This is a genomic window from Blastococcus sp. TF02A-35, from assembly GCF_004571075.1.
In the GTDB taxonomy this organism is placed as follows: Bacteria; Actinomycetota; Actinomycetes; order Mycobacteriales; family Geodermatophilaceae; genus Blastococcus.
Genome location: NZ_SPQP01000028.1, coordinates 1 through 51,973 on the forward strand (window position 1 = coordinate 1; position 51,973 = coordinate 51,973).

53 protein-coding genes and 1 pseudogene are annotated in these 51,973 nt (G+C 74.4%); 30 read left to right on the plus strand and 24 right to left on the minus strand.

Annotated features, from left to right (window positions below; translation table 11 throughout):
• The coding region (locus E4P43_RS13640) for a hypothetical protein (RefSeq protein WP_135146008.1) at positions 1–233 on the minus strand (233 nt) is incomplete at its 3' end.
• 129 nt (positions 234–362) lie between these two features.
• Here E4P43_RS13640 and E4P43_RS13645 point away from each other — a divergent pair.
• Entirely contained in the window at positions 363–1,823 is a 1,461-nt protein-coding gene (locus E4P43_RS13645; RefSeq protein ID WP_245159126.1) for an MDR family MFS transporter, read from the plus strand.
• 7 nt (positions 1,824–1,830) lie between these two features.
• Here E4P43_RS13645 and E4P43_RS13650 read toward each other — a convergent pair whose 3' ends face one another.
• Positions 1,831–2,040, minus strand: coding sequence for a hypothetical protein (locus E4P43_RS13650; protein ID WP_135146009.1), 210 nt, complete (start codon positions 2,038–2,040; stop codon positions 1,831–1,833).
• Positions 2,041–2,237: 197 nt separating this feature from the next.
• Here E4P43_RS13650 and E4P43_RS13655 point away from each other — a divergent pair, with 197 nt between their 5' ends.
• Complete coding sequence (locus E4P43_RS13655) at positions 2,238–3,179, plus strand: hypothetical protein (RefSeq protein ID WP_135146010.1); 942 nt, start codon at positions 2,238–2,240, stop codon at positions 3,177–3,179.
• 14 nt (positions 3,180–3,193) lie between these two features.
• Here the strand turns inward: E4P43_RS13655 and purU are convergent, their stop codons facing one another.
• A complete protein-coding gene (purU, locus tag E4P43_RS13660) occupies positions 3,194–4,066 on the minus strand; it encodes a formyltetrahydrofolate deformylase (protein ID WP_135146011.1) in 873 nt (290 codons plus the stop codon).
• 317 nt (positions 4,067–4,383) lie between these two features.
• Between purU and E4P43_RS13665 the strand changes: the two genes are divergently transcribed.
• Entirely contained in the window at positions 4,384–5,013 is a 630-nt protein-coding gene (locus tag E4P43_RS13665; protein WP_245159127.1) for a hypothetical protein, read from the plus strand.
• A 19-nt stretch (positions 5,014–5,032) separates the two neighbouring features.
• Here E4P43_RS13665 and E4P43_RS13670 read toward each other — a convergent pair whose 3' ends face one another.
• The 12 genes from E4P43_RS13670 to E4P43_RS13725 all read right to left on the minus strand — a co-directional run bounded on the left by E4P43_RS13670 (position 5,033) and on the right by E4P43_RS13725 (position 16,579).
• Positions 5,033–6,052, minus strand: a complete 1,020-nt coding sequence (locus E4P43_RS13670; RefSeq protein WP_135146012.1) for an amidohydrolase family protein — start codon at positions 6,050–6,052, stop codon at positions 5,033–5,035.
• Positions 6,049–6,828 carry an NAD(P)-dependent oxidoreductase gene (locus tag E4P43_RS13675; protein WP_135146013.1) on the minus strand — a complete coding sequence of 260 codons (780 nt, stop codon included), beginning with the start codon at positions 6,826–6,828 and terminating at the stop codon, positions 6,049–6,051. Before E4P43_RS13675 ends, E4P43_RS13670 begins: the two co-directional genes overlap by 4 nt.
• Positions 6,825–7,787 carry a VOC family protein gene (locus E4P43_RS13680; RefSeq protein ID WP_135146014.1) on the minus strand — a complete coding sequence of 321 codons (963 nt, stop codon included), beginning with the start codon at positions 7,785–7,787 and terminating at the stop codon, positions 6,825–6,827. Before E4P43_RS13680 ends, E4P43_RS13675 begins: the two co-directional genes overlap by 4 nt.
• Before the next feature lie 28 nt (positions 7,788–7,815).
• Positions 7,816–8,895: a 4-oxalomesaconate tautomerase gene (locus E4P43_RS13685; protein ID WP_135146015.1), complete on the minus strand. Its 1,080-nt coding sequence runs from the start codon at positions 8,893–8,895 to the stop codon at positions 7,816–7,818.
• On the minus strand, positions 8,895–9,596 hold the full coding sequence (locus E4P43_RS13690) for a 4-carboxy-4-hydroxy-2-oxoadipate aldolase/oxaloacetate decarboxylase (protein ID WP_135146016.1): 702 nt from the start codon (positions 9,594–9,596) through the stop codon (positions 8,895–8,897). Before E4P43_RS13690 ends, E4P43_RS13685 begins: the two co-directional genes overlap by 1 nt.
• The gene (locus E4P43_RS13695) at positions 9,593–10,243 is read right to left on the minus strand and encodes a GntR family transcriptional regulator (RefSeq protein ID WP_135146017.1); all 651 of its coding nucleotides are present in this window, start codon (positions 10,241–10,243) and stop codon (positions 9,593–9,595) included. The genes E4P43_RS13690 and E4P43_RS13695 overlap by 4 nt, the downstream gene beginning before the upstream one ends.
• Positions 10,244–10,421: 178 nt before the next feature.
• Positions 10,422–11,684, minus strand: coding sequence for an ABC transporter substrate-binding protein (locus E4P43_RS13700; protein WP_135146018.1), 1,263 nt, complete (start codon positions 11,682–11,684; stop codon positions 10,422–10,424).
• A complete protein-coding gene (locus E4P43_RS13705) occupies positions 11,681–12,808 on the minus strand; it encodes a branched-chain amino acid ABC transporter permease (RefSeq protein ID WP_135146019.1) in 1,128 nt (375 codons plus the stop codon). The genes E4P43_RS13700 and E4P43_RS13705 overlap by 4 nt, the downstream gene beginning before the upstream one ends.
• A complete protein-coding gene (locus tag E4P43_RS13710) occupies positions 12,808–13,689 on the minus strand; it encodes a branched-chain amino acid ABC transporter permease (protein WP_135146020.1) in 882 nt (293 codons plus the stop codon). Before E4P43_RS13710 ends, E4P43_RS13705 begins: the two co-directional genes overlap by 1 nt.
• 1 nt (position 13,690) lies before the next feature.
• A complete protein-coding gene (locus tag E4P43_RS13715; RefSeq protein ID WP_135146021.1) occupies positions 13,691–14,401 on the minus strand; it encodes an ABC transporter ATP-binding protein in 711 nt (236 codons plus the stop codon).
• Complete coding sequence (locus tag E4P43_RS13720) at positions 14,388–15,170, minus strand: ABC transporter ATP-binding protein (protein WP_135146022.1); 783 nt, start codon at positions 15,168–15,170, stop codon at positions 14,388–14,390. The genes E4P43_RS13715 and E4P43_RS13720 overlap by 14 nt, the downstream gene beginning before the upstream one ends.
• 185 nt (positions 15,171–15,355) lie before the next feature.
• On the minus strand, positions 15,356–16,579 hold the full coding sequence (locus E4P43_RS13725) for an MFS transporter (RefSeq protein WP_135146023.1): 1,224 nt from the start codon (positions 16,577–16,579) through the stop codon (positions 15,356–15,358).
• A 382-nt stretch (positions 16,580–16,961) separates the two neighbouring features.
• Between E4P43_RS13725 and E4P43_RS13730 the strand changes: the two genes are divergently transcribed.
• The 5 genes from E4P43_RS13730 (at position 16,962) to E4P43_RS13750 (ending at position 22,232) form a co-directional block, all read left to right on the plus strand.
• The gene (locus tag E4P43_RS13730) at positions 16,962–18,362 is read left to right on the plus strand and encodes an aminomethyltransferase family protein (RefSeq protein WP_135146024.1); all 1,401 of its coding nucleotides are present in this window, start codon (positions 16,962–16,964) and stop codon (positions 18,360–18,362) included.
• Positions 18,363–18,590: 228 nt separating this feature from the next.
• A complete protein-coding gene (locus E4P43_RS13735; protein WP_135146025.1) occupies positions 18,591–20,210 on the plus strand; it encodes a histidine kinase in 1,620 nt (539 codons plus the stop codon).
• A complete protein-coding gene (locus tag E4P43_RS13740; protein ID WP_135146026.1) occupies positions 20,207–20,869 on the plus strand; it encodes a response regulator transcription factor in 663 nt (220 codons plus the stop codon). Before E4P43_RS13735 ends, E4P43_RS13740 begins: the two co-directional genes overlap by 4 nt.
• Positions 20,870–21,025: 156 nt before the next feature.
• Entirely contained in the window at positions 21,026–21,319 is a 294-nt protein-coding gene (locus tag E4P43_RS13745) for a 2Fe-2S iron-sulfur cluster binding domain-containing protein (RefSeq protein WP_245159128.1), read from the plus strand.
• Between the two features lie 25 nt (positions 21,320–21,344).
• A complete protein-coding gene (locus tag E4P43_RS13750) occupies positions 21,345–22,232 on the plus strand; it encodes an alpha/beta hydrolase (RefSeq protein ID WP_135146028.1) in 888 nt (295 codons plus the stop codon).
• A gap of 10 nt (positions 22,233–22,242) precedes the next feature.
• Here E4P43_RS13750 and E4P43_RS13755 read toward each other — a convergent pair whose 3' ends face one another.
• Positions 22,243–22,992, minus strand: a complete 750-nt coding sequence (locus E4P43_RS13755; protein WP_135146029.1) for an IclR family transcriptional regulator — start codon at positions 22,990–22,992, stop codon at positions 22,243–22,245.
• Positions 22,993–23,069: 77 nt separating this feature from the next.
• Here E4P43_RS13755 and E4P43_RS13760 point away from each other — a divergent pair, with 77 nt between their 5' ends.
• From E4P43_RS13760 to E4P43_RS13820, 13 genes are all read left to right on the plus strand, one after another.
• Positions 23,070–24,047, plus strand: a complete 978-nt coding sequence (locus E4P43_RS13760; RefSeq protein WP_135146030.1) for a PDR/VanB family oxidoreductase — start codon at positions 23,070–23,072, stop codon at positions 24,045–24,047.
• Positions 24,048–24,096: 49 nt separating this feature from the next.
• Entirely contained in the window at positions 24,097–25,308 is a 1,212-nt protein-coding gene (locus tag E4P43_RS13765; RefSeq protein WP_135146031.1) for a cytochrome P450, read from the plus strand.
• A 104-nt stretch (positions 25,309–25,412) separates the two neighbouring features.
• Complete coding sequence (locus E4P43_RS13770; protein WP_135146032.1) at positions 25,413–26,774, plus strand: aminomethyltransferase family protein; 1,362 nt, start codon at positions 25,413–25,415, stop codon at positions 26,772–26,774.
• Between the two features lie 157 nt (positions 26,775–26,931).
• Positions 26,932–27,651 (plus strand): alpha/beta fold hydrolase, encoded by a 720-nt coding sequence (locus tag E4P43_RS13775; protein WP_135146033.1) that lies wholly within the window; start codon positions 26,932–26,934, stop codon positions 27,649–27,651.
• 1 nt (position 27,652) lies between these two features.
• Positions 27,653–27,934, plus strand: coding sequence for a muconolactone Delta-isomerase family protein (locus E4P43_RS13780; protein WP_135146034.1), 282 nt, complete (start codon positions 27,653–27,655; stop codon positions 27,932–27,934).
• Complete coding sequence (gene ligA / locus E4P43_RS13785) at positions 27,931–28,335, plus strand: protocatechuate 4,5-dioxygenase subunit alpha (protein WP_245159129.1); 405 nt, start codon at positions 27,931–27,933, stop codon at positions 28,333–28,335. Before E4P43_RS13780 ends, ligA begins: the two co-directional genes overlap by 4 nt.
• The gene (locus tag E4P43_RS13790; protein WP_135146035.1) at positions 28,328–29,176 is read left to right on the plus strand and encodes a class III extradiol dioxygenase subunit beta; all 849 of its coding nucleotides are present in this window, start codon (positions 28,328–28,330) and stop codon (positions 29,174–29,176) included. The genes ligA and E4P43_RS13790 overlap by 8 nt, the downstream gene beginning before the upstream one ends.
• 44 nt (positions 29,177–29,220) lie before the next feature.
• Positions 29,221–30,084: a methylenetetrahydrofolate reductase gene (locus E4P43_RS13795; protein WP_135146036.1), complete on the plus strand. Its 864-nt coding sequence runs from the start codon at positions 29,221–29,223 to the stop codon at positions 30,082–30,084.
• 94 nt (positions 30,085–30,178) lie between these two features.
• A complete protein-coding gene (gene folD, locus E4P43_RS13800) occupies positions 30,179–31,039 on the plus strand; it encodes a bifunctional methylenetetrahydrofolate dehydrogenase/methenyltetrahydrofolate cyclohydrolase FolD (RefSeq protein ID WP_135146037.1) in 861 nt (286 codons plus the stop codon).
• Positions 31,039–32,820, plus strand: coding sequence for an aminodeoxychorismate synthase component I (gene pabB, locus E4P43_RS13805; RefSeq protein ID WP_135146038.1), 1,782 nt, complete (start codon positions 31,039–31,041; stop codon positions 32,818–32,820). Before folD ends, pabB begins: the two co-directional genes overlap by 1 nt.
• 64 nt (positions 32,821–32,884) lie before the next feature.
• Positions 32,885–33,514: a cyclodeaminase/cyclohydrolase family protein gene (locus E4P43_RS13810; protein ID WP_209313880.1), complete on the plus strand. Its 630-nt coding sequence runs from the start codon at positions 32,885–32,887 to the stop codon at positions 33,512–33,514.
• Positions 33,511–34,503, plus strand: a complete 993-nt coding sequence (folP, locus tag E4P43_RS13815) for a dihydropteroate synthase (protein ID WP_245159130.1) — start codon at positions 33,511–33,513, stop codon at positions 34,501–34,503. Before E4P43_RS13810 ends, folP begins: the two co-directional genes overlap by 4 nt.
• Positions 34,500–35,993, plus strand: a complete 1,494-nt coding sequence (locus E4P43_RS13820) for an aldehyde dehydrogenase family protein (RefSeq protein ID WP_135146039.1) — start codon at positions 34,500–34,502, stop codon at positions 35,991–35,993. Before folP ends, E4P43_RS13820 begins: the two co-directional genes overlap by 4 nt.
• A 45-nt stretch (positions 35,994–36,038) precedes the next feature.
• Here the strand turns inward: E4P43_RS13820 and E4P43_RS13825 are convergent, their stop codons facing one another.
• Positions 36,039–36,626 carry a 5-formyltetrahydrofolate cyclo-ligase gene (locus tag E4P43_RS13825; protein WP_135146040.1) on the minus strand — a complete coding sequence of 196 codons (588 nt, stop codon included), beginning with the start codon at positions 36,624–36,626 and terminating at the stop codon, positions 36,039–36,041.
• Between the two features lie 111 nt (positions 36,627–36,737).
• Here E4P43_RS13825 and E4P43_RS13830 point away from each other — a divergent pair, with 111 nt between their 5' ends.
• Positions 36,738–37,604: a siderophore-interacting protein gene (locus E4P43_RS13830; protein WP_135146041.1), complete on the plus strand. Its 867-nt coding sequence runs from the start codon at positions 36,738–36,740 to the stop codon at positions 37,602–37,604.
• Between the two features lie 5 nt (positions 37,605–37,609).
• On the opposite strand, the gene E4P43_RS13835 is transcribed toward E4P43_RS13830, so the two are convergent.
• From E4P43_RS13835 to E4P43_RS13850, 4 genes are all read right to left on the minus strand, one after another.
• A complete protein-coding gene (locus E4P43_RS13835; RefSeq protein ID WP_135146042.1) occupies positions 37,610–38,119 on the minus strand; it encodes a DNA-directed RNA polymerase subunit alpha C-terminal domain-containing protein in 510 nt (169 codons plus the stop codon).
• A gap of 43 nt (positions 38,120–38,162) precedes the next feature.
• A complete protein-coding gene (locus tag E4P43_RS13840; protein ID WP_135146043.1) occupies positions 38,163–39,122 on the minus strand; it encodes an alpha/beta hydrolase in 960 nt (319 codons plus the stop codon).
• A gap of 1 nt (position 39,123) precedes the next feature.
• Positions 39,124–39,945 carry a mycofactocin-coupled SDR family oxidoreductase gene (locus tag E4P43_RS13845; protein ID WP_135146044.1) on the minus strand — a complete coding sequence of 274 codons (822 nt, stop codon included), beginning with the start codon at positions 39,943–39,945 and terminating at the stop codon, positions 39,124–39,126.
• Between the two features lie 64 nt (positions 39,946–40,009).
• Positions 40,010–41,647, minus strand: a complete 1,638-nt coding sequence (locus tag E4P43_RS13850; RefSeq protein WP_135146045.1) for an FAD-binding protein — start codon at positions 41,645–41,647, stop codon at positions 40,010–40,012.
• Positions 41,648–41,701: 54 nt separating this feature from the next.
• Between E4P43_RS13850 and E4P43_RS13855 the strand changes: the two genes are divergently transcribed.
• The 3 genes from E4P43_RS13855 (at position 41,702) to E4P43_RS13865 (ending at position 43,864) form a co-directional block, all read left to right on the plus strand.
• Positions 41,702–42,256, plus strand: coding sequence for a TetR/AcrR family transcriptional regulator (locus E4P43_RS13855; protein ID WP_135146046.1), 555 nt, complete (start codon positions 41,702–41,704; stop codon positions 42,254–42,256).
• 67 nt (positions 42,257–42,323) lie between these two features.
• The gene (locus E4P43_RS13860) at positions 42,324–43,121 is read left to right on the plus strand and encodes an SDR family NAD(P)-dependent oxidoreductase (protein ID WP_135146047.1); all 798 of its coding nucleotides are present in this window, start codon (positions 42,324–42,326) and stop codon (positions 43,119–43,121) included.
• The gene (locus E4P43_RS13865; RefSeq protein WP_135146048.1) at positions 43,118–43,864 is read left to right on the plus strand and encodes an SDR family oxidoreductase; all 747 of its coding nucleotides are present in this window, start codon (positions 43,118–43,120) and stop codon (positions 43,862–43,864) included. Before E4P43_RS13860 ends, E4P43_RS13865 begins: the two co-directional genes overlap by 4 nt.
• Positions 43,865–43,876: 12 nt before the next feature.
• Here the strand turns inward: E4P43_RS13865 and E4P43_RS13870 are convergent, their stop codons facing one another.
• Complete coding sequence (locus tag E4P43_RS13870; RefSeq protein ID WP_135146049.1) at positions 43,877–45,187, minus strand: MFS transporter; 1,311 nt, start codon at positions 45,185–45,187, stop codon at positions 43,877–43,879.
• A gap of 151 nt (positions 45,188–45,338) precedes the next feature.
• On the opposite strand from E4P43_RS13870, the gene E4P43_RS13875 reads away from it, so the two are divergent.
• Positions 45,339–46,994: an AMP-binding protein gene (locus tag E4P43_RS13875; protein ID WP_135146050.1), complete on the plus strand. Its 1,656-nt coding sequence runs from the start codon at positions 45,339–45,341 to the stop codon at positions 46,992–46,994.
• A 10-nt stretch (positions 46,995–47,004) separates the two neighbouring features.
• Here the strand turns inward: E4P43_RS13875 and E4P43_RS20245 are convergent, their stop codons facing one another.
• Positions 47,005–47,205: a hypothetical protein gene (locus tag E4P43_RS20245; RefSeq protein WP_209313881.1), complete on the minus strand. Its 201-nt coding sequence runs from the start codon at positions 47,203–47,205 to the stop codon at positions 47,005–47,007.
• A 5-nt stretch (positions 47,206–47,210) separates the two neighbouring features.
• Complete coding sequence (locus E4P43_RS20250) at positions 47,211–47,690, minus strand: alpha/beta fold hydrolase (protein ID WP_348522230.1); 480 nt, start codon at positions 47,688–47,690, stop codon at positions 47,211–47,213.
• Positions 47,691–47,902: 212 nt separating this feature from the next.
• Here E4P43_RS20250 and E4P43_RS13885 point away from each other — a divergent pair, with 212 nt between their 5' ends.
• The 4 genes and pseudogenes from E4P43_RS13885 to E4P43_RS20570 all read left to right on the plus strand — a co-directional run.
• On the plus strand, positions 47,903–48,376 hold the full coding sequence (locus E4P43_RS13885; RefSeq protein WP_135146051.1) for a heme-degrading domain-containing protein: 474 nt from the start codon (positions 47,903–47,905) through the stop codon (positions 48,374–48,376).
• Between the two features lie 365 nt (positions 48,377–48,741).
• A complete protein-coding gene (locus tag E4P43_RS13890; RefSeq protein WP_135146058.1) occupies positions 48,742–49,002 on the plus strand; it encodes a WhiB family transcriptional regulator in 261 nt (86 codons plus the stop codon).
• Positions 49,003–49,040: 38 nt separating this feature from the next.
• Entirely contained in the window at positions 49,041–50,012 is a 972-nt protein-coding gene (locus E4P43_RS13895) for a YihY/virulence factor BrkB family protein (RefSeq protein WP_135146052.1), read from the plus strand.
• 628 nt (positions 50,013–50,640) lie between these two features.
• Positions 50,641–51,033: pseudogene (locus tag E4P43_RS20570) on the plus strand (helicase-related protein); the annotation flags it as partial.
• Between the last annotated feature and the right edge of the window lie 940 nt (positions 51,034–51,973).

Sequence of the window (51,973 nt, forward strand, 5' to 3'; positions counted from 1 at the left end):
GGCGGAGCGGGCGCGGGCCGTGCGGCGGTGGCGCGCCGCACCGCCGGGCCGTGCGCGAGCCGCTCGTGCGCCAGGTAGTGCTGGAGGTTCTCCTGCGCCGGCCGGCGCCCGCGGGCCGCGAGGTCGTGCTGCGCCTCGCGCTGGGCGGCGAGCTTCTCCGCCTCGGTCATCTCGACCGGGTCCCACCGGTGGGACCCCCGGGCAGGCTGCGGCGCACCGCTGGTGACGGTCATGGCGACTCCTCTCCTCGCCGCGTGCCGCCAGCCTGGCCCGTCCGCGCGCCGCCGGACAGGGCCGCAGGTCACCACCCGGGGACCACCTCCCCTCGGCACGGGTGTCCTTAGCCGTTCTAACCTCGTGCGGTGAGTTCCGGTGAGGGTGCAGCGGCGGGTGTCGGCTTCCGGTCCGAGCGGGGCCCGGTGCTCATCGGCGTCATGCTCTCCACCGGGCTCGTGGCGATCGACTCCACGATCATCGCCACCGCGGTGCCCTCGATCGTGGACAGCCTGGGCGGCTTCGCGGAGTTCCCGTGGCTGTTCTCCGTCTACCTGCTCGCCCAGGCGGTCACCGTCCCCGTCTACGGCAAGCTCGCCGACGTCTTCGGCCGCAAGCCGGTGATGCTCTTCGGCATCGGGCTGTTCCTGCTCGGCTCGGTGCTGTGCGGCCTGGCCTGGAACATGGGCGCGCTCATCGCGTTCCGCGCGATCCAGGGGCTGGGGGCCGGCGCGGTCCAGCCCATGTCCATGACGATCGTCGGCGACCTCTACTCCCTGGAGGAGCGGGCCAAGGTCCAGGGGTACATCGCCAGCGTCTGGGCGATCTCCTCGGTCGTCGGCCCCACCCTCGGCGGGGTCTTCTCCGAGTACGTCAGCTGGCGCTGGATCTTCTTCGTCAACATCCCGCTGTGCCTGGTCGCCGCCGCCATGATCGGCCTGCGGTTCCACGAGCGCGTCGACCGCCGCCGGCCCCGCATCGACTACGCCGGCGCGACGGTCCTCACGACCGGCCTGACGCTGCTCATCCTCGGGCTGCTCGAGGGCGGGCAGGCGTGGGCGTGGGCGTCGGCGCCGAGCATCGCCGTCCTCGCCTCCGGGGTCGTGCTGCTGGCGGTGTTCGTGCTCGTCGAGCGCCGGGCGGCCGACCCGGTCGTCCCGCTGCACCTGCTGCGGCGCCGGCTGCTGGTGGCCACCAACCTGGTGGCCGCGTGCGTCGGGGCGATCCTGCTCGGGCTGACCTCCTACGTGCCGACCTTCGTGCAGGAGGTGCTGGGCACCGGCCCGCTCGTGGCCGGCTTCGCCCTGGCCGCCCTCACGCTGGGCTGGCCGATCTCGGCGTCCCTGTCCGGCCGGGTCTACCTGCGGATCGGCATCCGGTCCACCGCGCTGCTCGGCGGCGTCGTCGTCGTGCTCGGCGCCGGGCTGCTCCTGCTGCTCGACGGCTCCTCGAGCGTGCTCCAGGTGGGGGCGACGTCCTTCGTGATCGGCCTGGGCATGGGGTTCACGGCGGCACCCACCCTCATCGCCGCGCAGTCGGCGGCCCGGTGGCAGGAGCGGGGCGTGGTCACCGGGGCCAACATGTTCTTCCGCTCGGCGGGCAGTGCGGTCGGCGTCGCCGTCTTCGGGGCGCTGGTCAACGCGCGCCTCGGTGGCGCGGCCGCGGAGAGCGCCGGGGTCTCCCCCACCGCGCTCACCGCGGCGGTCCACCTGGTCTTCGTGGCGACCGCGGTGCTCGCCGTGGCCATGCTCGCCGCCGTGCTGCTCATGCCGCGCGACCGCGGACGTGCGCAGGCGGCGGAGCCGGTGGAGGCCGTACCGGCGGGGTGAGCCGCGGCTAGGGCCGGTCCTCGCCGTGCGGCGCCCGGGAGGCCAGCCAGGCCTCCCAGTCCCGGCGGCTCCCCCGGCCGATGCCGGCGACGAGGGCCACCGCGACGAGGAGCGCGACCACGGCCACCAGCGCCACCACGACGGCGACGGTCTCCCACTCGAACAGCGGGGAGACCGTCATGCCGCCCGGCTGCGGCGGGGTCGGAACCTGTTCCACCGGGCCAGGATGCGCGCGACGGATGCCCCCGAAACGCCGTCGGAGGGCACCTCACCCGGTCGGGTCAGGCTCCCCACGGACCACGCCGCCCGCACCCGCCCCTTCCGGGTGAGGGGGCCCGGCGGAGCGGCGGCACCGGCCGGCCGGCCGCCGTAGCGTCCCCCTTTCCTTGGACGGGACTGCGCGGGGAGACACGGATGAGCACCCGAACGACGGCCCGGGACACGGACGTCCCGGCGGTGGACGGGCCGGTGCCCGGCCCCCTCCACGAGACGCCGAAGGTCTCCGGCGACCTGGGCACCGTGCTGCAGTCCGCCCCGATGTTCCGCCGGGCGCTCGCCGGCTACGACCGGTTCGAGGTCGACACCTACGTGCGGTGGGCCGAGGAGGAGCTGGCCACCGCCGAGCGGGAGCACGAGCACCTCATGGTGCGGCACCTGAACACCGTGGCCGCCCTGGACGACGCGCGCCGGCTGCTGGACCACTCCAGCGGCGGGCGCGAGCTGCTCGGGACCTCCGAGCGGATCGGGACGCTGCTCGCCGTCGCCGCCGACGAGGCCGACGGCATCCGTGCCGACGCCGAGGCCGAGCGGGCCGCGGCCGCCGAGGCCGCCGCCCGCCTGTCGGCCGAGGCCGCCCGGGCGCTGGCCGCCGCGGAGGACGAGGCGTCGCGCCGGCTCGCCGCGGCAGCGGCCGAGGCCGCCACCCTGGTCGCCGACGCCCGGCAGGTCCTCGCCGACGCCGAGCAGGCCGGCGCGGAGCTCCGCGCGGAGGCCGAGCGCCACCTCACCGGGGCGCGGCTCACCGCACGGGTCGCCGAGGAGGACGCCGACCTGCTCCGGCAGCAGGCCGCCGAGCAGGCCCTGGCCGCGCACCTCCAGGCGCGCGACGAGGTCGTCCGGCTGCTGCACACCGGCCGCGAGCAGCGGCGCCGCGCCGACGAGGAGGCCGCCGCCGAGCGGTCACGCCTCGACGACGAGGCGGCGGCCCGTCGCGCCGCGCTGCTCACCGAGGTCGAGGCGCTCGAGGACCGGCTGGCCGGGCTGCGCGCCGAGGCCGCCCGGGGCACCGTCCCGCCGGCCGCTGCCGGCCGGGGCCGGGGGCTGCGCCTCCCGCGCCGGCGGCCCCGCGAGGGCTGACGCCCCGCCGGGCCTCACTCGAAGACGACGGTCCGGCTGCCGTGGATGACCACGCGGTTCTCGGTGTGCCAGCGCACGGCGTGCGCCAGCGCCCGGGTCTCCGCCTCCCGGCCCCGCGCGGCGAGCGCCTCGGGGTCCAGGGCGTGGTCGACGCGGAGCATCTCCTGCTCGATGATCGGCCCCTCGTCGAGGTCGGCCGTCACGTAGTGGGCGGTGGCACCGATGAACTTCACGCCCCGCGCGTGCGCCTGGTGGTAGGGCCGCGCGCCCTTGAAGCTCGGCAGCATCGAGTGGTGGATGTTGATCGCCCGGCCCTCGAGGTGCCGGCACAGGTCGTCGCTGAGGATCTGCATGTAGCGGGCGAGGACCACCAGCTGCACACCCTCCTCGCGGACGATGTCCAGCAGCGCCGCCTCCGCCTCGGCCTTGGTCTCGCGGGTGACCGGGATGTGGCGGAACGGGACGCCGTAGAAGTCGGCGATGTTCTGCAGGTCCGGGTGGTTGGAGACCACGGCGACGACGTCGAGGTTGAGCTCCCCGATCGAGTTGCGGAACAGCAGGTCGTTGAGGCAGTGCGCGTACTTGCTGACCATGATCAGCACGCGCTGGCGCTCGGCGGCGTCGGCCAGGCGCCAGTTCATGCCGAACTCCTGGGCGGTGTCCTCGAAGGCCGCGCAGAGGGCCGGGAAGTCCAGCGGGCCGCCGTCGAGGTCGGCGAACTCGACGCGCATGTAGAACATGCCGCTGGTCGGGCTGTCGAACTGGTGGCTCTCCAGGATCGTGCAGTGCTGCTGCATCAGGAACCCCGACACCGCGTGCACGATCCCGGCGGCGTCCTGGCAGGAGAGCACCAGGACACCGTGCTGTGCGCCCGCGAGCCGCGTCATCGTGTCTCCTCCAGAGGTCGCCGTGTGTCGCTCCGCCGAGGCGCCGGACCGGGTCGCTCGCCGGCGTCCGTCCGAAACGTATGCAGCGATCGAGTGTGACGGATGCCGCAGATGACGTCTCGTGGACGGCTGGTGCTGCCGCCCCGCCCGCGACAATCGACGTAGGCCGCACCGAGGCGTCCGTAGCGGCCCGCCAGGGGCAGCCGTCCCCTCTCCGCCCGTCCCCGCTCACCGCCCTTGCCGCCGGACCGGCCGGCGCGCAGGCTGTGCCGCACCGCCCTGCCCGGGGCACCGACGACGCCGCACCCGGAGGACCCATGGCCCGCATGCTCGCCCGCTCGACGACCATCCACGGCGACCGGGCGTCGGTCGACGCCGGCATCGCCTACGTGCGCGACGAGGTCATGCCGCAGGTGCGCGCGATGGAGGGCTGCGTGGGGCTGTCCATGCTCGCCGACCGGACCTCGGGCCACTGCATCGTCACGACGTCGTGGGCCGACGAGGCCGCGCTGCGCGCGAGCGAGGACGGCGTCCGGGCGCTGGCCCAGCACACGGTCTCGACGCTCGGCGGCACGCCGGAGCTGCAGGAGTGGGAGGTGGCCGCCATGCACCGGGTGCACGAGCCGCACCCCGCCGCGGCGGCCCGCGTGACCTGGCTGCGCACCGACCCCGCGTCGGTCGACCGCGCCGTCGACGCCGTCCGCCTCTCGCTGATGCCGAAACTGGAGGACCTGCCCGGCTTCTGCGGGCTCAGCGTCATGGTGCGGCGCGAGGAGGGGCTCACCGTCGCCTCGGTCTCCTACGACACCGCCGAGGACCTCGCCGCGGCAGCCGAGGGCGCCCGGGAGTTCCGGGAGGACTTCGCCCCCACCATGGGCATCCGGGCCGTGGGCACCGAAGAGTTCGAGGTGGCCATCGCCCACCTGCGGGTGCCCGAGACGATCTGAGCCGCCCCGGGCACCCGGGTCACCCGAGCCGGGTCGCCAGCCGCGGGTAGACCCGCTGCACGTTGTGCTCGAACACGTCCGCGCGGGCGCGCTCGTCCAGGCGCCCGGCCTCGAACGCGGCGTCGATGTAGCGGCGGGTGTCGTCGTAGTGGTGCCCGGTCCGCTCGTCGATGCCGCGCACGGCGCCCACCATCTCCGAGCCGAACAGGATGTTGGGGGTGTCGACGACGTCCAGCAGGAGGTCGATGCCCGGCTGGTGGTAGACGCAGGTGTCGAAGAAGACGTTGCCCATGACGTTGGACTCCACCGGCGGCTGCCCGAGCATGTCGGCCAGGCCCCGGTAGCGGCCCCAGTGGTAGGGCACCGCTCCCCCGCCGTGCGGGATGACCAGCCGCAGCTCCGGCAGGTCGCCGAACAGGTTCCCCTGGACCAGCTGCATGAACGCCGTCGTGTCCGCGCTGATGTAGTAGGCGCCCGTGGCGTGGAAGAACGGGGTCGCCGAGCCCGAGACGTGCACCATGGCCGGCACGTCGAGCTCGACCATCGCCTCGTAGAACGGGTACCAGCTGCGGTCGGTCAGCGACGGCGAGGTCCAGTGCCCGCCGCTGGGGTCGGGGTTGAGGTTGCAGCCGACGAAGCCCAGCTCCTCCACGCAGCGGCGCAGCTCGGCGACCGACCCCTCGATCGGCGCCCCGGGAGACTGCGGCAGCTGGCAGACCCCGATGAACCGGTCCGGGTACAGCGTGGTCACCCGGTGGACCAAGTCGTTGCTGCGGCGGGCCCACTCCAGGCTGACCGACTCGTCGCCGACGTGGTGGGCCATGGTCGAGGCGCGCGGGGAGAACAGCGTGACGTCGATGCCGCGCTCGTCCATCAGACGCAGCTGGCTGCCCTCGATGGTCTCCCGGATCTCGTCGTCGCTGATCGTCGGGTAGGCCGGTGGCGTGGTCCCCGCCTCCCAGGCCTTCACCTGCTCCTCGCGCCAGGCGGTGTGCGCCGCCGGGGCGGTGGTGTAGTGGCCGTGGCAGTCGATGATCACGTCGTCCCCTCCTGGGCGTCGCGCAGCTCGGCGAGCAGGTCGCGGGCGGCGGCCGCCACCCGGGGGGCCACCCCCAGCTCGGTCAGCTGCTCGGTGGCCGCGGCCATCTCGTCGGCCCGCCGGCGGGCGTGCCGGTGGGTCCCCTCGACCAGCCGGTCGATGGTGCGGTCGTCGAAGCCGGCGAGCTCGTCGCTGATGTTGCCGCGCAGCCAGTCCGCGCAGCCGGCGGCCTCGCCCGCGGCCATGGCCTCGACCACGGCGGCGGCCAGCCCCTTGTAGAAGACGCTGCGCAGCAGCTTGCGCGAGATCGCCTCCCCGACGGGGCCGGGCTGCACCGTGACCTGGGCGCCCAGGGGGGACATGACCTCGGCGTACCGCTGGGCGGCCGGGCCCGAGACGAGCATCGGCGTGCGCAGCCCCTTGCCGGGGACCGGCGCCATGAGGGCGACGTCGACGACGTCGACCCCCTCCCCCGCCGCCTCGGCGACGGCCACCTTCACACCGGGCGAGGCGGTGTTCAGCTCGGCCCAGACCGTCCCGGGCCGCAGCCCGGGCAGGGCGTTGGTCAGCGCGGTCAGCGCGTCGTGCGAGCTGTTCACGCTGAGCACGACGTCGGCGTCGGCCACCGCCTCGGCCTCGCTGGCCCGCGGGTCCACGCCGTCGACGACGACCCCCTTGGGGTCGTAGCCGCGGACGTCGGCGCCGGCGGCGACCAGGTCCGCGGCGATCTCCGAGCCCGCCTCGCCCAGCCCGAGGAGGGCGATCCGGGCGCTCACCCGGCCGAGCCCGGCTGCTCGACCGGCGGCGTGCCGTGGGTGTGGAACGTGGAGATCGTCTGCAGCCCCCAGGCCTGGCCCTTCGCCCGCTCCGCGGCGTTCCAGTCGATGGTCTTCCAGTCCGGCGCGAGCACGAGGCGGGCACCCGGGTTGTCCAGCTCGATGCGGTTGCCGGCCGGGTCCCAGACGTAGAGGAAGAAGCTCTGCTGGATCGTGTGCTTGTGCGGGCCGGTCTCGATGTGGATGCCGTGCTCCAGCGCCAGGTCCGCCGCCCGGATGACGTCGTCGCGGCTGTCGACGGCGAAGGACAGGTGGTGCAGCCGGCCGGAGGTGCCGGTGTTGTCCCGCGTCCAGACCGCGTCGTAGCCCTTGTTCGTGAAGGTCGTCCAGCTGCCGGCCACGCCGTCGTCGAGCACGATCTGCTCGGTGACCATCCCGCCGAGCACGTCGACGGCGAAGTCGCGGTTGGCCACGGGGTCGACCCCCAGGTAGTTGATGTGGTCGATCCGGCGCACGCTCACGCCCCGGCCCGGGTAGGCCTGCGCCTGGTTCTTCAGCGCCGGCTTCAGGTCCCCCTCGGGCCGGTACCAGTCGGTCTCGTGGTAGACGCCCATCTCGTGGCCGTCGGGGTCGGTGAAGACGTAGACCGGGCCGTAGCCGGGGTCGCCGTCCTGCCATCCCTTGCCCAGCCCGGTGGCCTCGATCGCGGCGACCCGGCGCTGCAGCGCCTCGGGCGTGCTGGCGCGGAAGTTGGTCCGGCCGACGCCGGGCCGGGGCGCGGCGGTGAGCTTGATCGTGGCGTTCTCGTAGTCGTCCCACGCACGCAGGAAGACCGAGTCGCCGTCGCGGCCGTTCTCGGTCATGCCGAGGTAGCGCACGTAGAAGTCCAGGCACTCGTCGGGCTTGTCGGTCAGCAGCTCGACGTGGGCGAGGTGCGCGATGTCGTGCAGGGGTGGCACGGGGGTCTCCTCCGGTCGGGGCGGCGGTTCAGGCGCGGGGGTAGGCGGTGCCGTCGAACAGCTTGCGGGCGGTCCGCACGACGCCGGAGCGGACGACCCGCGGCGGGGTGACCGAGCCGTCGACGACGACGTCGACCACCAGGTGGCCGGTCGGGTGCTCGACGTCGACCCGCGAGGTGTCGGACGGCCAGGCGGCGGTGAGCTCGTGCCCGACGGCGCCGGGCAGCAGCATCCCGGTGACGACGCTGACCGCGCCGAGCACGCCGATGGAGCTGTGCGGCTGCACCGGGATGAAGGAGCGGGTGCACACCTGGCCGCCGTCGCGCGGGGCGGACAGCAGGACGGTCTTGGGCACCGAGGCGGCGGAGACGTCGCCCATGCCCATCAGCTCGGCGGCCTTGCGGCGGAAGGCGTCGACCCGCTCCAGCAGCTCGGCGTCGGCGGCCAGCTCCTCGTGCGGCTCGGCACCGGTGAGGCCGAAGGCCTCGGCGAGGACCAGCACGACCGGCATGCCGTTGTCGACGCAGGTCACCTCGATGCCCTCGACGGTGTCCCGGACGTTGCCGGTCGGGAGCAGCGCACCGGTCGTCGAGCCCTCGGTGTCGGTGAAGGCGAGCACGATGGGCGCCGCGGTGCCCGGGACGCCGGCGATCGCCACGTCCCCGCGGTACTCGACCCGGCCGCCCGGCGTCGGGAAGGTGGCGACGGCGACGCTGTCGGAGTTGACCATGCGGATGCGCACGCTGGTCTCGCCGTCCTGCGCCGGGACCAGCCCGCGCTCGACGGCGAACGGGCCGATGCCCGACAGCATGTTCCCGCAGTTCTGCCGGTCGCTGACCGTCGCCTCGTCCACGCCGAGCTGCAGGAACAGGTAGTCCACGTCGACGTCGGGGTCGTTGGACGGCGAGACGACCGCGACCTTGCTGGTGAGCGTGGTGGACCCGCCGAGCCCGTCGATCTGCCGCGGGTCGGGCGTGCCCATGAGCCGCAGGAGGAGGTCGTCCCGCTCGGCCGGGTCGGCCGGCAGGTCGGCGGCCTCGAAGAACAGCCCGCGCGAGGTGCCGCCGCGCAGCATCGTGCAGCGGACGCCGGTGGCCTCGTAGTCCATCACCGCTCCCCGGCGAGGTCCTCGTAGGAGACGTACTCGATGCCGAAGGCCGGCAGCCGCTCGCGCAGCCCGTAGCGGTCCAGGCCCAGCTCGCCCTGCTCGAAGGCCGCGCGGCTGGCGGCCTCCTTGTCGATCCGCGCCTGGCCGGCCGTCAGCGCCCGCTGCACGTCCTCGCGCGGCACGACCATCACGCCGTCGTCGTCGGCCAGGACCACGTCTCCGGGCCGGACGGTCTGGCCGCCGAGCACGATCGGCACGTTCACGGCGCCGGCGGTGGCCTTGACCGACCCCTGCGCGCTGACGGCGCGCGACCAGGCCGGGAAGCCCATCTCCTGGAGCTCGCGCACGTCGCGGACACCGCAGCCCAGGACCACGCCGCGCACGCCCCGGTGGGCCAGCGCGGTGGCGAACAGCTCGCCGAACAGCCCGTCGGTGGAGGGCGAGTTGGTGGCCACGACCAGCACGTCGCCGGGGCGGCACTGCTCCACGGCCACGTGGATCATCAGGTTGTCGCCGGGCCAGCACAGCACCGTGACCGCGGTGCCGCCGATGCGGGCGCCCGGCCAGGCGGGGCGGAGCTCGGGGCCGAGGTAGCCGACGCGGCCGAGGGCCTCGTGCACGGTGGCGACGCCGAGCTCGCCGAGCCGGGCGGCGTCCGCCGGGTCGGCGCGCGGCGGGTCGGTGACGACGACGTTCCTCATGCTGCTCCTCCGGAGGGGCTGGGCTCGGACAACGCGGTGATGACGCCGCGGAGGTGGTCGCTGGCGGCGGCCTCGGCCCGCTCCGGGTCGCGGTCGACGATCGCGCGGACCAGGTCGGTGAGCCCGCCGAGGCTCACGCGGGGGCGGCCGGGCCGCAGCGAGAGCTGGAACTGGTGGCGCACCAGCTGGGCCTGCAGCCGGCCGACCAGGTCCGCCGCGATGGGGTGGCGGGCTGCGTCGGCGACCAGGGCGTAGAGCTGGCGGATGAGCTCGGAGTACTTCTGCAGGTCACCGGAGTCGACGGCGGCGGTCATCGTGCCCAGGTGGGCCTGCAGCCGCTCGGCCTCGGCGTCGGTGATCCGCTCGGCGGCCTTGCGGGCGAGCAGGCCCTCGAGCGGGACGCGGCACTCGGTGATGGCGATCGCCTCCTCGGTGGAGACGACCCGCACGCGGGCGCCCTTGTTGCGGATCCGCTCGACGAGGCCCTCGGCGACCAGCGCGTCGATCGCCAGCCGGACCGCGCTGCGGCTGACGCCGATCAGCGCCACCATCTCCGCCTCCACCAGGCGGTATCCCGGCGGCATGTCACCGCGGGAGATGGCCTGCCGCAGGACCCGCTCCGCCGTCTGCTGATCGGGGGAACCCATGGCCGCACGCTAGCCCACCACCCAGCGATTGCCAACAATCCTGCCGACAATCCATGGGGATTCCGGCACCGACGGGTACCGGCCACTGCGGACCATCCTCGTCGACGGGCCCGGGGCCCGCCCAGCGGCCTCACCTGCGGGTTCGGCCCCGGACCTGCTGCGCACGGCCACGCGGGGATCACTCGAAGGACTCGACCGTGTCGTAGCCCCTGCCGTTGTACTTCTGGACGACCACGGTCGAGACCGCGGGCTGACCGGCCTCGGTGGTGGTCACCGACGTGTCGGGCAGCATGAGCGGCGCCTCGAAGCCCTCGATGGAGCGCAGCGCCTCCATGAAGCTGTCCCGGGTCGGCTCCTCCATCTCCGTGAAGGCCTGCTCCAGGGTCGCGCCGACCATCCAGCTCCACTGGCAGTGCGGGAACGCCGGCGGGTCCGGGTAGTTGCCGTACTCCTTGAGCGCGGAGAGGTAGGTCTGCACGTCCTCGTCCTGGGCGAACGCGGGGCTCTGCGGCGCCTTGGCGAACGAGACCGAGTAGACGCCGGGGAACGCCGCGCCGCCGCCGGGCTCGAGGATGGCGGTGGGGCTAGACGTGTTCGACGGCAGGAACCAGTTCGGCTTCCAGTTCAGCTGCTGCGCCTTCTGCAGCGCCGAGATCGTCAGCGGGGTCACCGACATCGCGTTGAAGATGACGTCGGCGCCGCTGTTGGCGAGCTCGGTGATCTGCGCGTCGACCGACGTGTCGGTCGCCTCGTAGGTGAGCTCCTGGACGACCTCGATGTTGTCCGCGCCCTCGATGGCCGACTTGAAGCCCTCGACGTAGCCCTCGCCGAAGTCGTCGTTCTGCGACAGGATCGCGACCTTGTGCTCCGCGCTGGAGCCGGCCAGCAGCTCGCCGAAGGCCTCGCCCTCGTTCTGGTAGATCGGCACGAAGCCGAGCTGCCAGGGGCTCTCGTCGGTGTCGCTGAAGATCGGGTCGCCGGTCATGATCAGCGCCTGCGGGACCTCGTCGGCGATCGCCGCCTCCCGCCAGGCGCGGTTGGTCGGCGTGCCCAGGCCCGCGGTCATCGCGAAGACGTCGCCCTTGAGCGAGTCGTAGTTCGCCGCCGCCTGCTGCGGGTCGTAGGTGTCGTCCAGCGCCTCGATCTCGACGGTGCGGGTCTTCCCGTCGCCGAACTCGATGCCGCCCTCGGCGTTCTTCATGCCGAAGTACGCGGTGACGCCGGCGACCGTGCAGGTGCCCGGGCCCGCGGTGGCACCGCTGAGCGGGGTGGTGATGCCGAGGGTGACCGAGTCATCGGTGATGCCGGGGCTGGGAGCCCCCTCCGCGGCGTCGCCGCTGCGACCGCTGTCCGCGCCACCGCCGCACGCGGTGAGCGTCAGCGCGAGCGCCGACACCGCGGCGATGCCGATCGCCTGACGCGATCCGAAGTGCCTGTTCATGCGGAACCTTGCCTCTCTGTCTCGGTTGGCTCCGCCGCGGTGCCCGACCCGGGGGTCGATGACGGAGTGGTCGGGGGTGCGGCGGAGCCGCGGCCGGCGGGAGAGCGCCGCAGCCCGCGCATCACGGCGCGGGGCAGCGACACGAGGCCGCCGGGGAGGACGAACAGCACGGCCAGGAGCAGCGCGCCCTGCAGCAGCGCCGTCAGGCTGGGGTCGATGGCGTTCGTGATGTCGGGGACGACCACGTAGAACACGCCGCCGAGGATCGATCCCACGATGCTGCCGGCGCCGCCGATCACCATCGCGACGAGCAGCTCGATCGAGTGCCCGAAGCTCATGGTCTCCGGCGACGTGTACTGGACGACGACCATGTACAGGAAGCCGCTCACGCCGCCGATGAGCGACGCGATGGTGAAGGCGAGCACCTTGTAGCGGTAGGGCGAGATGCCCATGGACGACGCCACGTTCTCGTTGCCCTTGACGATCGCGAAGGCCCGGCCGTACTTGCCGCGGACGAGGAAGTACGTCAGCAGGAACACGATCCCGCCGATGACCAGCACGAGGTAGAGCTGCCACTGGTCGTCGTAGAGCCCGCTGCCCTCCGGTGCCTCGACGAAGCGAGCGGACATGCCCTGCGAGCCGCCGGTGAAGTCGCTCAGCCGCTTGGCCAGCGGCACACCGACGATGGGCAGCGCGATGGTGACCATCGCGATCGCCAGCCCGCCCAGGCGTGCGGCGGCCAGTGCCACGAGCAGCCCTGCGACGGCGGGGATGAGACAGGTGAGCACGAAGACCAGGACGATGTTCCAGCCGCTCTGGACGCCGTAGGCGGTGACGTAGGCGCCGAGGCCGAGGAAGAAGATCTGGCCCAGCGAGACCTGCCCGGTGTAGCCCATCACCACGTTGAGCCCGAGCACCGCGACGGCGAAGACGCCGATGCGGGCGAGCGTGTCGTTGAAGGACTCCGTGCCGACGAGCGGCAGGACGGCGAGCCCGGCCAGGAGCAGCAGCGGGGCCCCCCAGCGCACCCAGGGCCGCTGCCGGAACGAGGAGGCCGACGACGGGGCGGCGGACGACGTCGGGGCGGACGCCGCCGGTGCGGACGTCTTCGAGGAGGAGGCCATCACACACGCACCACGGTCTTCCGGCCGAACAGGCCCTGGGGTCGGACGATGAGCACGACGAAGATGAGGATGAACGGCACCGCGACCTTCAGGTCGAAGCCGATGAAGCCGACGTAGACGGCGGCCAGGTTCTCGAGGACGCCGATCAGCCAGGCCGCGACGACGACGCCGACCGGGCTGGTGAGCCCGCCGAGGATGACGGCGGCCAGCGCGTACACGAGGGCGTTGTCGAGCATGCCCGGCGTCAGCGTGAGCTGCGGCGCGACGAGCGCTCCGGCCACGGCGCCGAGGACCGCGGCGATGCCCCAGCCGACCATCAGGAGGCGTTCGACCGGGAGCCCGGAGTACGCCGCCGACTGGGGGTTGATCGCGACGGCCCGCAACGCCAGCCCGAGCTTCGTGCCGACGAACAGCGCCTGCACCGCGACCATCGCCACGACGATCACCACCGTGGTCCCGATCGAGCGGACGCTGACCGAGACGCCCAGGACCGACACCGTGTCCAGCGGGAACAGCGACGGGAACTGCTGGTTGTTGTAGCCCCACAGCCAGCCGGCGATGCCGGTGACCAGGGTCAGCAGGCCGATCGTGACGACGACGGCGGTGTCGGGGTCACCGCGCTCGAACCGCCGCATCAGGAACCGCTCGAGCACGGCACCGAGCAGGAACGAGAAGAGGATCGACGCGAGGATGGCGAGGACGAGCGGCACGCCCTGGTTCGTCAGCACCCAGGCGACGTAGGCGGCCAGCACGGCCATGCCGCCCTGCGCGAAGTTGATCAGACCGGTCGCCGAGTGGACGAGCACGATCGCCAGCGCCAGCGCGGCGTAGACCGACCCGGTGGACAGGCCGTCGACGACCAGTTGGACGAATTTCTCCATGTCAGCCTCCCAGGTAAGCGCGACGGATCTCGTCCATGCCCTTGAGCTCGGCGGACGTGCCGGTGAGCACGCTCCGGCCGGTCTCCAGGACGGTCGCGCTGTCGACGAGCGTGAAGGCGAGGTTGGCGTTCTGCTCGACCACGACCATGGCGATCCCGGACTCCAGGCGCAGCCGCCGGATCGCGTCGTAGACGTTCTTCGCGGTGCTCGGCGCGAGGCCGAGCGAGGCCTCGTCCAGGAGCAGCATCCGCGGCTTGCTCATGATCGCCCGCGCCACGGCGAGCATCTGCTGCTCGCCGCCGGACAGGGCCGAGGCGTTCGACCTGATCCGGTCCTGCAGGTTCGGGAACAGGTCCAGGCAGTAGTCGATGTCCTCGTCGACGCCCTTGCGGTCCTTGCGCAGGTAGGCGCCGACCCGCAGGTTCTCGCGGACGGTCAGGTCACCGAAGGACCCGCGACCCTCCGGGACGTGCGCGATGCCGAGCGCGGCGACCTGGTCGGGCCGCATCCCGCTGATGTCCTTGCCGTCGAAGACGATCCGGCCTCCGGTGCGGACGGCACCGCTGATGGCGCGCAGCGTCGTGGTCTTGCCGGCGCCGTTCGCGCCGAGGATGCCGAAGGCCCCGTTCTCCGGGACGCTCAGCGAGACGCCGTCCAGCACCTGGACGGGCCCGTAGGACGCGGTGACGTCCTCCAGCTCAAGCAGCGTCATCCGCCGCGTCCTTTCCGATGTAGGCCTCGATGACCCGGGGGTCGGACTGCGCCTCGGCGGCCGTCCCCTCCATGAGCTTGGCGCCGTGGTCGAGCACGACGACCCGGTCGGTGAGGGCGGCGATGAGGCCCATGTGGTGCTCGACGATGACGACGGTGATGTCGTCCTCGGCGCGCAGCCGGCGCACGGTCGCGATCAGCGTCTCGACCTCGCTGTGCGGCAGGCCGGCGGCGGGCTCGTCGAGGAGCAGCAGCTTGGGCTTCATGAGCAGCGCGCGGCAGAGCTCCACGCCCTTGTGCAGCCCGTGCGACAGCTCGTCGGCCGGCAGGTGCGCGGCCCAGCCGAGACCGTTGCGCTCCAGGAGGTCGAGCGCCTCGGCGCGCAGCTGCTTCTCGGCACGCCGGGTCCGCGGCGAGCGCAGCGCCCACTCCAGCGCCCCACCCGGGAGGCGCGAGTGCGCGCCGAGCAGCACGTTCTCCAGCACGGTGGCGTGCAGCTGCAGCGCGGGGTGCTGGAACGTCCGGGCCAGCCCGTGCCGGGCCAGCGTCGCCGGGCGCGCGCCCTGCACCTCGGTGCCGTCGATCCGCACGGTGCCCGCGGTGGGCTTGTAGTGCCCGCTGATGCAGTTGAACAACGAGGTCTTGCCGGCACCGTTGGGCCCGACGAGGCCGAAGATCTGGCCCGGCTCGACGGTGAAGCTCACCTCCTGCAGCACTTTGATGCCGCCGAACTGCAGGCTCACGTCCTGCAGGGCCAGCTCAGCCGCCATTGACCGTCTCTCCCGCCGTCGGATCGGTTCGCCGCCCGGCCGTTCCTGCGGTGGTGCGCGTCACAGGCCGGGCTCGGGGACGGAACCTACGGACCCCCGGTGAGATTGACAACAATCTTGACGGGAAAGTTGTCGCGTCGTCACCGAGGACCGTCGCGCCCCGCCGGGAGCCCACGCCCGCCACGTCAGGCGATCCGCTCGCCACGGGGCAGCACCACCGCGGCCAGCGCGACGAGGCAGGCGAAGGACACCAGCAGCGCCGACTGCCCGGTCGGCCCCGCGGCCAGGGCCGTGCCCACCGCCACGACGACCGGCGGCCCGAGCAGCTGTCCCGCCGCCGACCCCTGGGTCAGCAGACCGATGGCCGCCCCGGCCGAGCGCGAGCCCGCAGACACGGCGGCCAGGCCGGCGAAGAGCGACGACGGCACCAGCCCGCCGACGAAGGAGAACGCGATCGCCGAGGCGACGCGGAGCGCCACCGGCAGCGCTGGGTCGAGGACGCCCCACACGGCGACGGCCATGCCTGCGCAGCCGGCCGGGACGACCCACCGCAGGGGCACACCCCGGTGCAGGAGGTAGGCGCCCAGGAAGTTGCCGGGCGCGCTGACCAGGAAGGCGATGGCGCCCAGCAGGCCGGCCGTGGCGACGGAGAGCCCCTCGTCGGCGACCAGCGACGCCGGCAGCAGGCCGACGACCGCCAGGAACTGCGCGGAGTAGAGACCGAAGGCCGCCGTGATCAGCAGGACCGACCGCGACCGGAAGGCCCCCAGGAACCCGCCGGCCGACGCCCGCGCACGCGTCCCGGTCGAGGGCACCCAGCGCAGGACGAGCCCGAGGACCACCGCGGCCAGGAACGCGTCGGCCACCGACGCCCCGCGCCACCCCCACAGCCCGATCGCCGGGGGCACCAGGAGGGCCGCCAGCCCGGACCCCACCGGCAGGTACGCGCCCCAGGCGCCGGCGACGAGCCGCCGGCGTGCCGGTGCGGCGACCTCCGAGAGCAGCGGCGGCGCCGCCAGGATGACCATCACCAGGCCCAGCCCCTCGGCCACCCGCGCGGCCAGGAGCCCGGCCAGGGAGTCGACCGCGGCCCCGCCCAGGTCGGCCAGGACGATCGCCAGCAGGCCGATCCGGACCTGGCGGCCGAAGCCCAGCGTCTGGCCCAGCCACCCGAGGAGGGCACCGCCGCCCGCCCCGAGCGCGCTGACCGTGGACAGGTACCAGGCCGCGGTCGTCGAGCTCAGCCCGAACTCGTCGGTGAGCACCGGCAGCGCGGCCGAGGCCCCGCCGATCTGCGCCGCGGCGACCACCCCGGCGGCCATCAGGCCGGCGACCGCGGTCCAGGACGTCCGGTCGGGACCGGTCGCGGCCGGGGCCCGGGCAGCCGGGCCCGTCGGACGACGCGCCATCGCCTCCCCCTCCGCGGTGTGTGTGCCGGGCCACTCTCACCGATGAGGCCGCTCCCGTCGCCCGAAACCGGCCGATGGCGCCGCGAATACGTCATATGACCCGGCTGTCCCGTCATCCGACGCACGCCGGGCAGCCGCAACGGTCGCCGCAGGGTGACGGATGGCTGTGTGCTCGGACACATGCGCCGCTCTAGGCTGCAGGCGACCGGATGACCCACTCGTTCGCGACGAGCCGGCGGGCCCCGTCCCGGGACGAGCAGGGCCTCACCCCACCCGGAGCCCGTCGTCCCCGGCCGGACGCCACCGCGAGCCGACCACCGGCCACCAGGCCCTGGGCCGGCCCCACCGGCCCGCAGAAGCGACACCCGATGAATGGACGGACATGACCGCGAAGAACCTCCAGGAACTCCTCGACCAGAGCGGCGACACGGTCGGGCTGCTGCGGAACTCCCAGCTGGGCGCCTACATCTACCCGGTGGTCCCCTCGGAGTTCACGAACTGGCGGCGGGAGCAGAAGGCGTGGCAGCAGACCGCCGTGCTCTTCGACCAGTCGCACCACATGTTCAACCTGTTCATCAAGGGCCCGGACGCGCTCAAGCTGATCTCCGACACCGGCATCAACAGCGTGGCCAACTTCCCGGTGAACATGGCCAAGCAGTTCGTCCCGGTCACCCCGGCCGGCAACGTCATCGGCGACGGCATCCTCTTCCACCTCGACGAGGACGAGTTCGTCTACGTCGGCCGCGCCCCCGGCGCCAGCTGGCTGCAGTTCCAGGGCGAGACCGGCGGCTACGACGTCGAGATCCGCAACGACCCCCGGTCCCCCTCGCGGCCCTACGGCAAGGCCGTGACCCGCGACCTGTGGCGCTTCCAGATCCAGGGCCCGAACGCCTGGCCCATCATCGAGAAGCTCAACGGCGGCACCGTCGAGCAGCTGAAGTTCTTCCGCATGGGCGAGATGACCATCGCCGGCGAGCGCGTCCGCACCCTGCGCCACGGCATGGCCGGCGCCCCGGGCCTGGAGATCTGGGGCCCGTACGAGAGCTACGACCGGATCCGCGAGGCCATCCTCGAGGCCGGCCGCGAGTTCGGGATGGAGCCGGTGGGCTCGCGCGCCTACTCGACCAACACCCTCGAGTCGGGCTGGATCCCCTCGCCGCTGCCGGCGATCTACACCGGTGAGGAGCTGCGCCCCTACCGCGAGTGGCTCGGCGCCGACAGCTACGAGGCCACCAACGCCATCGCCGGCAGCTTCGTGTCCGACGACATCGAGGACTACTACACCAACCCGTGGGAGCTGGGCTACGGCTCCTTCGTGAAGTTCGACCACGACTTCATCGGCCGGGACGCCCTCGAGGCCCTCGACAAGGACGCCCAGCGCCGCAAGGTGACGCTGGAGTGGAACTCCGACGACCTGGCCAAGCTGCTCTCCTCCCCTGTCGAGGGCGCGAAGTACCAGTTCTTCGACCTGCCGAACTCCAACTACGGGTCGTCGAACTTCGACAAGGTCATCGACGCCGACGGCACCGTCCTGGGCGTCTCGATGTTCACCGGCATCTCCGCCAACGAGCAGAAGGGCCTCTCGCTGGCCACCATCAGCCCCGACGTGCCGCACGGCGCCGAGGTGCGCGTGGTCTGGGGCGAGCCCGACGGCGGCAGCAAGAAGACCACCGTCGAGCCGCACGAGCAGTTCGAGGTGCGCGCCATCGTCAGCCCGGTCCCCTACGCCAAGATGGCGCGGGAGACCTACCAGGGCGGCTGGCGCACCACCGGCAAGGCCTGACACCAGGCCGGCCGCACCGTCTGATCGCTGATCCGGCACGGGCCGGGTCGCCCCCGCGGGTACCTCCGCGGCGGTGGCCCGGCCCTCGCCGTCCCGGCGGCCGGGCCGTCCCGGCGGAGGCACCCACGGACGAGGGACGTCGTCCCCGAGGGACCGGGAGCCGCTGAGCGGTGCGCCACAATGGTGGCGCCGGTCACCGGCGGGACCGGTGGTGAGAGGAGGAGCGGGATGCAGCTCGACGTGCGGTCCGCCGCGCAGGCGCCGCCTGCCGAGACGTTCCCGGCCGACGTGTTCGAGCACGCGCCGGAGGGGCTGGCCGTCATCGACGCCGACGCCCGCTTCGTGGAGGCCAACCCCGCCGCCCGCGCGCTGTGCGGCCTGCCGCCCGGCGCCGTCGCCGGTGTGCCCTCCCCCTTCCCCGCCCCCGGGGCCACCACCGTCGCCGGCAGCGCCGGTGAGGCCACCGTCGAGTGGCGGGCCGGGACCGAGCGACGCGAGTTCGCCTACCTGGTCGACCGGGTCCCCGGGCAGGACCGGTGGGTGGTGTCCTTCCGCGACGTCACCGTCAGCCGGCAGCACCAGCGGCGGCTGGCCGCGATCGCCAAGGCCGCCTCCAGCGTGGCGACCAAGCGCTCCCTGGTGGGGACGCTCGAGGCCCTGGCCCGCGAGGTGGCGCGCACCGACTCCCTCGCCGGCGTCCAGGTGCTCACCGTCAACTCGACCGGCGACCGGCTGCACGTGATGGGCGCTGCCGGGTTCGTCCGGACCCCGGACTTCTTCGACAAGCTCATGGAGTGCCGCGCCCGGGGCGCCCGGCTGGTCATGCTGGAGGCGCTGGAGAGCCGGACCCCCATCGTGGTCGGCGACCGCTACGAGGCGGTGATGCAGGACCCGGCCTGGGCCCCGCTGCACGAGATGATGGGCCGGCCCCGGTGGGGCTGGTTCGCCAGCGTCCCGCTGCTGGCCCGCGGGGAGCCGGTCGGGATCCTGAACGCCTTCTTCGCCCCGGGCCAGACGGTCGGCGACACCGAGCTGGAGTTCCTGCTCGCCATGGCCGAGCAGGCCGCGATGGCCGTCGACCACGCCGCGCTGCTGGAGCGCGAGCGGGACGTCGCCAGCCGCGAGGAGCGCCAGCGGCTCGCGCGCGACCTGCACGACTCGGTGGTCCAGCAGGTCTTCTCGATGATGATGCAGGCCCGGTCGCTCGGCGTGCTCGTGGAGCGCGGGCTGCCACCCGCTCCGGAGAAGGTCGCCCAGGTGGCCGACGACCTGAGCACCAGCGCCGAGGACGTGCTCGCCGACCTGCGCGGCATGGTGGTCGAGCTGCGCCCGGCCACCGGCACCGGGCGCGGCCTCGCCTCGGCGCTGCGCAGCCTGGTCGACACCACCGGCGCGCGGACCGGCCTGGACACCTCCCTGGAGGTGGACGACCCCGCCGGCGAGCTGGCCCGGCTGGACGCCGACCTCGTGGAGGACGTCTACCGGATCATCGCCGAGGCCGTGCACAACAGCGTGAAGCACGCGTCGGCGTCCACCATGCGCGTCCGCGTGGCGGTCACGCGGCACGGCAGCCGGCGGCGGCTGGTCGCCGAGGTGAGCGACGACGGCTGCGGCCTCGGCAACGCCGTCCCGGCGCACGGCGTCCCGGGTCCCGGCGTCCCGGGTCCCGGCGGCCGCGCACCTGCGGGCGGCTTCGGCATGACCGCGATGCGCGAGCGCGCCGCCCGCTGGGGCGGTGTCGTGCGGGTGCGCGGCCTGTCCCCCGGCGGGACCCGGGTGCACCTGACCCTGCCGCTGCTCCCCTCCCTGCCCACCGCCACCGCAACCCCCGAGGAGCCCGCCCCGTGACCGGTCCGCACCCGATCCGGGTCCTGGTGGTGGACGACCACGCGGTCGTGCGCCGCGGCGTGGTGGCCTACCTCGAGGCGCTCGAGGACGTCGACGTCGCCGGGGAGGCCGCCGACGGCCAGGGCGCGCTGGACTTCCTGGCCCGGGCCGCGTCCCTCGACGGCCTGCCCGACGTCGTCCTCATGGACCTGCAGATGCCCGGGATGGACGGCGTCACCGCGACCCAGGAGATCGTGCGCCGGTTCCCCGACGTCCGGGTCGTGATCCTCACCAGCTTCGGCGAGGTGGAGCGGGTGCACGCGGCTCTCGAGCGGGGTGCGTCGGGCTACCTCCTCAAGGACGCCGGCCCCGCGGAGGTGCACGCCGCGCTCCGGGCCGCCGTGCGCGACGAGGTGTTCCTCGACGCGGCGGTCACCCGCCGGCTCACCCAGGAGATCCGGGCGCCACGGACCGGCCTGGGCATCCTCACCGCGCGCGAGAAGGAGGTCCTCGTGCTGATCGCCGAGGGCCGGTCGAACAAGGACATCGCCCGGCACCTGGTCATCAGCGAGCGGACCGCGCGGACCCACGTCAGCCACCTGCTCACCAAGATGGGGCTCACCTCCCGCACGCAGGCGGCGCTGCTCGCCGTCAAGGAGGGCCTCGTCCAGCCGCAGTGACCGGTGCGTCAGATGTCGCGCCGCAGGGCCGACATCTGACCGCCGGCGGGCCGGTCAACCGGGCGATCCCGGTGCCCCCGCGCGCTCGTAGCGTTCCGCCCACGAGGCGCGCCACTCCCCTGGCCCGTGCCTCCCGCGCCGCGGAGGAGGAGCCACGTGACCGCCCCGGACCCGCTGGAGGACACGGCCTGCCTGCAGGTGGTGTGCGAGACCGCGGGGACGCAGCTGGTCGTCCCGCCGGGGACGTCGATCCTGGAGGCCGCCCGCCAGGCCGGCCTGGACGTGACGGCCCCGTGCCCGGACGGCCTCTGCGGGGCGTGCGAGACGTGGGTGCTCGAGGGGCGGCCCGACCACCGGGACGCCCTCCTGAGCGCCGAGGAGCGCGCCCGGAGCGAGACCATGCTGATCTGCGTCTCGCGGGCGACGACGCGGCTGGTGCTCGACCTGTGAGGGGCCCGACGAGGAGGCAGCACGCATGAGCAGCACGTCCGAGGACGGGACCGGGCTCCGCAGCCGGCCGGTGGACGGGTTCAGCCTGGCCTACGACCGCTCCGGCGACGGGCCGCCGGTGGTGCTGCTGCACGGCTGGCCCGGTGACCGCACCGACCACCGGCTCGTCGTCCCGCTGCTGACCGGGGTGGCCGACGTCGTCGTCCCGGACCTGCGCGGCTTCGGCGGCTCCGACCGGCACGCGGTCGAGCCGGAGGAGGGGTACTCCGCCGACGCGCAGGCGCGCAGCGTGGCCGGGCTGGTCGACGAGCTCGGCCTGGGGCCGGTCGTCCTGGCCGGCTACGACATCGGCAGCCGCATCGCCCAGACCGTCGCCCGGCTGTTCCCCGACCGGGTGCGCGCCCTCGTGGCCGCACCGCCGATGCCCGGCGCCGGCCCGCGGCTTCTCGACCCGGACGTCCTGCGCGAGTTCTGGTACCAGAGCTTCCACCGCACCGGCCTGCCGGCTCAGCTGCTCGACGGCGACCGCGACGCCGTGCGCAGCTACCTCCAGCACTTCTGGACGCACTGGTCCGGGCCGTCGTTCACGCCGGCGGACGGTGACCTCGACCGCCTCGCCGACGGCTACGCCCGGCCGGGCGCCTTCACGGCGTCGATCGGCTGGTACCGGGTCGGCCCGGGCATCCTGGCCCGCGGCCTCGCCGAGCAGGCGCCCGCCCCCGCCGACCGCCTGGCGACGCCCACGCACGTCCTCTGGCCGGGGCACGACCCGCTGTTCCCCCCGGCGTGGGCCGACCGGCTCGAGGAGTTCTTCGCCGACGTCACCCTGACGCCGGTGCCCGACGCGGGGCACTTCCTCCCGCTGGAGGCGCCGGAGGTGCTCGCCTCGGCGATCCGCGCGGCCCTCGCCTGAGCCGGGCGGGTCACGGGTCGCGCAGGGCCCGTCCGATCCCCCGGGCGGCGGCCAGCAGCACCGGCACGGCGGAGGCGGCCCGCTCGTCGTTGGGGACGATCACCGACAGGGAGGCGACCACCCCGCCCAGGCCGTCGCGCACCGGGACGGCGATGCCGGTCGCGTCCTCGTGCACGTGCCCGGGGAGCAGCGCGTAGCCCTGCTGGCGCACCTGGGCCAACAGCGCGCGCAGCCGGTCGGCGGAGGTGACCGTCGCCGCGGTCCGCCCCTCCAGCGGTCCGGCGAGCACCCGTTCCCGCACCTCCGGCGGGCCGTAGGCGAGCAGGACCACGCCGGAGGAGGAGATGTGCAGGGGCAGCCGCCCGGCGATCCGCGAGAAGTTGACGACGGCGTCGCGCGCGGACAGCCGCTCGAGGAAGATCACCTCCTCGCCGTCCCGCACGGCGAGCTGGGCGTGGTGGCCCACGACGGCGTGCAGGTCCTCGAGGAACGGCATCGCCGCATCGCGCAGCGACCGGGTGGGCGCCGCACGGGAGGCCAGCTCCCACAGCCGCATCCCCACCCGCACGCTGCCGTCCCGCTCCCGCGCGAGCAGCCCCTGCTCGGCGAGCTGGCCGACGAGGCGGGAGGCGGTGGCGACGTGCAGCCCGGACCGGCGGGCGATCTCGGAGACCCGCAGCACGGGCTCGTCGGCGGTGAAGGCGTCGAGGACGCGGACCGCGCGGGCCAGGGACGACTCCCCCGTCGCGGTGCGCGGCATCCGCGGAGTGTGCCAGACCGTCTCGTCCATTGAGAAGGTGTTTCCCAGGTCACACGCCTGCGGGACACCGTCTCCCCATGACAGCGACGACCCCGGCACCCGGCACCGAGGCTGCCGACGTCGCCACCCTGCGCGTCACCGGAAAGCAGCTGCAGGCCGACGGCGTGCTGACCCTGGAGCTGGCCTCCCCGTCGGGCGCCCGCCTGCGCGACTGGACCCCCGGTGCGCACATCGACCTGGTGCTCCCGGGCGGGCTGACCCGCCAGTACTCGCTCTGCGGGGACCGCTTCGACCCCACCACCTACCGCGTCGGGGTGCTGCGGGAGCCGGAGAGCAGGGGCGGGTCGGCCTACGTGCACGACCGGCTCCGGGTCGGCGACCTGGTGGGCGTCGGCGGGCCGCGCAACAACTTCCCGCTGGTGCCCTCGGAGCGGTACCTGTTCGTGGCCGGCGGCATCGGGATCACCCCGATCCTGCCGATGGTCGTCCAGGCCGAGCAGCTCGGCGCCGACTGGCGGCTGCTCTACGGCGGCCGCCGGCGCAGCTCGATGGCCTTCCTCGACGAGCTGGCCGCCTACGGGGACAAGGTGCTGGTCCGGCCCCAGGACGAGTTCGGCCTGCTCGACCTCCCCGGGTTCGTCGGCGAGCCGCGCACGGGGGTGCGGATCTACTCGTGCGGCCCGGCCCCCCTGCTCGCGGCCGTGGAGCGGACCTGCGCCTACTGGCCGCCGTACAGCCTGCGGGTCGAGCGGTTCGTCGCCGACGACGCCGGCGCCCCGGCCCGCACCGCCCCCTTCGAGGTGGAGCTCGCCCGCACCGGCACGACCGTGACGGTGACCCCGGACGTGACGGTGCTGGAGGCGCTCAACCGGGTCGGCGTCGACGTGCTCTCCTCCTGCCGGCGAGGGGTCTGCGGCACCTGCGAGATCACCGTGCTGGCCGGCCGCCCCGACCACCGGGACGCGCTGCTGGACGACGACGAGCGGCAGGCCGGCGACTGCATGTACGTCTGCGTCTCCCGGTCCCGCGACGAGCGCCTCGTCCTCGACCTCTGACACCCCACCTCCGGAAGGCCTCCCCGTGACCGCGACCGTTCCTCCCACCATGCCCACCAGCGACCTGCCCACCAGCGACCTGCCCACCAGCGATGCGGACCCGTTCAGCCACGAGGTGCTGGAGGACCCGCTGCCCCTGCACGAGGCCCTGCGCGAGGCCGGGCCGGTCGTGCTCCTCAGCCGGTACGGCACGTTCGCGCTGGCCCGGTACGACGACGTGCACGCCGCGCTGGTGAACTGGCAGGAGTTCGAGTCCTCGGCGGGCGTGGGCCTGTCCAACTTCCGCGTCGAGGAGCCGTGGCGGCCGCCGAGCCTGCTGCTCGAGGCCGACCCGCCCCGGCACGACGCCCCCCGGCGGGTGCTGCAGAAGGTGCTCGGGCCGCGTGCGCTGCGCCGCCTGCGCGAGGGCTGGGCCGCCGACGCCGACGCGCTGGTCGAGGAGGTGCTGTCCCGAGGCACCTCCTTCGACGCGGCCCGGGACATCGGCGCCGCGTTCCCGCTGCGCGTCTTCCCCGACGCCGTCGGCATCCCGGAGCCCGGGCGCGAGAAGCTGCTGCCCTACGGCGACCACGCGTTCAACGCGTTCGGGCCGGACAACGACCTGGTGGCCAAGGGGGCGCCCCGGGTGGCGGAGCTGTCCGGGTGGGTCAACGCCCAGTGCCAGCGCGACGTGCTCGCGCCCACGGGCTTCGGCGCGGACATCTGGGCCGCCAGTGACCGCGGCGAGATCACGCCCGCCCAGGCGCCGCTGGTCGTCCGCTCGCTGCTGACCGCCGGCGTCGACACCACCGTGCACGGCATCTCGGCGGTCCTCTACGCGTTCGCCACCCACCCCGACCAGTGGCAGCGGCTGCGCGCCGAGCCCGGCCTGGCGCGCGTCGCCTTCGACGAGGCGGTGCGCTGGGAGTCACCGGTGCAGACGTTCTTCCGCACCGCGACCACCGACGTGCGCATCGGCGACGTCGTCGTCCCCGAGGGCCGCAAGGTCCTCATGTTCCTGGCCGCGGCGAACCGGGACCCCCGCCGGTGGGCCGACCCGGACCGGTTCGACCTCTCGCGCGACCCCTCCGGGCACGTCGGCTTCGGCATGGGCATCCACCAGTGCGTCGGCCAGCACGTCGCGCGCCTGGAGGCGGAGTCGATCGTGACGGCGCTGGCGCGGCGGGTCCGCACGATCGAGCTCGACGGGCCGCCCGTGCGGCACCACAACAACACGCTGCGGGCGCTGGAGAGCGTCCCGGTGCGGGTGGTCCTCGACTGAGCCGGTGCTACGTCAGGTGTCGTAGCAGGGGCACGCTCCGGCGCCGACGGGATGCGTCATCCGCGCGATCCCGCGGGCCGCCCGCGCTCCCTACGTTGTGGACCATGTCGTCCGAGTCGCTGGCCGCCGCCCTCGCCCGAGCCGGGAGCCCGGTCGAGCTCCTCCGGAACCTGGGCTTCCCGCCGAGCACCTTCCCGGTGCGCCCGGAGTTCACGAACTGGCGCGCGGAGCAGCGGTCGTGGACGGAGACCTGCGCCCTGCTCGACCAGTCCCACCACATGACCGACCTGTTCGTCTCCGGCCCCGACGCCCTGCGGCTGCTCAGCGACGTCGGCGTCAACACCTTCGCGGGCTTCGGCGTCGGCAGGGCCAAGCAGTTCGTCGCGGTGGACCCCGGCGGCCACCTCATCGGCGACGCGATCCTCTTCCACCTGGAGGAGGAGCTGTTCGACCTGGTCGGGCACCCCATGGTCCTGGACTGGGTCACCTTCCACCTCGAGCGCGGCGGCTACCGCGCCACCGCCGAGCGCGACGACAACTCCGCGGTGCGGCGGTCCGGTCCGCCGCGGCTCTACCGGTACGAGCTGCAGGGCCCCACCGCCGCTGCGCTGGTGGAGCAGGTGAGCGGCGCCCCGCTGCCGGACGTCAGGTTCTTCGGCATGGCCGAGTTCACCATCGCCGGCCGGCGCGTCCGCGGGCTGCGGCACGGCATGGCCGGGCAGCCCGGCTTCGAGCTCTTCGGCCCCTGGGAGGACGGCGACGCCGTCCTGTCCGCGCTGCTCGAGGCCGGCGCCGACCACGGCCTCGTGCGGGTCGGCGCCAAGGCGTACTCGACGGCCAACCTGGAGTCCGGCTGGGTCCCCGCCCCGCTGCCCGCCCTCTTCTCCGACCACCCCCTCGTGCAGGAGTACCGGGAGTGGCTGCCGGTGGCCCGGGTCGGCTCGGTCGGCGGCAGCATGGACTCCGCCGACATCGCCGACTACCTCCTCACGCCCTACGAGGTGGGCTACGGCAGGACGGTGCGGTTCGACCACGAGTTCATCGGCCGCGAGGCCCTCGAGCGGATGGCCCAGGCGCCGTCGCGCACCAAGGTGACCCTGGTGTGGGACGCCGACGACGTGGCCGCCGCCCTCGGCTCGCTGTTCCGGCCGGGCCCCGGCGCGAAGTTCATGGACCTGCCGAAGATCCGGTACGCCACCCACCACGAGGACAAGGTGCTGCGGGACGGCCGGCAGGTCGGCATCTCCCTGGACTGCGGGTACCTCGCCAACGAGCGGGCGATGGTCTCCCTCGCGGTGGTCGAGCCGGAGGTCGCCGTCCCCGGCACCGAGGTGACGGTGCTCTGGGGCGAGCGGCCGGTCTCGGCCAAGCCCGCCGTCGAGGAGCACCGCCAGGTGGAGATCCGCGCGACCGTCGCACCGGTCCCCTTCGTGGACTTCGCCCGCGAGCGGTACCGGGGCCGGTGAGCCCCCGGTGGCCCACGACAGATGACGTACACCGCCCGCGCGTCATCGGCGGCGACGGCGGTGACATCGCGCCGATCCACCGCCGTGCCGCCCTCCGTAGCGTGGACGTGACCCACCCCACGTCCGGCGCCACCTATCCCCTGGAGGACCCAGCCGCATGAGCACGTTCGTCCTCGTGCACGGCGCCTGGCACGGCGGCTGGTGCTGGGACCGCGTGGCGCCGCGGCTGCGGGACGCCGGCCACGACGTCCACACCCCCACCCTCACCGGGCTGTCCGAGCGGTCGCACCTGCTGTCCCCGCTCGTGGGCCTGGACACCCACGTGGAGGACGTCGTCCGGCTCATCGACGTCCTCGGTCTCACCGACGTCGTCCTCGTCGGGCACAGCTACGCGGGGCAGGTCGTGACCGCGGTCGCCGACCGCCGGCCGGACGCGGTCGCCCGGCGGGTGTACCTCGACGCGTTCGTCGGCGCCGACGGCGAGGCGGCCCGTGACCTGCTGCCCGAGACCGTCGAGCACCACTGGGCGGAGTCGGCCGCCGAGCAGGGCTTCGGCTGGCTGGTGCCGGTGCGCAAGCTCTCGGTGCTCGGGGTGACCGACCAGGCCGACGTCGACTGGCTGGCCCCGAAGCTCACCCCGCACCCGTGGAAGACCTACACCGACCCGCTGCGGCTGACCGGCGCGGTCGACCGGGTGCCCGCCGCCTTCGTCGAGTGCGTCAGCTGGATGCGCGTCTTCGCCGGGCAGGCCGACCGGGCCCGCGAGCGCGGCTGGCCGGTGCACGAGCTGGAGACCGGCCACGAGGCCATGGTCACCGCGGCCCCGGAGCTCGCCGGGCTCCTGGACCGCCTCGCCACCACCGAGAAGGAGGCCTGAGGTGGAGTTCCTCGTCCGGTCGGAGAACCGGCTGCCCGCCGACACCCCCGCGGAGCGCCGCGAGGAGCTGCGCGCCGGCGAGCGGAAGCGGGCCATGGAGCTGCGCGCCGAGGGCGTGCTGAAGCGGCTGTGGCGGGTGCCCGGCCGCAACGCGACCATCGGCCTCTACGAGGCCGCGGACCCGGCCGCGCTGCACGACGCGCTCATGTCGCTGCCCATGGCCCCCTGGCTCGACGTGCACGTCGAGGCGCTGGCCACCCACCCGCAGGAGAGGACGTCGTGACGGCCACCCTGCCCCGGATCGAGGGAACCCCCATGAGCACCAACGAGACGGGCGGCCGGCTGAACGTGCCGGGCACGCCGATCTTCGACGGGCAGACCAGCCGGCGCGGGCTGCGGCTGAACAAGATGCTGATGAGCTTCCGCTCCGCGGACAACCGCGAGCGCTTCTCCGCCGACGAGGCCGCCTACTGCGCGGAGTTCGGGCTGGCACCCGAGCAGACGCAGGCGGTCCTGGACCGCGACTGGACGGCGATGATCGACCTCGGCGGCAGCATCTTCTACGTCTACAAGCTGGCCATGATGGACGGCCGCTCGATGCAGTACCTCGGTGGTGTCTTCACCGGCATGACCGAGGAGGAGTTCCAGGCAGAGCTGCGAGCGGGAGGTCGCCGGGATGGCTGAGGTGCTGTGGGGCCTGGCGACGTCGCACGTGCCCTCGATCGGCGCGGCGATGGACCGCGGCAAGACCGAGGACCCGAACTGGAAGGACCTCTTCGACGGCTACGCGCCGGCCCGGGAGTGGCTGGCGCAGCACAGGCCGGACGTGGCGATCGTCGTCTACAACGACCACGCCAACGGGCTGGACCTCGACATCGTCCCGACCTTCGGGATCGGGACGGCCGACCGCTACCAGGTGGCCGACGAGGGCTACGGCCCGCGCCAGGTGCCCGACGTCGTCGGCGACCCGGACCTCTCGCTGCACCTGCTGGAGAGCCTGGTCGACGAGGGCTTCGACCTCACCGTGTTCCAGGAGCTGGAGGTCGACCACGGGCTGACCGTCCCGCTGTCGGTCTGGACGCCGGACCCCGGCGACGCCTGGCCGTGCCCGGTGGTGCCGATCCTGGTCAACGTCATCCAGTACCCGCAGCCGACGGCGGCGCGCTGCTACGCGCTCGGGCAGGCGCTGGGCCGGGCGATCGCCTCCTACCGCGAGGACGTCACGGTCGGCATCCTCGGCACCGGTGGGATGTCCCACCAGCTCGCCGGGTCGCGCGCCGGGTTCATCAACCCGGAGTTCGACGCCATGTGGCTGGAGAAGATCGAGAAGGACCCCGCGGCGCTGGCCGCCCTCAGCCGCGAGGAGCTGATCCGCGAGGCCGGCTCCGAGGGCATCGAGCTGATCATGTGGCTGATCATGCGGGGCGCGATGAACCCGCAGGTCAGCACAGTGCACAAGCACTACTTCCTGCCGGCGTCGAACACCGCGGCCGGCATCGCCCTGCTGGACAACCGGCCCGCTTGAGCACCGGCTCGCCGCTCCTCCCCCTGCGCACGAGAGAAGGCACCGTGAACCGCGCCCTGACCGTCCGTGACCCGGGCACCCGCGCCTCGCTGCGGCGGACCTTCGAGACCCTCGGGTACGAGGTCATCCCGTTCAAGAAGACGCAGGAGCAGGTGCTCCAGCACGTGCCCACCGACGTCCGGCTCACCGTGACCGCCTCCCCGGCCAAGGGGCAGGACGCCACGATCGACCTGACCGTCGCGCTCACCGGGCACGGGTACAAGGTCGCCCCGCACCTCTCGGCCCAGCAGATCCGGGACCGGGCGCACCTGGCCGACGTCGTGGCCCGCTGCCGGGAGGCCGGGATCACCGACGTCTTCGTGATCGGCGGCGACCCGACCGAGACCCCGACCGAGTTCAAGGACGCGCACGCCCTCCTCGTGGCGCTGCACGAGCTCGACCACGGGTTCACCGACATCGGCATCGGCGGGCACCCGGAGGGGCACCCCGCCGTCTCCGAGGACGTGCTGTTCCAGGCCCTCAAGGACAAGGCGGCCCTGGCCCACCACATCACCACCCAGATCGTCTTCGACCCGGCGGTGATCCTGCGCTGGGCGCGCGAGCTCAAGCGCCGGGGCATCGACCTGCCGGTGCACGTCGGGGTCCCCGGCGCGGTCAGCCGGCAGAAGCTGCTCCGGGTCTCCGGCGGGCTCGGCATCGGTGAGTCGGCGAAGTTCCTCAAGAAGCAGCAGACGCTGCTCTGGCGCTTCTTCGTCCCCGGCGGCTACGACCCGACGAAGATCATCAAGGGCCTGGCCCCGCACCTGGGCAAGCCGGACAACGCGCTGGCCGGGTTCCACGTCTTCACCTTCAACGACCTCGAGCCCACCGAGGAGTGGCGCACCCGCACGCTGCGCAGCCTGGCCTGACCCCCACCCCTCCCCCGGCCCCGCCGCCGGCCGCCGTCCCCGGAGACGCCATGACCCTCGCGACCGCTGCCGCACCGACGACCGGACCGGCCCGGTGACGGCCCGGACCATCGACGGCACCGCCGTCGCGCGGCGGGTCCGCGAGGACGTGGCCCGGGGCGTGGCCGAGCTCGTCGCCGACGGCGGCACCGCCCCGGGACTGGCGACGGTGCTCGTCGGCGACGACCCGGCGTCGGAGGTCTACGTCCGCAACAAGCGCCGGCTCAGCACCGAGGCGGGCATGGTCGACCACCACCGCCACCTGCCCGCCGACGTCGGCCAGGCCGAGGCGGAGGCGCTGCTCGACGAGCTCGCCGCCGACCCAGCGGTCTCCGGGATCCTGCTGCAGCTGCCCACGCCGAAGCACCTGGACTCCGACGCGCTGGTCGCCCGCATCCCCGCCGAGAAGGACGTCGACGGCCTGAGCACCCTCAACGCCGGGCTGCTGGCGCAGGGCCGGCCCGGGCTGCGCCCCTGCACCCCGGCCGGCGTGATGCGGCTGCTGGACGAGTACGAGGTCGAGCTCGCCGGCGCCGAGGCGGTGGTCGTCGGGCGGTCGGCCCTCGTCGGCCGGCCCGTGGCGCAGCTGCTGCTCGCCCGGAACGCCACGGTGACCACCTGCCACTCGCGGACCCGTGACCTGGCCGAGGTCTGCCGGCGGGCCGACGTGCTCGTGGTCGCGGCCGGCATCCCGCGCCTCGTCGGCGCCGACGCCGTGAAGCCCGGCGCGACGGTGGTCGACGTCGGCATCCACCGGGGCGAGGACGGCCTGCACGGCGACGTCGACTTCGCGGCCGTCGCCGAGGTCGCCGGCCTGCTCACGCCGGTTCCGGGCGGGGTCGGGCCGATGACGATCGCGATGCTGCTGGCGAACACGCTGACGGCGGCGAGGGCCCAGCAGGGGCGCGGCACCTGATGCACCGGCCGTGGGCGCGGTTCGACGACCTCCGCACCGGTTCGGCGGTGCGCTGCCCTCCGCCGCGCGAGGTCCTGACCGCGGCCAGGGCCGACGAGGTCGCCGCCGTGCTCCAGCGGGTCCACGAGGCGACGGAGGCCGGCAGCTGGGCGTACGGCTACGTCGCCTACGAGGCGGCGGCCGGTCTCGACCCGCGGCTGCCGGGCCGCGACACCGCGCCCGGGGAGCCGCCGCTGGTGTGGTTCGGCCTCTGCGACGAGCCGACCCCGGTCGACCCGGTGACCGCACCGGCCCCCGCGGCGCCCACCGCGTGGCTGCCGGACTGGACCGACGAGCAGCACGCCTCGGCGGTGGCCACCGTGCGGGAGCGCATCGCCGCGGGCGAGACCTACCAGTGCAACGTCACCGACCGGCTGCGCGGGACCGTTCCCGGGGACCCGGCGGACCTCTACGCCCGGCTCGCGCTCGCCCAGCGCGGGGCGCACAACGCCTACCTCGACCTCGGACGGCACGTCGTCGCCAGCGCCAGCCCCGAGCTGTTCCTCGAGTGGTCCGGGGACGTGGTCCGCACCCGGCCGATGAAGGGGACGGCGACCCGCGGCCGCACCACCGCGGAGGACCGCGAGCGGGCCGAGCAGCTGCTCTCCAGCGCCAAGGAGCGCGCGGAGAACCTGATGATCGTGGACCTCCTGCGCAACGACCTCGGCCGCGTGGCGCAGGTCGGCACCGTGCGGGTGGACGAGCTGTTCGCCCTCGAGCGCTACCCCACGGTGTGGCAGCTGACCTCGGAGGTGTCCGCGCGCCTCCGCCCCGGCACCGGGCTGCTCGAGCTGTTCCGCGCGCTGTTCCCCTGCGGCTCGGTGACCGGCGCCCCGAAGCAGCGAACCATGGAGCTGATCGCCGACCTGGAGCCGGCTCCGCGGGGCGTCTACTGCGGCGCGGTGGGGCTGGTCGGCCCGCCGTCGGCCCCGGTGCGGGCCCGGTTCAACGTCGCCATCCGCACCGTCGTGCTCGACCGCGCGACCGGCCGTGCGGTCTACGGGGCCGGTGGCGGCATCACCTGGGACTCCGACGCCGGCCGGGAGCGGGCCGAGCTGCACGCCAAGGCCGCGGTCCTGGCGCACGACGTCACCGAGCACCGGCTGCTGGAGACGCTGGCGAACGAGCCGGCGACCGGCCCCCGCAACCTGGACCGGCACCTGGACCGCCTGGTGGACTCGGCCGCGTGGTGCGGCTTCCGCTGCGACCGCGCCGCGGTCGAGGCGGCGGTCCGGCGGGCGGTCGCGGGCGCCGGGCCGGCCCGGGTCCGCGTGCTGCTCTCCCGCGACGGCTCGGTCGACGTGGAGCTGGCGGCCCTCCCGCCGGCGGCGTCCGGCCCGGTGCGGCTCGCCCTCGACGACGTGCCGGTCGACGCCGCCGACCCCTGGCTGCAGCACAAGACCACCCGGCGCGACGTCTACCTCGCCGCCGCCCTGCGGCACCCCGAGGCCGACGACGTCGTGCTGGTCAACCAGCGGGGCGAGGTCACCGAGACGACGATCGCCTCCCTCGCGGTCCGTCTGGACGGCCGCTGGTGGACCCCGCCCACCGCCTCCGGCTGCCTGCCGGGTGTGGAGCGGGACCGCCTCCTCGACCTCGGCCTGCTGCACGAGCGGGTGCTGCGGCCCGAGGACCTCCTCGCCGCCGAGGACCTCGCCGTCCTCAGCTCGCTGCGCGGCCGCCGCCCGGCGACTCTCGTCGTGCGGCAGCCGCCCGGGCCCGCCCTCCAGCCCATCCGCTGACCCCCAGCCGACATCCCCGCCGACATCCCCGCCGACATCCCAGCCGACATCCCGGACCGGAGCCATGGACACCAACCCCGACCTGCCCCGCCAGACGATGGGCGAGTTCCTCGGCGAGCTCGCCGCACGGCTGCCGGCCCCGGGTGCCGGCGCCGTCGCGGCGATCGAGGCCGCGCTCGCCGCGTCGCTGGTCGCGATGGTGGGCCGGTTCACCACCGACGAGGAGCACGCGCAGCTCGTCGGCGAGGTCGTGGCTGCGGCGGACGGCCGGCGCGCGGCCGCGCTGGAGGCCGCCGCCGACGACGAGACGGCGTTCACGGCCGTCGCCGAGGCGATGAAGCTGCCGCGCGGGACCGAGGAGGAGAAGGAGGCGCGACGCCGTGCCGTGGCCGAGGCGCAGCTCGCCGCGGCCCGTCCCCCGCAGGCGATCCTCGGGATCGCGGCCGAGCTCGTGGGCCTGGCCGAGCGGGTCCTGCCGGTGGCCAACCGCAACCTGGTGAGCGACGTGGCCGCCGCGACCGCGGCCGCCCTGGCCGCCGCGACGACGGCCCTCCTGGCGGTGGAGACGAACCTCGCAGGCCTGGACGACGACGGCGCCGCCGCCGACCTGGCCGCCGCGGCGGAGACCGTGGACGACGTGCGCCGCCGGGCCGGCGAGGTGGAGGCGGCCGTGCGGAAGGCGATCCGCGGGTGACCGGCGCCGCGGCCCTGGCGAGCACCGCCCCGCCGCTGCTCCGGGCCGACCGGTGCCTGGTCATGGGCATCCTCAACGTCACGCCGGACTCGTTCTCCGACGGCGGCCGCCACGGCTCGGCCGCGGCGGCCGTGGCGCACGGCCTGGCGATGGTCGCCGCCGGCGCGGACCACGTCGACGTGGGAGGCGAGTCCACGCGTCCCGGCGCCGGGCGGGTGCCCGCCGACGAGGAGCTCCGGCGCGTCCTCCCCGTGGTCGCCGAGCTGGCCGCCGCGGGGGTCGCGGTTAGCATCGACACCACCCGGGCCCGGGTCGCGGCGGCGGCGCTGGAGGCGGGCGCCGTGCTGGTCAACGACGTGAGCGGCGGCCTGGGCGACCCGGACATGGCCCGCGTCGTGGCCGACGCCGGCGTGCCCTGGGTGCTCATGCACTGGCGGGGGCCGAGCCGCGACATGGCGGCGGCCGCGTCCTACCGCGACGTCGTCGGCGAGGTCCGGCGGGAGCTGTGCGCGCGCGTGGACGCCGCGCTGGCGGCGGGGGTCGCCGCGGACCGCCTGGTCGTGGACCCGGGCCTGGGGTTCGCCAAGCTGCCCGAGCACGACCTCGCGCTGCTCGGCGCCCTCGGCGACGTCGTCTCCCTGGGGCTCCCGGTCCTGGTGGGCGCCTCGCGGAAGCGGTTCCTGGGCGCGGTGCTGGCCGACGCGCACGGCCGGGTGCCCGCCACCGGGGAGCGCGACAGCGCGACGGTGGCGACGACCGTGCTGGCCGCGACGGCGGGCGCCTGGGGCGTCCGCGTGCACGACGTGGCCGGCAGCGCCGACGCGGTGCGCGTGGTGGCGGCCGCCCGCGCGCACCGGCCCGGGCCGGGCCCGGCGAAGGGATACCGGGGCGCGGCTGCACCTGAGACTCTGGCGCCGGGGGCGCCGGACGGGATGCCGGAGCGCATCCCGCCAGCAACGGAAGACACAGAGAGGTGGCGATCCGCATGACCAGCACGGTCAGCACGGCCCCGGTGACGACGGGGCTCTACATCGGCGGGGAGGCGCGGGCGGGGTCGGACACGCTCGACGTGGTCGACCCGGCCCGGCCTGATGTCGTCGTCGGCACCGCAGCAGCGGCCACGAAGGAGGACGTCGCCGACGCCGTCGCGGCGGCGAAGGCGGCCTTCCCGGCGTGGTCGGCGCTGCCGGCCACCGAGCGCGCGGCGCAGATGGCGGCGGCGATCCAGGGGATCGCCGACGACCGCGACGAGGACGCCCGGGTCCTCTCGCTGGAGAACGGCAAGATCCTCCACGAGGCCTGGGTCGACGCCCTGGTCTTCGAGATCCGCTGGAACCTTGCCCTCTCGCTGGCCGAGGAGGTGGACCGGCCCAAGGTGCTGCCGCCCGCTCCCGGCATCCCGGTCGAGACCACCGTCGCCTACCAGCCGCTCGGTGTGGTGACGGTCATCGTGCCGTTCAACTGGCCGATCGCGATCCTGGGGGCGGCGCTCCCCCACGCGCTGCTGGCGGGCAACACCGCGATCGTCAAGCCCCCGCCGTCCACGCCGCTGGCCACCACCCGGCTGGTGCAGCGGGTGGCGGAGAAGCTGCCCCCGGGCGTGCTGAACATCGTGACCGGGCGGGACAGCAAGATGGCCGCCCTGATCGACAACGCCGACATCGCCAAGGTCTGCTTCACCGGCAGCGTCGGGGGCGGCAAGCGGATGATGGAGATGGCCTCCCGCAACCTGACCCGGGTCACCCTCGAGCTGGGCGGCAACGACGCGGCGATCATCCGCGAGGACGCGCCGCTGGACGACGAGCACCTCGACCGCCTGTTCGCCGGCATCTTCGACACCACCGGCCAGATCTGCATGGCCGCCAAGCGGGTCTACGTGCACCGCTCGCGGATGGACGAGCTGGTGGCGGGGCTGTCGGCCCGCCTGGAGAAGGTCGTCCTCGGCCACGGCCTGGCCGAGGGCACCACGATGGGCCCGCTCCACCAGAGCGCCCAGAAGGCCTTCGTCTCCGAGATCATCGAGGAGGCGAAGGACGCCGGCGCGACGGTGCTGGAGTTCGGCGAGCTGCCCGGCGGGGAGCTCGCCGAGGGCAACTTCCTCCGCCCGGCGATCGTGGTCGACCCCGACCCGTCGCTGCGGGTCGTCACCCAGGAGCAGTTCGGCCCGGTGATCCCGGTCCTGCCCTACGACGACGACGCGGACGCCGTGCGCCAGGCCAACGACACGTGGGGCGGCCTGTGCGGCTCGGTCTGGACGGCGGACACCGACGCCGCCAACCGGATCGCCGCGCAGCTGGCCTGCGGCTACGTCTGGGTCAACGACCACGGCGCCACCCGGCTGGACCTGCGGGCCCCGTTCGGTGGCATGAAGCTGTCGGGCATGGGCCGCGAGCAGGGCATCGAGGGGATCCGCTCGTTCCAGGACACCCGCTCGGTCGCGCACCTGGACGCGGCCGCGCTGGCGGCGTCCGCGCACTGACCGACGTCGGGCCGGCGGGGTGCTCCCCCGCCGGCCCGGCCGCCGTCAGCCCAGTCGCTGCCACCCGCCGGAGGGGGTGACCACGGCGGTCACGGGCCGGTCGTGGGCCTCCGCGGGCAGCTCCTCGACGCGCTCGTCGTCGAAGACCAGCGTCACCAGCACCGCGTCCGGCCGGGCGTGCGCCAGCGCCCGGTCGTAGTAGCCACCACCGCGGCCCAGCCGGATGCCGCGGCGGTCGACGGCGAGCGCGGGCACCACGACGGTGTCCGCCGCGGACAGGGCGGTCGCCCCCAGCCGCGGGCCGACCGGCTGGGACAGCCCGTACCGCCCGACCTCCAGCTCGCCGGTGTGCTCGGCCCAGTCGAGCACCCGGCCGCTGGGCGGGACCACCGGCAGCAGCAGCCGCGCCCCGAGCGCCGTGAGCGCCTCGGGCAGCCGGCCGTGGCCGGGCTCTTCGGGGTCCGGCACGAACGCGGCAAGGGTCGACACCCGTCCGGCGAGCGAGCCGACGAGCGCCGCGGCGACCGCGTCGGCGGCCGCGGCGCGCTCCGCGAGGGGCCGCGCCAGCCGGCCGGCCAGCAGGCGCTCGCGGAGCCGCGTCTTGGCCAGCGCCGGGCCCCCGGGATCGGTCACGTCGGCAGCCTAGGGGCTTCCGGCCCCCGCGCCCGCCGGTGCGTACAGGTACCCGTTGTAGCGTCGTGGTCAGTAAGGGCTGCCTAACCAGGGCGCCGGAACGGAGCAGCCATGACCGAGCCACGCCGCGACCGCGACGCACGACCGCCGCGCAAGCGCACCCCGCGGGTGGGCGAGGTGGTCCGCACCTCGCGGGTCACCCCGCACATGATCCGCGTCGTCCTGGGCGGCGAGGGCCTCGCCGGCTTCCCCGACGGGGACCAGACCGACCGCTACGTGAAGCTCCTCTTCCCGCCGGTGGACGCCACCTACGGCGTGCCCTACGACGTGGAGCAGGTCCGGGCCGACCTGCCGGCCGACCAGTGGCCGGTCACGCGCACCTACACCGTGCGCGCGTGGGACGCCGCCGCCGGCGAGCTGACCATCGACTTCGTGCACCACGGCGACGAGGGCCTCGCCGGCCCCTGGGCGGCCGCCGCGCAGCCCGGCGACCGCATCCAGTTCATGGGCCCCGGTGGCGGCTACGCCCCCCGGCCCGACGCCGACTGGCACCTGCTCGCCGGTGACGAGGCCGCCCTGCCGGCCATCGCGGCCACGCTCGAGCAGCTCCCGGCCGGCTCCCGCGGCCTCGTGTTCGTCGAGGTCGCCGGCCCCGAGGAGGAGCAGCCCGACGTCGTGGCGGCGCCCGGTGTCGACCTCCGCTGGGTGCACCGGGGCGGCCGGGCTCCCGGTGAGGCGCTGGTGGAGGCTGTCACCGGCGCGCCGCTGCCCGAGGGCCGGGGCCACGTGTTCGTGCACGGCGAGGCCTACGCGGTGCGGGCGCTGCGCGGGCACGTGCGGCAGGCCTGCGGGCTGGCGCCCGAGTGGACCTCGATCTCCGGCTACTGGCGGCGGGGCGACACCGAGGACCGCTGGCAGGCCACCAAGCAGGAGTGGAACGCCCAGATCGAGGCGGAGGAGCAGCCGGTCGGGTCCTGACCCGGTCAGCCCAGCAGGCGGCGCACCGTCCGGACCGGCTGGTGCAGCCACCAGCGGGCGACGCGCAGGCCCAGGTGCCACAGGTCGGCCCACTCCGGCGGGCGGGTGGCGGGCGGGAGCGGCGCCGTCCGGGGGGCGGCCGCCGGCGCGCGCTCCGGCTCGGGCCCCTCGGCCGGCGGGGGCAGCAGCAGGTCCAGGGGCGTGCGCCGGCGCGCGTCGCGCAGCGAGGCGAAGGACGGGATCGACGGCGCGTCCGGGGACTCCTCCTCCTCGGGGCGGGCCCGCACCCGCTCCGCCGGCGACAGCGTGCCGACCGGCTCGGGAACGACCGCCCGGATGGCGGCGACCATCCCGGCACCCAGCCCGGGGATCGCGGTCAGCTCCGCGCGGGTCAGCGACGCGAGGTCGTCGACGGCGGTGATGCCCGCGCGGGTCAACGCGGTCACCGCCCGACCGGGCAGGCCGAGCTCGCGGACGGTCTGGGCGGGAACGGTCCCGGACGACTTCCTCGGCATGGGCACCGACGCTAGTCGCCCGGGACCGCCGTCACCCGCCCGCCTACGCGCCGGTGGTCGCCGCGAGCGCGCCCCGCAGCTCCGCGCAGAGCTCGGCGAGGGCCTGCGGGGCGCTCCGGCACAGGTTCGGGAAGGCCAGGTACCCGTGCGGCATCCCCACGTAGGTCGTCGTCCGCACCGGGACGCCGGCCGCCGCCAGGGCGGCGGCGTAGCGGAGGCCGTCGTCGCGGATCGGGTCGTGCTCGGCGACCTGCACCAGCGCCGGCGGCAGCCCGCCGTGGTCGGGGGCGAACAGCGGGGAGGCGTACGGGTGGTCCCGCTCCTGGCCGCCCAGGTAGTGGTCGCGGTAGGCGACCATGTCGGCCCGGGTGAGGATCGGCGCGTCGGCGTTCTCCTCGATCGACGGGCTGCCGAAGGTGAGGTCCGTCGCGGGGTAGAGCAGCGCCTGGAAGGCGATGGCCGGCCCCGACCGGTCCCGGGCCATCAGGCTCACGACGGCGGCGAGGTTGCCGCCGGCGCTGTCACCCATGACCGCGACCCGCCGCCCGTCCGCCCCCCACTCCCCAGCGCGGGCCACGACGTCGACCAGGGCGGCGTAGCAGTCCTCGGCCGCGGCCGGCCAGCGGTGCGCGGGCGCCAGCCGGTAGCCCACCGACACGACGACGGCGCCCGTGGTGGCGGCGACGTTGCTGCACAGCCAGTCGGACTGGTCGAGCGAGCCGACCACCCAGCCCCCACCGTGGAAGTTGACCACCAGCGGCAGGTCGCCGACCGCTCCGCGGGGGCGGTGGACCCGCACCTCCAGCGGGCCGACCTCCCCCGCGGCGACGCCGTCGGTGAGCACGACCCCCGGCGCCACCCCGCCGAGCAGCCAGTCGGTCACCGGGTTGTGGCCCGGTGACCGGCCCTGGACCCGGGCGACCCGCTCCGCGTCCATCGACGCGACCGACGACAGCCGCAGCAGGCGGCCCAGCAGCCGCACCCGCAGGTCCAGCGCCGCCACCTCAGCGCGCCAGGGTGCCCAGGTCGACCGGGAGCTGGATGCCGGTCACGTGGCGGGCCTCGTCGGACGCCAGCCAGGCGACGGCGTTGGCGATGTCCTCCGGCTGCGACACCGGGTCCGGCAGCGCCTGCATCAGGATCGGCGCCAGGGTCGTCGCGTTCTGCTGCGCCAGCTCCATCATCTCCAGCGGCATCATGCCGGTGGCCACGCCGTGCGGGTGCACCGTGTTGACCCGGATGTTGTGCTGCCCCAGCTCGTTGGCCATCGTCCTGGCCAGGCCGACGACGCCGTGCTTGCTGGCCGCGTAGTCGGCGAGGAACGGCAGCCCGCGCAGGCCGGCCACCGAGCTGATGATGATGATCGAGCCGCCGGTGCCCTGCTCCAGCAGGACCGGCACGGTGGCCTTGGCCGTGAAGAACGTGCCGGTGAGGTTGGTGTCGATCGTCTCCCGCCACTTCTCGACCGGGATCTCCCAGGACATCGAGCCCGAGCAGATGCCGGCGTTGGCGACGACGACGTCGAGGCGGCCGAGCTCCGAGACACCGTCCTTCACCACCGCCTGCTGGCCGTCGAGGTCGCGGACGTCCACCTTGCGCGCCAGGATCCGGCGCCCCTGCGCCTCGACCAGGCGGGTGGTCTCGGCCAGGTCCTCCTCGGTAGGGCCGTCGTAGGAGGTCGTCGCCGCCTTCTCGCAGTTGTCGATCGCGATGATGTCGGCGCCCTCCGCCGCGAGCCGCACGGCGTGCGCGCGGCCCTGGCCACGGGCTGCACCGGTGACGTAGGCGACCTTGCCGGCGAGACGTCCGGTGGTGCTGGTGGTCAACGCATGTCTCCTGGGGTGTGGGTACCGGCGCGCGGTCGCACGCCGGGCGGTCGGGGGTGACGGGTCAGGCGCTGCGGCGGGCCATGTGCCGGGCGGCGCGCAGCCCGAAGACGGTGGCCGGGCCGATGGTCGAGCCGGGCCCGGGATAGGTCCGCCCCATGACCGACGCCGAGTTGTTGCCGGCGGAGTAGAGGCCCTCGATGACCGAGCCGTCCTCGCGCAGCGCGCGGCCCTCGGCGTCGGTGACCACGCCGCCCTTGGTGCCGAGGTCGCCGACCACCACCCGGAAGGCGGTGAACGGCCCCTTCTCCAGCGGGCCGAGGTTCGGGTTGGGCCGCACGGTGGGGTCGCCGTAGTAGCGGTCGTAGGCGGAGTTGCCGCGGCCGAAGTCACCGTCGACGCCGCTGCGCGCGAAGGCGTTGAAGCGGTCGACGGTGGCCCGCAGCCGGGGCGCGCCGAGCGTCGCCGCCGGCTCCTCGACCGTGTCCGCCCTGGCCATGATCCCGGCCGCGCACATGGCCTTGTTCGCGCGCGGGTCGAGCGCGTGGGTGCGCAGGTACCGGTGCGCGTGCCGGGCGTCGGCGACCAGCCAGTACGGCCCGTCCGCGCCGTGGGCGAGCATGTGGTGCCCGAGGTCGACGTAGGACTCCGACTCGTTGGCGAACCGCTCCCCGGCGGCGTCGACCATGATCGAGAACGGCATCGACCGCTCGCCGACGATGAAGCCGGGGGCCGACCCCGGGAGCGGCGCGACGGAGGCCCCCCACCACGCCTCGTCCATGAGCTCCACCGCCGCGCCGGCCCGCTGGGCGATCTCGATCGGCCCGCCCAGGTTCCCCGGGTTGCCCGACGGGGTTCCGTCGATCCCGTGGTGCTTCTGCCGCCAGTCGCGGTTGTGCTCGAACCCGCCCCCGGCCAGCATCACGCCGCGGGTGGCGCGGATGCGGAGCTCTGTGCCGTCGCGCCGGACCCGCACGCCGACCACGCGGTCCCCGTCGAGGAGCAGGTCCTCCAGCGGCGACCTCAGCCAGAGCGGGACCCCGCGCTCCACGAGGAGGGCGGTGCCGAACGCCGTCGCGAGCGCGACGCCGATGCCGACCAGCCGCCGGCCGCGCACGAGCCCGCCGAGCGCGCGGAGGACGAAGCGGGCGCCGCGCACGAAGCCACCGGGCGTGGACCAGGCCCGGCCGAGCAGCCACACGTCGTCGGTCTTCGCCGGGAGGGGCACGGCGTTGCGCAGGGTCGACCACCACTCCCTCAGCGGCCGGGAGTCCAGCGGCTCGACCTCCACGGCCCGCCCGACCTTGCCGCCCGGCAGCTCCGGGTAGTAGTCGGGATAGTCCTTGGCCCGCGCGAAGACCATGCCGAACTGCTCGGCGGTGGTCACGAAGTCCTCGACCCCGTCGACGAACGCCTCCTTGCGTGCGCGGGAGGTGGACACGCCCTCGTCACCGACGGTGGCCTCGAGGTAGGCCAGCGCCTCCTCGCGGGAGTCACCCACACCGGCGCGGCGCATCAGCGGGTTGTCGGGCAGCCAGAGGCCGCCGCCGGACATCGCGGTGCTGCCGCCCCACCTGTCGGTCGACTCGACCAGCAGCACGCTCAGCCCCTCGTCGACGGCGCCCATCGCCGTGGCGAGCGCGGCGCCGCCGCTGCCCACGACCACGACGTCGTAGGTGTGGTCGAAGTGCTGCCCGGCCATCGGTGCCCCTCCCGTCCATCCGGACAACGCTGTCCGGTTCGCTAGGGTGTGAGCATGGCCACAACGGGCGGGCGAGTCAACCGTGGTCCCGCGGCGGCCTCGGACAACCGGCACGCGATCCTGCAGACGGCCCGCCGGGTCATGGCCGAGCGCGGCTACCGGGTGCCGCTGAGCGCCATCGCGCGGGAGGCGGGCGTCGGCCAGGGCGTCCTCTACCGGCACTTCCCCACCCGGCTGGACCTGGCGTTCGCCGTGTTCGAGGAGAACTTCGCCGACCTGGAGGCGGCCGTCGCCCCGGCGGACGACGGGGCGCTCGAACGGCTGTGGCGCGAGCTCGTCGCGCAGGCCATGGGGACCACGGCGTTCGTCGAGATGGTGATCGACGCCCGGCGCAGCCTGCCGGAGTACGACGGGGCCGACCGACTCCTCGCGCTCGTCGAGCGGGCGCTGCCCGCCGCCCAGGCGGCCGGCCGGGTCGACCCCGGCCTCACGCCGTCCGACGTCGCCCTCGCCTGGCGGATGGTCTTCGGCGTGGTGGTCACGGCCACCGACCCGGAGTCGGTCCGCGCGGCGGTCGACCGGGCGTGCGCACTGCTCCCCCTGCCGTGACCCGCCCGGGGCTTCCGTACCGTGCCCGCATGCCTCTCCCCCTCCGCACCCCGACCGGGGCCACGCGATGACCGCCCGGCGCGTGCTCGTCACCGGGGGCGCCTCCGGCCTCGGTGCGGCGCTGGCCGCCCGCTACGCCGGCCGCGGCGACCGCGTGCTGGTCACCGACCTCGCCGCCTCCGCCGACGTCCCGGCCGGCGCGACCTACCAGCGGCTGGACATCACCTCCGAGGCCGACTGGGCCGCGGCGCTGGACCGCGTCCGCACCGACCTCGGCGGCCTCGACGTCCTGGTCAACAACGCCGGCATCGCCGCCGGCGGCCGGATCGACCGGCTGGGCGGCGAGCACTGGCGCCGGGTCCTCGACGTCAACGTGCTCGGTGCGGTGACGGGCTGCCGCACCTTCGTGCCGCTGTTCAAGGAGCAGGGCTCCGGCCACCTGGTGAACGTCGCCTCGGCAGCCGGGCTGGTGCACCCGCCGGCCATGACGTCCTACGACGCCGGGAAGGCCGCCGTCGTCGCCCTCTCCGAGAGCCTGCGGTGGGAGCTCGCCCCGTGGGGGGTCGACGTCTCGGTCGTGTGCCCGACGTTCTTCCGCACCAACCTCGCCGCCTCCCTCGGCGACGACGACCCGCTGATGAGCACCGTGGCCACCCGGCTCATCGAGCGCTCGAAGCTCGGCGCCGACGAGATCGCCGAGCGGGTCCTGGCCGCGGTCGACGCCAGGCGCTTCCTCGTGCTGCCCGACCGCAACGCCCGCGTCGCCTACTGGACCAAGCGGCTGGCCCGCCCGCTCTACGACCGACAGATGCTCGGCATGGGCGCCCGCATCCACCGCGCCGAGCGGGACGGGGAGAAGTCATGAGCACCGGCACGGTCCTCGTCACCGGCGCCAGCGCCGGGCTCGGCGCCGAGATGGCCCGGCAGTTCGCCGCCCTGGGCTACGACCTGGCGCTGTGCGCCCGCCGCACCGAGCGCCTGGACGCCCTGGCCGAGGAGATCCGCACGACGACCGGACGGCGGGTGGAGACCGCCGCCCTCGACGTCACCGACGCCGACGCCGTCCCGGCCGTCTTCGCCCGCTTCGCCGAGGCGTTCGGCACCATCGACCGGGTGGTCGTCAACGCCGGCCTCGGCAAGGGCGCCCCCCTGGGCACCGGCCGGGCCGACGCCAACCGGGAGACGGCGATGACCAACTTCGTCGGCGCCCTGGCGCAGACCGAGGCCGCCCTGGAGATCTTCCGCCGCCAGCGGCGCGGCCACCTGGTGCTCATCTCGTCGATGTCGGCGCTGCGCGGCATGCGGCGGTCGATGACCACCTACGCCGCCACGAAGGCCGGCGTGGCCGCGATCGCGGAGGGGCTGCGCTCCGAGAGCGTCCCCGGGCTGGACGTGTCGGTGGTCTACCCCGGCTACATCCGCTCGGAGATGAACGAGCACGTGCAGCAGCGCACGCGCTTCATGGTCGACACCCCGACCGGCGTGCGGGCCATGGTGCGGGCGATCGAGGCCCGGCGGGCCAAGGCCTACGTCCCGGCCTGGCCGTGGGTGCCGATCGGCGTCGCGATGCGGGTGCTGCCGCTGTCCGTCGTCCGCAGGCTGACCTGAGGCCGGCGCCGCTCAGCGCACCGACCGAATCGGCAGCACGGCGAGCGCCCCGGCGACGGCGACGACCATGGCGATCGGGAAGAGCGCGGCGTAGCTCAGCACGCTCACGATGAGCCCGGCGATCGCCGGGGCCAGCGCCTGCGGCAGCGTGACGGCGATGTTCAGCACGCCGAGGTAGCGGCCGTTGTCCTCCGTCGTCGGCAGCACCTCGGTGAGCAGCGCCTGGTCGACGGCCAGGTAGGAGCCGAAGCCGAGCCCGGCCAGGACGGCGAAGACGATGATGCCGGTCATCGTGGGCATCACCCACGGGGCGACCAGCCCGGCGGCGATGAGCAGCCCGGCGGCGACGGCGACCGGCTTGCGCCGCCCCATGCGGTCGCTGAGCGGCCCGCCCACCACGGTGCTCACCAGCGTGGAGAGCAGGCTGACCACGGAGATCAGCGGGATGGCGTCGACCGCGTCGTCCCCGAGGCCGATGTGGTCCTGGAGCACGTAGAGCTGGAACGTCGTGGTGATGTAGTAGCCGGTCAGCGTGAGCAGCCGGCCGAGGAAGCCCCACGCGAAGTCGGGGTGCTGGCGGGGGCTGACCCAGAAGGTCCTGAGGAACGCCGTCCACTGCAGCGGCGGCCGCGGCTCACCGCGGTTGTCGTGGTCGGGGTTGAACAGCGCGAACCCGCCGGCGGCCAGGACGATCACGACGGCGAGCACGGAGTAGCCGACGGCGGGGGTGCCGGAGAGCACCGCCCCGAGCCCCATGCCGCCGGTGATCCCGACCAGGACGCCCAGGCCGCCCGAGGCGGAGAAGAGGCCGCGCACGCCCCGGGGCACCCGGTCGGGCATGACCGCCGCCTTGGGGCTGAAGTAGATGTTCAGTGAGACCATGACCAGCAGGTACAGGGCACCGATCCCCACCAGGCCGGTCATCCCGCCGAGCACCACCATGGCGCCGGCGGCCAGCAGGGCACCGGTGAAGATCCACGGCGCCCGGCGGCCCCAGCGGCTGCGCGTGCGGTCCGAGAGCAGCCCGGCGATGGGCTGGGCGACCATCCCGCCGACGGCGCCGACCGCGGTGACGATGGCGAGGTTGGCCGCCTTCTGCGCCGGGTCGACCGCCTCCACCTGCAGGGGCAGCAGGACGCTGTTGACCGCGCCGAGGGCGAGGTAGACGCCGAGGCTGGCGACGCCGTACCAGACCAGCAGCCGCCGGAGCGGTCCGGTGACGGGCACCCGCACGGTGCTCTGGGGGTCGTGCCCCTCGGGGCTCAGCCGCGGGACCGGCACCCGGGCGGTCACGGTCTCGGACGAGTGCGGGACGACCGACATGGATCTCCTCCCCGCGCAGCGGGCCGGGCCGGGCGGGCCACCCCGTCGTGACCGCCCGTAGCCGCTCGGCAGCGTAGGGCGGAGTGACCTGCGCCACAAGGGAGCCCTTCGCGGGGCTGCCACGGGCGGGTGGACTCCCTAGGCTCGTGGTGTGACCGCGACCACGTTGCCGTCGTACGCGAACGGCCCCTCGACGCTGCCGCTGCTCGGCGACACCATCGGCGCCAACCTGGACCGGACCGCCGCCCGGGTCGGTGCCCACGAGGCGCTGGTGGAGTGCGCGACCGGCCGCCGGTGGACCTACCCCGAGCTGGTCGCCGACGTCGACGCCTGCGCGCTCGGGCTCGACGCGCTGGGGGTGCAGAAGGGCGACCGGGTCGGCATCTGGGCGCCCAACTGCGCCGAGTGGGTGTTCGTCCAGTACGGGACGGCGAAGCTCGGGGCGGTCCTGGTGACCATCAACCCCGCCTACCGGACGCACGAGCTGGCCTACGTCCTGCGGCAGGCCGGCGTCTCCGTGCTCGTCGCCGCGCCGCAGTTCCGGACCAGCGACTACCGCGCCATGGTCGCCGAGGTGCGCGCCGACTGCCCGGACCTGCGCGAGGTCGTCTTCCTCGGCACCCCGGAGTGGGAGGCGCTGACGGCCGCCGGGCGCGCCGCCGACCGCGGGCTGCTCGCTCGCCGCGAGGCGGAGCTGTCGGCCGACGACCCGATCAACATCCAGTACACCTCCGGCACGACCGGCTTCCCCAAGGGCGCGACGCTCACCCACCACAACCTGCTCAACAACGCGTTCTTCGTGGGCGAGGGCTGCGGCTACACCGAGGCCGACCGCATCTGCATACCGGTCCCCTACTACCACTGCTTCGGCATGGGCATGGGCAACCTCGGCGCGACCTCGCACGGGGCGACGATGGTGGTCCCCGCGCCCGCCTTCGACCCCGCGCTGACGCTGAGGGCGGTGCAGGACGAGCGGTGCACCTCGCTGTACGGCGTCCCCACCATGTTCATCGCCGAGCTCGCCCTGCCCGACTTCGCCGACCACGACCTCTCGTCGCTGCGCACCGGGATCATGGCCGGCTCGCCCTGCCCGGTGGAGGTCATGAAGCGGGTGGTCGACGAGATGGGCATGACCGAGGTGACCATCTGCTACGGCATGACCGAGACCTCGCCGGTGTCCACCCAGACCGGCGCCGGGGACGACCTGGACCGGCGCACGACCACCGTCGGACGGGTGCACCCGCACCTCGAGGTGAAGGTCGTGGACCCGGAGACGGGGCTGACCGTGCCGCGCGGGACACCGGGCGAGTTCTGCACCCGCGGCTACTCGGTGATGCTGGGCTACTGGGACGAGCCGGGGAAGACGGCCGAGGTGGTCGACCGGGCGCGCTGGATGCACACCGGCGACCTCGCGGTGATGGACGACGCCGGCTACCTGAACATCGTCGGCCGGATCAAGGACATGGTCATCCGCGGCGGCGAGAACGTGTACCCGCGGGAGATCGAGGAGTTCCTGTTCAGCCATCCCGACGTGGTGGACGCGCAGGTGATCGGCGTGCCCGACGAGCGGTACGGCGAGGAGCTCATGGCGTGGGTGCGGCTGCGCGAGGGCGCGGCGCCGCTGACCGCCGAGGCGCTGCGCGAGTTCTGCAGCGGCCGGCTGGCGCACTACAAGGTGCCCCGGTACGTGAAGGTGGTGGACGAGTTCCCCATGACCGTGACCGGCAAGGTCCGCAAGGTCGAGATGCGGGAGGTGTCGGTCGAGGAGCTCGGCCTGCAGTCCGCCGCCGCCGTGCGCAACGCCTGAGCGCCGCCGGTCAGCCCGCGGGGGCGTCCAGGAAGCCGAGCACCACGTCGAGCACCAGCGAGGTGCGCGCCAGGCCGAAGAAGTGCGTCGTCCCGGGGAAGACCGCCAGCTGCGACGCCGGGACCCCGTCGAAGTCGCCGTTGACGTCCCCGCCGCGCAGCTGCAGGAAGCGGACGGCGTGCTCGAGCCTGACCATGTCGCAGTCGCCCACGGTGATCAGCGTCGGAGCGGCGATGCCCTCGATGTCGGCGTCGGACCACCGGGGAAGCCCCGGTCGAACGCGCCGAGCTTGTCGAGCAGGCCCTGCAGCTGGTCCGGGTGCGGCGACTTCGCGCGGTAGGCCTCCTCCATGGGGGTGCCGGCGATCATGTCGACGGTCATCTCGGCGACCGCCTCGTCGTTCTCGCCGCGGTCGCCGTCGGGGTGGAACGACGCCGAGGAGACGACGAGCTTGCGGACGCGCTCCGGGTGGTGGACCGCCAGGTGGAGGGCGACGGCGCCACCCACGCTGAAGCCGATCACGTCGGCCTGCGGGATGCCGAGGTGGTCGAGCAGCCCGAGGACGTCGGAGGCCAGGTGCTCGCTGCGCAGGGGCCGGTCGAGGTCGTTGGTCCGGCCGTGCCCCTGGAAGTCGGCGGCGACCACCCGGCGGCCGGCGGCCAGGCCCGGGATCAGCGCACCGAACTGCTGGTCGATGTCGAAATAGGCCGCCGTGCAGGCAGACCAGCGGCGTGCCGCCGGAGCCGTGCACCTCGTAGTACATCTGCAGGCCGTTCACGGGCGCGTACCCCGACTCCGGTGTGGTCACCGGCCGAGCGTCGGGGGCCACCCCCCTCGCGGTCAACCCTCTCGCCGACGGCCGGGCGCAGCCGCGCCGGCGGCCCGGGCCACCGCCTAGGGTCGGCCGCATGGCCGCCCCCTTCCCCACCGTCGCCGAGCTGACCGCCGAGGAGGCGGAGCTGCAGTTCCGCTCCTTCACCAACGACGACGCCTGGGGGCTGGGCTGCGCGCTGGTCGCCGCGGCCCGCGAGGTGGCCGCACCGGTGGCCGTGGAGGTCACCCGCAACGGGCACCGGCTGTTCAGCGCCGCGCTGGCCGGGGCGACGCCGGACAACGCCTCGTGGATCGAGCGGAAGTCCCGGGTGGTGCACCGCTTCGGGCACAGCTCGCTGCTGGTCGGCCAGGCCAGCCGGGAGCGCGGCACGACCTTCGAGGCGGAGCTCGGTCTGGACCCGGCGCGCTACGCCGCGCACGGCGGCGCGTTCCCGCTGCTGGTCCGCGACGTCGGGCCGGTGGGCGTCGTCGCCGTCTCGGGGCTGCCCCAGCTCGAGGACCACCGGATGGTCGTCGCCGCGCTGCGCGCCAGGCTCGCGCGCCCCTGACCTGCACGGCCACAGATGTCTCCAACTGACCGACACGGTTTCGTCCGCTTCTTGCCAGTGCGCAGCCCGCGAAGGTCTCCGTAACGTCACGGACAGCAGTCGGGCCGTACCGGTCCGTCACCCAGACGCCGACCGAGGAGCTTCCCGTGCCTTCCTTCTCCCGCCCGTCCCTGACCCTCGTCCACGACGCCACCGCGGCCGCCCCGCGGCTGGCCTACGCCGAGCCCGCCTGGGAGGCCGCGCCCTCGTGGCAGCCCTCCGCCTGGGACGCCGCGCCCTCGTGGGACGCCACCCCCGGGTGGGAGCAGCCCGGCACGTGGGACGGTGCCGAGGAGTGGGACGACGCCGCCCCGCAGGCCGAGACCGTGTGGCCCGAGGCCGCGCCCGCGTCGGCCGAGGAGTGGCGCCTGGACGCCCTCTGCGCCGAGACCGACCCGGAGGCGTTCTTCCCGGAGAAGGGCGGCTCGACCCGCGACGCCAAGCGGGTCTGCTCCGGCTGCCCGGTGCGCGCCCAGTGCCTGGAGTTCGCCCTCGCCAACGACGAGCGGTTCGGCATCTGGGGCGGGCTGTCCGAGCGCGAGCGGCGCCGGGTGCGCGTGCAGCGCGCCGACTCGATCAGCGCCTGACCGCTTCCCGGGCGCTCGCCCGGGGAACACAGCAGGGCATGCCGGAGGGAACCCGCACCCGCGCTCCCGACGTGGGCGACGACGCCACGTCACCGCACCACATCCCGCTGCGGGGCTGGGCGCAGATCGCCCGGCGCGCCACCGCCCAGGTGCTGGGCGACCGGCTCCAGGTGCTGAGCGCCGGGATCGCCTTCTTCGCGCTCCTGTCGCTGGCCCCGATGCTCATCGCCGCGCTGTCGGTCTACGGGGCGGTCAACAGCCCGGACGCCGCGCTCCGCCAGCTCTCCGAGCTCACGGGACTGCTGCCCGACGAGCTCGACCCCGTCGTCGGCGACCAGCTCACCACCATCACCCAGGCCTCGGCCCAGCTGGTCACCTGGCGTGGGCTGGCCGGGCTGCTCGTCGCCCTGTGGACCGCGACGACCGCGGCCACCTACCTCGTCGACGCGCTCACCCTCGCCTACCGCGAGGAGGAGTCGCGGGGCCTCCTCCGCCGCAGCGCGATCGGGCTGGCCATCGTGGTCGGCGGCGCGCTGCTCGTCGGCGCGACCATCACGCTGTCCGGCCGGCTGGACGACGCCCTCGCGCAGGCGCCCGGTGCCGTCCGGACCGCGGCGAACCTGCTCGCCTGGCCGGTGCTCGCCGCGCTCATGGCCACGGTGCTCGCGGTCCTCTACCGCTACGCACCCGACCGGACCGACGCCCGCTGGCGGTGGATCAGCGGCGGCGCGACCCTCGCCACGCTGCTCTGGCTCGCCTCGACCGCCGTGCTGTTCCTGTACGTCCAGCACCTCGGCGGCTACAGCTCGACCTACGGGTCGCTCGCCGGCGTGGCGATCAGCATGTTCTGGCTGTGGCTCACCGTCCTGCTCGTGATCGTGGGGGCCGCGGTCAACGCCGAGGCCGAGCGGCAGACCGAGCGCGACTCGACCATGGGACCGGAGAAGCCCCTCGGCGAGCGCGGCGCCGTGGTCGCCGACAGCGCGCCGCCGTACGCGGACGACCCCTGACCGGAGCCGGCCGCCGCACCCGCGGGCATGGATCCGGCACGCTGCGTGTTGTCATGTGCAATGCACGGTCCGCCCGTCCCGGGGCGCCGACCACCCAGCCCGGCACAGCGAAGGATCCCCCCTGCCCGAGACCCAGCCCCAGCCCAGCACCGCCCGTCGTCGGGTGCGCTCGAACGACCGCCGCACCGCGGCCCGGGAGAACGACCGCGCCGCCGCCCGCGAGGAGAAGCTGGCCCAGCAGAGCTGGGTGGAGGGCGCGGCGCCCGAGCTGCCCGCCCGCACCACCGCTCCGGAGACCGTCGTCTTCCACCTCGGGCCGACCAACTCCGGCAAGACCTACGAGTCCCTGCAGGCCCTGGCGGCCACCGGCTCCGGCGTCTACGCCGCACCGCTGCGCCAGCTGGCCCACGAGGCCTACGCCAAGCTGTCCGCCCAGCTGCCCGAGGGCACCGTCGGCCTCTCCACCGGCGAGGAGGAGATCGACCCCTTCGCCCCCATCATCTGCTGCACCGTCGAGAAGGCGCCCCCGCGCGGCGAGATGCTCGTGCTCGACGAGGCCCACTGGGTCACCGACCCCGACCGCGGCCACCACTGGGCCCGGCTGCTGCTGACCGGCGAGTACCGGGAGATGCACCTCATCTCCGCCGCCGAGGCCTACCTCGTGCTCAAGCCGCTGGTCTCCGACGCCGAGCGCGTCGAGGTCGTCAACCACAAGCGGCTCTCCCGCCTCGACGTCCTGCGCGCGCCGGTCCGCCCCGAGGGCGTGCGACCGCAGACGCTCGTCGTCGCCTTCTCCCGCAAGGCCGTCTACGCCGCCGCCGCCGAGCTCGACCAGCACCGCCCGGGCAAGGTCGGCGTCCTCTACGGCGCGCTGCCGCCGGCCACCCGCCGCGAGGTGATCGAGAAGTTCACCAGCGGAGAGCTGGACGTGCTCGTCACCACCGACGTCATCGGCCACGGCATCAACGTGCCGGCCACGACCGTCCTCTTCGCCGAGACGACGAAGTTCGACGGCCAGGAGATGCGCCCGCTGCGCACCTGGGAGGCCGCCCAGATCGCCGGCCGCGCCGGCCGCTACGGCCTGACCGGCCACGGCACCGTCGGCATCCTCATCGGGGTCAGCGGCCTGAAGCCGATCGCCTCCCTGGTGGGCGCCGGTGCCGCCGTCGCGCGCGGCGACGAGATGAGCGACCTGCCCAAGCGGGCGCCGCGGCTCCGCCCGGAGCTGGAGGACCTCGGCGCCTTCGAGCCCGTGGACCTGCCCGAGGCGCTCACCCGCTGGATGGCCTGGGCACGCGCCGCCACCCGCGACCAGGCGATGACCGCCGACGACGTCACCAGCCTGGTGCTGCGCGTGCACGCCCTGCTCCCGCTGCTGCGCGGTCCGCTCGGGGCCGCCGGAGACCTGAGCACCGTGTGGCGCCTGGTGAACCTGGCGATCGACTACAACCCGCCGCGGCGCACCCGGTGGCTGGTCCTCGCCAAGGCCGCGCTGCAGCACGCCGTCGGCGTGCCGGTCCTGCCGGAGACCGTGCTGCCCGACGTCCCCCGGGGCGGCAGCGTCGAGGACTACGAGCAGGCCGCCGCCGCCGCCCGCGACGCCCAGACGCTGCTCCGCCAGTTCCCCGGCGTCGCCGGGCTGACCAGCGACGACGCCGCCTGGGTCGAGGAGGAGTGCGCCGAGATGATCACCGAGCTGCTCCCCGACGCGATCGCCCTGGGCCGCTCCGGGAAGTGCAGCGACTGCGGCCGCCCCATCGCGCCGTGGTTCACCACCTGCCGGCCGTGCAGCGCCCCCGCCGGGCGCGGGAGCGCGGGCGAGCGGGACCGGCGTCCCCTGCACCGTCTCGACGGTGAGCTCGACGTCGTCGACGCGGACGACGTCCCCTTCCTCGGGCAGCCGCTGGAGCCGCTCGGTGAGGAAGCCGGCCAGCGTCTCGTACCGGCCCTCGGGGACGGCG

Bases quoted from the DNA above. Each gene is read 5' to 3' on its own strand.
- E4P43_RS13655 (WP_135146010.1), top strand. From the start codon at position 2,238: ATGAGCACCCGAACGACGGCCCGGGACACGGACGTCCCGGCGGTGGAC.
- purU (WP_135146011.1), bottom strand. From the start codon at position 4,066: ATGACGCGGCTCGCGGGCGCACAGCACGGTGTCCTGGTGCTCTCCTGC.
- E4P43_RS13665 (WP_245159127.1), top strand. From the start codon at position 4,384: ATGGCCCGCATGCTCGCCCGCTCGACGACCATCCACGGCGACCGGGCG.
- E4P43_RS13685 (WP_135146015.1), bottom strand. From the start codon at position 8,895: ATGGACTACGAGGCCACCGGCGTCCGCTGCACGATGCTGCGCGGCGGC.
- E4P43_RS13690 (WP_135146016.1), bottom strand. From the start codon at position 9,596: ATGAGGAACGTCGTCGTCACCGACCCGCCGCGCGCCGACCCGGCGGAC.
- E4P43_RS13695 (WP_135146017.1), bottom strand. From the start codon at position 10,243: ATGGGTTCCCCCGATCAGCAGACGGCGGAGCGGGTCCTGCGGCAGGCC.
- E4P43_RS13700 (WP_135146018.1), bottom strand. From the start codon at position 11,684: ATGAACAGGCACTTCGGATCGCGTCAGGCGATCGGCATCGCCGCGGTG.
- E4P43_RS13705 (WP_135146019.1), bottom strand. From the start codon at position 12,808: ATGGCCTCCTCCTCGAAGACGTCCGCACCGGCGGCGTCCGCCCCGACG.
- E4P43_RS13710 (WP_135146020.1), bottom strand. From the start codon at position 13,689: ATGGAGAAATTCGTCCAACTGGTCGTCGACGGCCTGTCCACCGGGTCG.
- E4P43_RS13715 (WP_135146021.1), bottom strand. From the start codon at position 14,401: ATGACGCTGCTTGAGCTGGAGGACGTCACCGCGTCCTACGGGCCCGTC.
- E4P43_RS13720 (WP_135146022.1), bottom strand. From the start codon at position 15,170: ATGGCGGCTGAGCTGGCCCTGCAGGACGTGAGCCTGCAGTTCGGCGGC.
- E4P43_RS13725 (WP_135146023.1), bottom strand. From the start codon at position 16,579: ATGGCGCGTCGTCCGACGGGCCCGGCTGCCCGGGCCCCGGCCGCGACC.
- E4P43_RS13730 (WP_135146024.1), top strand. From the start codon at position 16,962: ATGACCGCGAAGAACCTCCAGGAACTCCTCGACCAGAGCGGCGACACG.
- E4P43_RS13735 (WP_135146025.1), top strand. From the start codon at position 18,591: ATGCAGCTCGACGTGCGGTCCGCCGCGCAGGCGCCGCCTGCCGAGACG.
- E4P43_RS13750 (WP_135146028.1), top strand. From the start codon at position 21,345: ATGAGCAGCACGTCCGAGGACGGGACCGGGCTCCGCAGCCGGCCGGTG.
- E4P43_RS13755 (WP_135146029.1), bottom strand. From the start codon at position 22,992: ATGCCGCGCACCGCGACGGGGGAGTCGTCCCTGGCCCGCGCGGTCCGC.
- E4P43_RS13760 (WP_135146030.1), top strand. From the start codon at position 23,070: ATGACAGCGACGACCCCGGCACCCGGCACCGAGGCTGCCGACGTCGCC.
- E4P43_RS13765 (WP_135146031.1), top strand. From the start codon at position 24,097: ATGCCCACCAGCGACCTGCCCACCAGCGACCTGCCCACCAGCGATGCG.
- E4P43_RS13770 (WP_135146032.1), top strand. From the start codon at position 25,413: ATGTCGTCCGAGTCGCTGGCCGCCGCCCTCGCCCGAGCCGGGAGCCCG.
- E4P43_RS13775 (WP_135146033.1), top strand. From the start codon at position 26,932: ATGAGCACGTTCGTCCTCGTGCACGGCGCCTGGCACGGCGGCTGGTGC.
- E4P43_RS13790 (WP_135146035.1), top strand. From the start codon at position 28,328: ATGGCTGAGGTGCTGTGGGGCCTGGCGACGTCGCACGTGCCCTCGATC.
- pabB (WP_135146038.1), top strand. From the start codon at position 31,039: ATGCACCGGCCGTGGGCGCGGTTCGACGACCTCCGCACCGGTTCGGCG.
- E4P43_RS13810 (WP_209313880.1), top strand. From the start codon at position 32,885: ATGGACACCAACCCCGACCTGCCCCGCCAGACGATGGGCGAGTTCCTC.
- E4P43_RS13820 (WP_135146039.1), top strand. From the start codon at position 34,500: ATGACCAGCACGGTCAGCACGGCCCCGGTGACGACGGGGCTCTACATC.
- E4P43_RS13830 (WP_135146041.1), top strand. From the start codon at position 36,738: ATGACCGAGCCACGCCGCGACCGCGACGCACGACCGCCGCGCAAGCGC.
- E4P43_RS13835 (WP_135146042.1), bottom strand. From the start codon at position 38,119: ATGCCGAGGAAGTCGTCCGGGACCGTTCCCGCCCAGACCGTCCGCGAG.
- E4P43_RS13850 (WP_135146045.1), bottom strand. From the start codon at position 41,647: ATGGCCGGGCAGCACTTCGACCACACCTACGACGTCGTGGTCGTGGGC.
- E4P43_RS13855 (WP_135146046.1), top strand. From the start codon at position 41,702: ATGGCCACAACGGGCGGGCGAGTCAACCGTGGTCCCGCGGCGGCCTCG.
- E4P43_RS13860 (WP_135146047.1), top strand. From the start codon at position 42,324: ATGACCGCCCGGCGCGTGCTCGTCACCGGGGGCGCCTCCGGCCTCGGT.
- E4P43_RS13865 (WP_135146048.1), top strand. From the start codon at position 43,118: ATGAGCACCGGCACGGTCCTCGTCACCGGCGCCAGCGCCGGGCTCGGC.
- E4P43_RS13870 (WP_135146049.1), bottom strand. From the start codon at position 45,187: ATGTCGGTCGTCCCGCACTCGTCCGAGACCGTGACCGCCCGGGTGCCG.
- E4P43_RS13885 (WP_135146051.1), top strand. From the start codon at position 47,903: ATGGCCGCCCCCTTCCCCACCGTCGCCGAGCTGACCGCCGAGGAGGCG.
- E4P43_RS13895 (WP_135146052.1), top strand. From the start codon at position 49,041: ATGCCGGAGGGAACCCGCACCCGCGCTCCCGACGTGGGCGACGACGCC.